Here is a 55,722-nt window from a genome sequence, read left to right as displayed (position 1 = left end):
CCTCGCTCGGGCTGTGCGGGTGCGCATCGTGCGCAGTTGATAGGTGCATGTGTGCGCTCATGCGCACATAATGGGGGCCGGGCCCGCCCTGTGTCCAACGGCGGCGGTCCCGTCCGGTCCGCATGCCCGCATGTTCGTATGTTCGCCCGCACGAGGAGGAAACCGTGAGCCACGATCACGGCCACCACCCCCACCCCCACGACGAGCCCGGGCACCACCACCCCCACCGTCATACGGGCGGCAGGCTCGCCCGGCTGCGGCACCGGCTCGGGCACCTGCTCACCCCGCACTCCCACGAGTCGTCCGACAAGCTGGACGCGGCACTGGAGTCCTCGGCGCAGGGAATGCGCGCGCTCTGGGTCTCTCTGGCGGTTCTCGGCGTCACCGCTGTCGCGCAGGCGGTGATCGTCGTGGTCTCCGGCTCCGTCGCGCTGCTGGGCGACACCGTGCACAACGCCGCCGACGCACTGACGGCCGTCCCGCTGGGTATCGCCTTCGTTCTCGGCCGCCGCGCCGCGACCCGCCGCTTCACCTACGGGTACGGGCGGGCGGAGGACCTGGCGGGCATCGTCATCGTGGTCACCATCGCCGCCTCCGCGCTCTTCGCCGCCTGGTCGGCCGTGGACCGGCTGCTCGATCCGCGTGCGATGGACCACCTGTGGGCGGTCGCGGCCGCGGCCGTGGCCGGATTCCTCGGGAACGAGTGGGTGGCCCGCTACCGCATCAGGGTCGGCCGCCGGATCGGCTCGGCGGCGTTGGTCGCCGACGGCCTCCACGCCCGTACCGACGGCTTCACCTCCCTGGCCGTCCTCCTGGGCGCCGGCGGCACCGCTCTGGGCTGGGAACTCGCGGACCCCGTGGTGGGGTTGCTGATCACGGCCGCCATCGCGCTGGTCCTGCGGGACGCCGCCCGGGAGGTCTTCCACCGCGTGATGGACGCCGTCGATCCCGCCCTGGTCGACGCGGCCGAGACCGCGCTGCGTGCGGTGCCCGGAGTGCGGGAGGTCGGACAGCTTCGGCTGCGGTGGATCGGACACCGGCTCCGCGCCGAGGTGGCCGTCGTCGTCGACGGCCACCTCAGCGTGCGCGCCGGACACGCCATCGCCGTGGAAGCCGAACACGCCCTCCTCCACGCCGTACCGAAGCTGACCGCCGCCGTGATCCACACCGACATCCAGCCGGACCCCGGGGAGCGCGACCCCCACCACGCCCTGACCCACCACGCCACCGCCTGACCCGTCTGCTCCCCGCCCGCCTGCTTTCGGCTCGTCCGCTTCCCGTTCGGCTGCTTCCCGTTCGGCTGCTTCCCGTTCGGTTGTTTCCTGCTCGAACTGACGGGGCCCGACCGGACCCGGTGACGTGGACCGGACCTGGCCGGACCTGAAGAGGCGCCCCCGGGCCTCGTCAGGCCCGGCGGGTCATGCGAGGGCCTCGGCAAGCGGTGAAGGGGGCTCAGTCGTCGCCGGCTGACACCGCGGCTGCTCCGGCGCCGGTGAGGGTGGCGAGCATGGCGCGCACGTTCGTCATCTGGGCGTTGATGGCGTCGCGGCGGTTGGCCAGCGCGGCCAGTTCCCGTTCCGATTCGCTGCGGATGCGGTCGGCCTTGTTGTTGGCCTCCGTGATGAGATCCTCCGCCTGGTGACGTGCCGTCTGCACCGTCTTGTGGGCGCGGCGCTCCGCCTCTTTCCGCTGCTTCTCGGCCTCCGAGCGCAGATCCTCGGCCCGGCGCTCGATCTGTGCGAGCTGTGCCTCGGCCTTGGTCTGCTGCGCGGTCAGGTCGCGTTCGGCCTGGTCGCGACGCTTGGCAAGGCTCGCCTCGAAGTCGGCGGCGGCCTGCGAGGCGCGTTTGCGGGTGTCCTCGAAGAAGGCGTCGGCCTCCTGGCGGGTGGCCGCCGCCTGCGTGCGTGCCCGCGTGCGCAGCTCCTCGGCCTCCGCACGGGCGTTGTCCATGATGCGCGCGCACGTCCGGTCGCTGTCGGCCCGCACGTCCGCGGAGAACGCGGCGGCCTCCGTCTGCAACTGGTCGGCCACCGCGACAGCGGCTGCGCGCTCCTCCTCGGCGGCCCGCCTCGCGACCGTCTCCAGCTCGTCGGCCTCCTCCTCGGCCAGTCGCAGCATCTCCTCGACACGAGGACTCAGGTCGGCGTAGTCGGGTTCGGCCTCCGCGCCCTGGGCCTGTTCGGAGTTCACCTGCGTCAGCAGTTCATCGATGCGCCGTTCCAGCGTCGCGATGCGGGACAAGGCGTTGTCGCGGTCGCTGACGAGCCGCGCCACGTGGGAGTCCACCTGGCCGGGGTCGTAACCACGCCGGGCGAGGTCGAAGCCGAAGGAGGAAGCGGGGTCGCTCATGGAGTTCCTGTATGCAGATGCGAGGGGGCAAGGAGTGTCGCTCGATCAACCGACGCCGAGCAGGGGGAGGAGGGGGCGCGGACGGCCACCCTCCCGGCCTGAAGATCATAATCAAAATCCTGCTGTGCCGGAGGGCTGACGAACCACCGAGGGGGAATCGGCCGGAGCGGTACCACCACCTGCGCGCCCACGACTTGCGGCCACGCGCGCAGCGCGCGCCCCCACCCACCGTACGGGCGGTGCACAACGCGCCACAGGCCCCTCTCCGCCGCGGGCCGAGAACGGAACCCTGTGGAGTGCGAACGGAACTTTGCGGAGTTCGGGGCCCGGAACCGCCGGCCGCGGACGACGAGACGCTCGTGCGGCAGCCGCCTCGCGGACAGCTGCCGCACGTGGGACGGCCCGCGCGACGGGCCGGTGCGCGCCGCTCAGAGCGGAACTGCGGCGATGACACAGATCCCGCGCACGGGAGACAGTGCGCTTCTCCCGTACGACGGGGGATTTTCCGCACGCCTCAAGGCGTCGTCACGCCGTGGCCACGGTCGCCTCGCCGTCGGCGTGTTCCGCTCCGCCACCGGGCTGCGTCTTCGCGCGGTGGTTGTCCGGCGAGGCGCCGTCCGCGGACGAGGAGTCGGCCGACGAGGGCTCGGCCGACGCGGACTGGGACCGGCTGACGTACAGCACCGAGTTCTTCTGCTTCATCCTTTCAGCTCGTCCCTTGGCGACGAGGCTCTCAAGGTAGTTGCGCACCCCAGGGGCGGAGAACGTGTGTTCAGCGTGGTTCTTCTGCAGCACTTGCAGGACTTCCTTGACCGTGGCCGGCTGGCCGTCACGACCGCGCAGCACCTCCTCGGCGAGGTCGGGCATTGTCGCCCGCCCCTTGCGCGGGGAGGACGTGCCGGCGGAGGACTTGGGCGCGGTCTTCTTCCCCGCCGCGGCCTTCGGCTTCGCACCCGGCTTCGGCTTCGACCTCGGATTCGGCTTCGGACTCGACTTCTTCGCCGCGCGCGCGGCGACGGTCTTCTTCGGCTTCCTCTTCCCGCTTCCCGCGGACTCGTTCTTCCCCGCCGGAGCTTTCCGCTCCCGAGGCCGCGGGACGACCGGCTCGTCCGCGCTCTTGGCCGCGTCGGCACCGGAGGCGGACGGCGCGGGGGAGCGGTCCGTCTTCACGGAGGAAGCGGCAGCGCCGTCAGATGTCTCCGCGCCTGCCGGGGCGGTTCCCAGCCTGCTGTCATAGAGCTGCGACAGCCATTCCGCGTCCTGCTGCAACTGCGTCAGTTGCTCCTGGAGCCTCGCGATCTCCTCCTTCACGCGTTGCTGCGCCTCGTGGTTCTTCTTGAGATCTTCGGCGAACTGTTTCGCGTACCGTTCCTGAATAGGGGTGAGGGGCTCGCTGGTCACAGCAGATCACGCTCCTGTTTTCCGGTTGTGCTGTCGGATGCTACTCGCACAACGCTTCCCGGCTCTGTGCCCGGGAAGCGGTATCTCCACGCTGATGCGGCGCACCGAGGATGATGCGTCCGCGGCCGGACACGCACATTGGCAGTGGTGGACAGCACCTGTACGACGGGCTTCTCGCTTCCGTCAAGCCGGACCTTCCGTCGCGTACGCATGTCACGACGGCGGTCGACGGCGCACATTGCTGCCGCGATCGCAGCAGGTGCGAGGATGTATCGTCCCCCGCTGCCCGATGGACGAGGGCGACACCGTATCTGCTCGGTGCCCGTCGCGGTGCACCGGGAAAGAGCCGCAAGTGCTGTTTTCCCCGGCGGACTTGAGCCCAGCTCACGTGAGAGAGGCTGGTCCTGGCCCGGCACGCCACCGAAAGCCGCACCCACCGAAATCCTCGGTTTCCGGCCCGCTGCCCGCGGACTGACGGAGTGCCTCAACTCCGCCCCCGCAGAACCCCATACCCACATGAATGCCCGGACCGCCGGTGTGCCGGCTCGTTGGAAAAGCACCCGGAGGAGCGCTGCCGTACGAGGCGGCACCTTGACGGTGGGGCCGACAGCGCCGCAGTACAGCACCCGCCCCAACCGCCCTCACCTCCTCCCGGGCCAGGTATTTCTCACGGGTGCTCACCCTGTTGTGCGGAGCGTCCAACGAGCGGGGCAGGTGACTGCGCGGCAGTGCGGTCCGTGGCTCGGCCGCGAGTTGGTGCAGGGAGCCGCTCTTGTCGCCGAGGACCCGACCGCCCTGTGTGAAGAGGCAGCACACAGTGGTCGGCGCTTGTCGGGGCGACTCCGTGTCCGACGGCCCACGATGTGGGTGCGGCGGTACGAGTAGTACGTGGTCAGCGTCCATGTCAGAGCGGAAAACGTCATGCCGGTGTCTGGCGCAGGCGATCCAGCTCTTCCCCGATCGCCTCGCGCAGCGGATCGTGCCGCGGGCCGAGCGCGAACCGCTCGTCGGTCCAGCTGCCACGGGGGTACAGTCACACCGGCCCCCCACCGGGCCGGCCGGCTCCCAGTCGAACCGTGCCATATGTGTGCGCCCGGCCCGGCAGCTCCGGTGCGTGGTGCTGGACGGTTTGTCCGCCATCGACGACGAGTGCGGTTCCGGTGGTGAAGGCGGCGCCTTCGGAACAGAGCCACAGGACGGTGGAGGCGGTCTCATCCGGCTTGTTCAGCCGGCCTACGGGCTCGTCGGCGATGAGCCTTCGCGCCCTCCGGGCCGGCTGTCGCCGAAGCGGCGGATCATCTCGGTGTCGATGATGCCGGGGCAGATGGCGATGGCGTTGACGCGGATGTTGGCGGCGGTGTAGTCCAGCGCGGTGGAGCGGGTCAGTCCGATGACACCGTGCTTGGCGGCGGCGCAGGCCGCCTGCCCGTCGGCGGCGGGCTTGACGGGCTGCTCGACCCCCGCGTTGTTGAAGGCGGCGTCGAGGCGCCCGAAGGTGGCGACCGTGTCGTCCACGGTGCCGCGTACGTCATCGTCGTCGGTGACGTCGCAGTGCGCGAGAGCGTCCGGCCCCCGCTCTCGTGGATGAGGCGGGCGGTCTTCTCCAGGCCGCCGGCGGAGCGGTCGACCAGCGCCACATGGGCGCCCGCGCGGGCGAAGGCGAGGGCGGTGGTGCGGCCGACGCCGGAGGCGGCACCGGTCACGAAGGCCGCCTTGCCGGTGAAGTCGCCGTTGACGCTGGGCATGAGGGGGCCTTCCGAGACAGGCGACGGGGAGGAGACGAGGACGAGGTGTACGGGAGCCGGCGCGGGCCCGGCGGGCTCGTCAGTTGTCGACGGCGAGGAGGGCGGTGGCGTACTGCTCGTCCGTGACCGGCTCCAGCCAGGTGGTGCCGTCGCCGTTCCCGTCGCCCACCACGAGGGCGAGGTGGGCCATGGGGCCGGTGTCGATGGCACCGTGCCAATGCTCTTCCCCGGCCGGGCACTTGACGGTCTCACCGGCGCGGACGCGGACGATGTCGCCGTCGCGGGTGCCGACCAGGCCGACTCCGTCGGTGATGTGCAGGACCTGGCCCAGGGCGTGGCGGTGCCAGTTGGTGCGGGCGCCGGGGGTGAAGCGCACCAGGGCGGCCGCGAGGCGGGCCGGCTCGGCCGGGGTCTCGATCACGTCGAGGTGGACATCCCCGGTGAAGCGTGCGGCCGGGGCCTTGAAGGTGGGGGTTTCGGTGAGGTGTTCCACGGCTGCTTTCCTCGATCGAGTGGTAGGGGGCGGCGAGCGGACGGCCACCAGGTGTGCGTTCGCCGGGAGCCGTCACGGACCGGATCTTCGCGGTCCGTGCACAGGCCGGCGCGCGGAGCAGGTCCGGCGCCGGTGTGTCTCTGGCCGGTTCCCCGGCGCCGGCCTGTCGCCCGGGAGCACGCCCTGTGGTGGCCGAGCCGCCCGCCGCCCCGGGCTCCAGGCTCCTCCGGGACGAATTGGAGCGACGCGCTCACGAAACCACCGACGGAGCGGGGCTCCACCCGCGCCGCACGGGGCCTCGTCCGCGCGTCACACGCGCAGCAGAGCCTTGATGGCGCGGCGTTCGTCCATCGCCCGGTACGCCTCGGCGGCCTGGTCGAGCGGCAGGGTGAGGTCGAAGACCTTGCCGGGGTCGATCTTCCGCTGCCAGATCAGGTCGATCAGCTCGGGCAGGTACTGGCGGACCGGGGCGGGGCCGCCGTGCAGATGGACGTGGGAGAAGAACAGTTCCTGGCCCTCCAGCGCGACGTCGTGCGAGACGCCGACGAAGCCGACGTGACCGCCGGGGCGGGTGGAGCGTATGGCCTGCATCATCGACTCCTGGGTGCCGACGGCCTCGATGACCGAGTGCGCGCCCAGCCCGTCGGTCAGCTCCTTGATCCTGGCCACGCCCTCGTCGCCGCGCTCGGTGACGATGTCGGTGGCGCCGAACTCGGCGGCGAGCTTCTGCCGGGGCTCGTGGCGGCTCATCGCGATGATCCGCTCCGCGCCGAGCTGCCGGGCGGCCAGCACAGCGAGCAGACCGACCGCGCCGTCGCCGACGACCGCGACCGTCCTGCCGGGGCCGGCCTGGGCGGCCACCGCGCCGAACCAGCCGGTGCCCAGCACGTCGGAGGCGGCCAGGAGGCTCGGGATCAGATCGTCGTCGGGCGTGCCGGGCGTGGCGACCAGGGTGCCGTCGGCCAGCGGGACGCGCAGCCGCTCGGCCTGGCAGCCGAGCGCGCCCATCCCGACGCGGTGGACGCAGGAGGGCTGGTAGCCGGCCCGGCATATCTCGCAGGTGTTGTCCGAGGCGAAGAACGAGCCGACCACGAACTGGCCCGGCTGGATGGAGGTCACCTCGCTGCCGACCTCTTCCACGACGCCGACGTACTCGTGTCCCATCGGCGTCGGCCCTCCGACCGTCTCGACACCGCGGTAGGGCCACAGGTCCGAGCCGCACACACAGGTCGCCGAGAGCCGGATGACCGCGTCGGTCGGGTGGATGATCCTCGGGTCCTCGCGCTGTTCCACCCGGACGTCGCCGGGCGCGTGCATCACGACACCACGCATGGGGGTTACTCCTTCACGTTCTGCGACCGGCCTTCGCCGTTGCCGGGGCCGGCGGTCCCTTGACCGTCCAGGACGGTAGCGGGACCGGGCACCCGCCGACAGGACGGGGGACCGGTGGACGGGGGCACGGGGTGGTCGCACCGCTGCCGCCCCCGATTCGGGGCTCGGGCATCTCCGCGGTGACGCTGTGGCGTCCGGCCGGGGAAGTGCCACGTCGACAAGGAAACCCGGTCCGGCCTCGTACAGCGAGGCCCCGAGGAGGGGTGTACCCGCGGTACACCCCTCACGGGACGCGGTGGACGTACGGTCGAAGGGTGGACAACCGTCAAGAGGTCCGCGAGTTCCTCACCTCGCGGCGAGCCAAGATCGGTCCGGAGCAGGCCGGGCTGCCCGCCGGGCCCAGGCGCCGCGTCCCCGGCCTGCGCAGGAGCGAGGTCGCGGCCCTGGCCGACGTCAGCGTCGAGTACTACGCCAAGCTGGAGCGCGGCAATCTCGCCGGCGTCTCACCGGGTGTGCTCGAAGCCGTCGCCCGCGCCCTGCAGCTCGACGACGCCGAGCGGGCTCACCTGCTCAACCTGGCCCAGGCGGCCGACGGCTCCGACACCCTCACCCGCCCGCGTCGCCGTCCCACCGCCCCGCAGTGGACGCCGCACCGCAGCCTGCGGTGGACGCTGGACGCGATCACGGCAGGGGCCGCCTTCGTCCGCAACGGCCGTATGGACATCCTGGCCGCCAACGCGCTCGGCCGCGCCTTCTACAGCGATGTCTACGACAGCTGCCCCAAGCAGCCCAACCTCGCCCGCTTCAACTTCCTCGACCCGGCATCCCGGCGCTTCTACCCCGACTGGGAGCTGTTCGCCGACACCTGTGTCGCCATCCTGCGCACCGAGGCCGGCCGCGATCCGCACGACAAGGCCCTGCACGACCTGGTCGGCGAGCTGTCCACGCGCAGTGAGGAGTTCCGCACCCGCTGGGGCGCCCACGACGTCCGCCGGCACGGCACCGGCACCAAGCGCTTCCACCACGCGGCCGTGGGCGATCTCACCCTCGCCTACGAGGGCCTGGAGATGGCTGCCGAACCCGGTCTCACCCTCACCGTCTACACGGCTGAGCCCGGCTCGCCCTCCGAGGAGCGCCTGCGCCTGCTCGCCTCCTGGGCCGCCACCCGTGAGGCCGAGTCGCCGGGGCAGCCCCTCACCTCCGACTGAGTGCCGGCGTCGCCCGTGGGACCTGGCATGATCGGGGGATGCCAGAACGTATGGTTGCGGCCTGTGACGGTGCCGCCAAGATCAATCCGGGGCCCGCGGGCTGGGCCTGGGTGCTCGCCGACCCCGCGGGCACCCCACTGCGCTGGGAGGCGGGTCCGCTCGGCCGCACGACGAACAACGTGGCCGAACTGACCGCCCTCGCCGAACTGCTGGAGGCCACCGATCCGGCCGTGCCGCTGGAGGTCCGGATGGACTCCCAGTACGCGATGAACGCGGTCACCAAATGGATCGCGGGATGGAAGCGCAACAGCTGGCAGACCGCGTCGAAGAAGCCGGTGGCCAACAGGGACCTGGTCGTCCGCATCGACGCCCTGCTCGAAGGCCGGGACGTGGTCTTCCAGCACGTACTCGCCCACCAGGTGAACGGCGACCCGCTCAACGCCATCGCCGACGCGGCGGCCAGCACCGCGGCGACCGAGCAGGCTCCCGCCGGCACGGCACACGGCGCCACCGGTGTTCCCCGGCCGAGCCCCGCGACCGAGGACAAGCCCCGCGCGGCCCGCTCCGGCAAGACCCGCACGCGCCGTTCGACGGGGCGCGGAGCCGGCCCGGTGATCAAAGCGAAGTTCCCCGGCCGCTGCGGTCACTGCAAGTCCCCTTACGAGGCGGGCGAGCAGATCACCAAGGTCGCGTCCGGCTGGGGGCACCGGGCCTGCCGCGAGGGTGCCACCCCGTAACGGGAGGCTTTCGACCGGGGGCGCGGCCGTCGTCGTCGGCGTACGGAGGGAGGCCCACAGCACCCGGGCGACGGACTCGCACTCCGCCTCGGCCGCAGGGGACCGAGCCGGCCGGGAACGCCCTGCGCCCGAGCGTGGGGCAGGGGCACGCAGGCAGGACCAGCCCGGGCACGGACGGGGTTGCGGTCGTTGTCACTGCGCAACGATCACGGCCGCCACGTGCCGGACTCCTCGGTGGTGGTCACCGGATGTCCCCCGCCAGACAGCTCAGTGCCCGCATGGCCTCGCGTTCCACGCGGGAAAGGTCACCGAGGAGGTCACCCGCCGCCACGAGACGCTGTTCCTCGCCTGTTTCACCGGCTCGGGCGATCAGAGCTGCCACTTCGGTCCACAAGGTGGCCGCCTCGGAGTACAGCCTGTGGCCCGTCCGCAGGTGGCCGCTGTCGAGCAGCTCGGCGCATTCGGCGAGGAAGTCGCGGTAGAGGTTGCGGAACAGGGCGCCGCCGGTGCCGGCCCTCTCCATGAGGAGCGCGGCCTGCGGCAGGTCCCGCTCCGGGGCGTCGGTGCGCCGGAGCCATGTGCGTACCAGCTTGCCGGCCTTCTCGATGCCCCGGTGGCCGAGGTTGGCGATGGGCGGGTTGAGGAAGGCGTGCGCGCAGAGCGTGATGGCGGCGACGAGCCGGCGGTCCTGCGGGGCGCACAGGTCTCCTGGGGCCGTGAGCGTGAAGGACCGGTTCCTGGCGGTCATCGGACCGCGCGCGGCCCGGGCGCGGGCCAGGCCGGCCAGGCCGGTGGAGACGGCTCCGCCCTGCTGGTCCGTGTCCACCAGGTAGGCGTCGTGGTCGTCGTAGCCGTACATGGCCACCACATGACCGCCGAAGTGCACCTTCGAGGTGAAGTAGTCCAGGTGGTAGCAGTCGAGCCGCAGTCCGACGGGGCGTCCCGCGGTGAGGGGCGCCACCACGTTGTCCCACGCCTTGCGGGGTGAGGTGGTCTCCTCGACGAGGAGTTCCAGCCCGAGCAACGAGGCGAGGTTCCTGGTGAGAGCGAAAGGTCTCACCCGTCCCCCGAGGAACGGGAAGCCCATGCGCTTGCTGTCCAGTAGACGAAGGACAGGCCGGAGCCGAGGCCGAAGAGCATGGGTTCGGACAGATCGATGCCTTGGTGCCGCAGCAGCACGCCCAAAGCTGTCGTCTCGCAGTGCCGCATACCGCGGGCATCGACGTCCACCACTGCGCTCACGCCGCGCCCTCCTCGTCGCTCTCCTGGACGGGAACGACCAGCCGGGTCGTCAGTTCCTCTTGCGGTGCTTCTGCCGGTCCCACGAGATACGCCTCATGCACAGGCGCGCGCGGGCGCAGCCCGCGCTCATGGATGGCGGCGAAGAGCGCGTTGCAGGCCAAGGGCAGCTCCTCATAGGACCCGGTGTGCACGGTTTCCGCGACGAGGCCGCCCGGCAGCACCTGGGACTCCAGGCCGAGGGGCTCCTCCCGGTGCGGGCCGTGCGTCTCTTCCGTGTCCGGTATCCGCGCTTCTTCCGTGTCCGGTGTCCGCGCTCCGACGCGGATGTCCATCCGCTCTTCCGGATCCAGCGGGTACAGCCCCCACAGCGGCGGCTCCCAGGCGAGGCCCGCTTTGGCGAGTGCCGGCAGCAGCCGGCCCACGCACGCCCCGACCGTCTGCCCGGTGTCCGCGCGGAAGCATACCGCTCGTACCGTCGCCAGCCGCCGCTCCGGCTCCCTGCCAGTCGTCACCTCGTAACCGGGCAGGCCGTCCTCCGCCAGCCGCTCCAGCATCCGGATCCGTGTCCGGTCCCGGCCGATCCGCTCGGCCGGCCGGTCCCGCTCGGCGCGCAGGATCCGTGCCCTGTGCCCGGAGTCGGCGGCCAGCGTCCGGGCGATGACCGGCAGGGGGAGATCCATGTCGCGGAGCAGGGCGATGGTCAGGGCATCGCGTGCCTGTTCCGGGGCGTAGTAGCGGTAACCGGAGCCGGAATCCACACGGGCCGGGGACAGCAGCCCCAACTCGTCGTAGTGGCGCAGCTGTTTGACGCTGAGCCGGCAGAGGCGCGCGAAGCGCCCGATGGTGAGAAGTTCGATCCGCACCCCGCCATGGTGGGCCCTCCCGCAGAGGGAGAGTCCACTGCCGGGGCCCACGGAACCCGTATGTCCCGGAGCGGCACCAGACCGGTGCGGACATGGACGCACCGGCCTGGTGCCGCTGTCACCCGCGGGGGGCATCCGTCAGCGGTGGGGCGGGTACCACCGCTTCGCTGTCACTCGGCCGGCCTGGCCCCTTCCCGGGCCGATGCCGAACCGGCGTAGGCGGCCAGGCCGTCGACCATCCGCTGCATGAAGCGGGTCAGGTACCACCGCCAGAACGGCCCCGAGAAACGCAGTTTCGGCTCGAAATCCGCCGCCCAGGTGATGTCGGTGCCGCCCCGCGGCCCCTCGGTGAGCAGGACGCTCCCCAGGTAGGACCGGAAGGGGCCGCCCATGTTCTCGTAACCGAACCGCTGGTCGGGGACGAGTTCGACGATGCGTTCCCGGGAGACGGCCCGGCCGGTGCGGAAGACGCGGACGTCGCCGACGTCCTGTCGCTCCCCGGGGTCGCCCCCGCCCTCGATCTCCGCGGCGTCGATCGGTGACCACGACGGCCAGGTCGCCGCGCGGACGAGCGCCGCGTAGACGGCCTCGGGGCCGGCCGGTGAATGGGCGGTGACGGTGTAGCTGTACGGCATTTCTCCAGCCTAGGGCGGCCGGGGCCGCAGGTGGATACGCTCAGTTGCTCACTCGTCGGCGAAATCTTGCGGTGCGTAGAAGGCCGTACGCGGGCGCGATGTGCGTCGCGAGCGCCCGGCGGCGACAGACAGGGGCCGGTTCATCCGTTCTGCGCGGTGGCCAGGGAGCGCTGCATGAGCACGGTGTCGATCGAGCGGCCGTGCTTGTGCCCGACACCGGTCAGCCGGCCGGCGTGGGTGAAGCCGAAGCGCTGGTGCAGTGAGGTGGAGGCATCGCTCCCGGTGTCCGCGATGACGGCGATCATCTGGCGGATGCCCGCTTCGGCGCACCGGGTCAGTGTCGCGTCGAGCAGTGCGCTGCCCAGCCCCTGCCCTGTCAGGTCCGGGGAGAGGTAGATCGTGTCCTCCACCGTGCGGCGATAGGCGGGCTTGGGCCGCCATGGGCCCGCGTAGGCGTACCCGGCCACGTCGCCGTCCACCACGGCGACCAGGAACGGCAGACCCAGGGCGGTGAGTTCGTCGAGCCGTTCCCGCCATGCGGCCGCGGGCGGTGGCGTCTGCTCGAAGGTGATCACGGTGTGGGTGACGTAGTGCGCGAAGATGCCGGCCACCGCCTCCAGATCCGCGGGGGTGGCGGGTCGAATGGTCACCGAGGGCACTGTCACGACAGCTCATTTCTCTATAGCGAAAATCGTGGCTATTATAGAATAATGTTCGACCTCGCGGCACTGGGTGCGCGCGTCCAGGGGTTGCGGCGCGATCGAAGGCTGACCCTCCAGCAACTCGCAGAGGCGGCGGACGTCAGTGTGAGCATGCTGTCCTCCATCGAGCGCGGCCGGAAGGCGCCCACGGTCGTGGTACTCGCCCGCGTCGCGGAGGGTCTCGGCGTGCCCCTGACCGATCTCGTGGCGCAACCCGAGGATGACCGGGTCGTCGTGCGACGCGCCGCCGACCAGGAGAGGATCGACGAACCGGGTGGGTGGCACCGCACGATCCTGACGCCGGTCGTACCCGGAGTGAACTTCGAATGGATCCGCACGACCCTGCCGCCCGGCTGCGACGCGGGCCGCTTCCCGGCCTACGCCGCGGGCTCCCACGAGTACGTCGTCGTCGAATCCGGCACGCTCCGGCTCACCCTCGCCGGCACACCCGTCGTCCTGGCCGAGGGCGACTCGGCCTACTTCGCCGCGGACGTCGTCCACGCCTACGCCAACGAGGGTTCCGAACCGTGCACGTACTACGTCGCCGCGCTCATCATGCGTCCCCGTGCGGGCGGAGCGCGTCCGGGGGAAGGGGGCGCGGCGGCAGCGGTCTGAAGCGAAGTGATCTGAAACAGTCCGAACGGCGGCATGCTGGTGGCGTGGTGGCGTGGTGGTGCCTGGTCAGCACCGTGTTCGCCTGGTTTGGACCTATTGCCGCCGGATACCCCGCAGGTTCTCGGCATCACTTCGGTGCCGCTCCCGCACACGAGAGAAAGGGTGTTTTCCGTGGGCATCATCGCCTGGATCCTGATCGGTCTGCTCGCCGGGGCCATCGCGAAGGCCCTCACGCCGGGGAAGGACCCCGGCGGCTGCCTCGTCACGATGCTGATCGGCATCGTGGGCGGACTGCTCGGAGGCTGGCTGGGCAAGGTGCTCTTCGGAGTCGAGTCGATCAACGGCTTCTTCCACCTGTCGACCTGGGTCGCCGCGATCGTCGGCTCGGTGATCGTGCTGCTGGTCTACCGTCTCCTCACCGGAAACCGGTCGCGTTGAGCGGTGTGCAGCGGCAGGTGGTGGCATGTGCGCGGGCGCGAGGGCGGGGTGCCGAAGGCGCCGATCGCGTGAACCAGCCCTCCATGAGCGTGATCAGCCCTCGATGAAAGATCAACCTCTTGCCACAACCAGCCCGGAATCGTAGGTTCGCTTTCGGAAGACGAACGTGAAAGGCCCGGCAGCGCCGCCGGGGCGCCGGGTGTGCGACAGCGAGTGAACGCCTGACAGGGTGCCGACGCCCGGACCACGCGGGGCCGTGGGAGACCTGGAGCCGCGCCATGCCGGATGTCACCAGAAGGGGCTTCGCCGCGCTGTCGCTCGCACCGGTCGGGGCCGTCGCACTGAGCGCGGTTCCCGCCCAGGCGGCGCAGCGCCCGACGGACGGACGCGAACAGGAACCCGGCACGCGCCCGGAGCAGCCGGGAGGAGCACCGGCGGGCGAGCTGACCGACCTGCTGGACCTGCGCGGCTTTCCCGCGGCGGCCCAGCCGCCGGAGAACAACCCGCTCAACGTGTTCGCGGACCTCGGCGCCTGGCACGCCTACGGCCTGCCGGACGCGGCGGACGAACAACCGCTGGGCGCCGGCCTCGGGTTCAGCGGGCCGCTGTATCTGGCGGAGGAGTACCCGTGGTACCTCAGCCGGGCGTTCACCTGTTTCGGGCTCACCGACATGCGCACCGGCAAGCGGGTGGACCTGCGGCAGGATCCCGTGCCCCGCGCGCACAGCGTTCCCGGGCGGCTCGTCCAGCACCGCACCGTCTCCGGACTGGAGGTCACACTGACCCTGTGCTACGCCAGCAACCGCACCGCACTCGTCACCGCGGAGGTACGCAACAGCGGCAGCGCCCCGCGCACCGTGCGCGCCGACTGGTCCGGGGCCCTGCTGCGGCACACCGAGGAACCCGTCCGCAGCGCACCCCAGTTGGCGGCGACCGGCACCGGAGTGGCGGTGCGCTTCGCGCGGGTGCGGGACCACGAACAGTTCCTGACGACCGGTCAGGCCCGCTTCGAGGTACGGCACGCCGAGCCGGTGCACACCACCGTGCGCGCCGACCACTACCGCAGCACCGCCCGCCACGCCCGCCGGCTCGATCCCGGCGAGCGCACCCTCTTCGCCTGGACGGAGAGCTACACCTTCACCACCGCGGAACGGCACGCCGACGCCTCCACGGCGCGTGCGGCGCTGAGGCATCCCGCACGCGTCCTCGCCCGGACGGAGAGCCGCTGGAGCGGGTACCTCACCCGCGCGCTGGAGCGGGTACCGTCACACCGGCGGCGCGCGGCGGCCAAGGCCGTGCAGACCTTGCTGACCAACTGGCGCAGCCCGGCCGGCCTGCTGAAGAAGGACGTGATCACGCCGTCCCTCACCTACACCTGGTTCGCGGGCGGAGCGTGGGCGTGGGACTCGTGGAAGGAGGCCGTCTCCACGGCCCTGTTCGAGCCCCGTCTCGCCGCGGCGGCGATCGAGGCGATGTTCGACCACCAGATCACCGAGGACTCCGCCCAGCGCCCGCAGGACGCCGGAATGGTCCCGGACGCCGTCTTCTACAACAACGTGCGGCAGGGCGGCATCAACTGGAACGAGCGCAACTCCAAGCCGCCGCTCGCCGCCTGGGCGGTGTGGGAGGTCTACCGGCGCGGTGGCGACACCGGCTTCCTGCACCGCATGTACCCGAAACTCACCGCTTACCACGCGTGGTGGTACCGCAACCGGGACCACGATGGCAACGGCCTGGCCGAGTACGGCGCCACAGTGGACCCGGCGAACGACTCATCCAAGGAACGCCGCTTGGCCGCCGCCTGGGAGAGCGGCATGGACAACGCCCCGCGCTTCGACGAGGTCGCGGTCGCCGCCAACAAGGACGAGGGCGGCAGGACCGTCGGCTACTCCCTGCGCCAGGAGTCCGTCGACCTCAACTGCTATCTGTACGCCGAGAAGCAGTACCTTGCCCGGGCCGCCCGCGTACTGGGCCGCGTCGCCGACGCGGACCGGCTGCTGCGCGAGCGCGCCGCGCTCGGCAAGCGGATCCGCTCCCGCATGTGGGACCCGAAGACCCGGTTCTTCTACGACCGCGCCCTGCACGGTGACCCCCGCACCGGCGCGGGCAAGGGCATCGAGGGGGCGATTCCGCTGTGGGCGCGGGTGGCCACCGCCCGGCAGGCGGCCGGGGTGCGCACGGCACTCACCGACGAGGAGCAGTTCGCGACACCTCTGCCGATGCCGACCGTCGCCCGGAACAACCCGGCCTTCGACCCGACCGGATACTGGCGCGGTCTGGTCTGGCTCGACCAGGCGTACTTCGCCGTCCTCGGTCTGCGGGCCTACGGCTATCACCGGGACGCCCGCCGGATCACCGAGCGGCTGCTGACCCGCGCCGACGGACTGCTGGGGGAGGGCCCCATCCACGAGAACTACCACCCCCTCACCGGAAAGGGCCGCAACTCCAGCAACTTCTCCTGGTCCGCCGCGGCCCTGCTGGAACTGCTGCGGCCGGCCTGAGCACGCTTGCGGCGGCCCGGCCCGGCCCGGCCCGGCCCGGGAACCCCTGGGGCGGGCCGCCGGAAGCGAGGGCAAGGTCTCCTGTGCCGGCCAGGAGGTGCCCCGGCCCTCGTAATCTGACTCCCATGACAACCTCCCGCCTCCGGCACGTCGCCGTCCTCGTGCTGGAGGGCGCCAAACCGCTCGACGTCGGCATCCCCGCGCAGGTGTTCAGCACCCGCGCGAGCATGCCGTACGAGGTACGGGTCTGCGGCGCCGCGCCCGGCCTCGTGACCGGCGGGGACGGCCTGTCGTACCACGTCGCCGACGGCCTGGACGCGCTCGCGTGGGCCGACATCGTCTTCCTCCCCGGCTACCGGTTCCCCGACCGTGAGGACCCACCGCGAGCAGTCGTCGACGCGTTGGTCACCGCCCATGACCGGGGCGCGCGGCTCGCCGCCATCTCCACGGGCGCCTTCGCGCTCGCGGCCACGGGTCTGCTCGACGGCAAGCGCGCCACGACACACTGGCACTACACGCGGGCCCTGGCGGTGAAGCATCCGCGGGTCCACGTGGACGAGAACGTCCTGTTCGTCGACGAGGGCAGTGTGCTGACCTCGGCCGGTGCCGCCTCGGGGCTCGACCTGTGCCTGCACATCCTGCGCGGTGACCTGGGCGTGGCGGCCTCCAACCACGCGGCGCGGCGTCTGGTCGCGGCCCCCTACCGCAGCGGCGGCCAGGCCCAGTACGTACCGCGCAGCGTGCCGGAGCCGCTCGGTGAGCGGTTCGCCGCCACCCGGGAGTGGGCGCTGCACCGGCTCGGTGAGCCGCTCACCCTCAGGGGGCTCGCCCGTCACGCGGGCGTCTCGGAGCGTACGTTCTCGCGGCGGTTCGCCGAGGACACGGGGTACACGCCGATGCAGTGGGTGATGCGTGCCCGCATCGACATGGCCCGGGAACTGCTCGAGCGCTCGGAGCGGAGTGTCGAGCAGATCGCCGCCGACGTCGGTCTGGGCACCGGCGCCAATCTGCGGCTGCACTTCCAGCGCATCCTCGGCGTCACACCGAGCGAGTACCGGCGCACCTTCACCCAGGGCGAGTAGCCGCGGCGCGGTACGTCCAACAGGGCGTTCGGCACCCGGGGCACCCGGGGCACGCTGGCTGGTGGCTGGTGGCTGGTGGCTGGTGGCTGGTGGCTGGTGGCTGGTGGCTGGTGGTGGCGGAATACTTGTGATCTATGGCGATCACGCCACTGTCACCGGCGGACGCGGAGCGCGATCGTGGTGGTGGGCCCGGGGCTCGGGAAACCAAGGAACGAAGGGACACCACCACCCATGACGCGCATCGCCATCAACGGTTTCGGCCGCATCGGGCGCAACGTGCTGCGTGCGCTGCTCGAACGCGACAGCGACCTCGAGGTCGTCGCCGTCAACGACCTTTCCGAGCCCGCCACCCTGGCGAGGCTCCTGGCCTACGACACGACGGCAGGGCGGCTCGGACGCCCGGTGACCGCGGAGGGGGACCACCTCGTCGTCGACGGACGGCGGGTCAAGGTGCTCGCCGAACGGGAACCGGCGCAGCTGCCGTGGACCGAACTCGGTGTGGACGTCGTGCTGGAGGCGACCGGACGCTTCACGTCCGCCAAGGCCGCCCGCGCCCACCTCGACGCCGGGGCGAAAAAGGTGCTCGTCAGCGCACCCTCGGACGGCGCCGACGTCACCCTCGCCTACGGCGTCAACACCGAGGCGTACGACCCGGCCCTGCACACCATCGTCTCGAACGCCTCCTGCACCACCAACGCGCTCGCCCCGCTGGCCGCGGTCCTCCACGAGCTGGCCGGTATCGAGCACGGGTTCATGACCACGGTGCACGCCTACACCCAGGAGCAGAACCTCCAGGACGGCCCGCACCGCGACGCCCGCCGTGCCCGTGCCGCCGCCGTCAACATCGTGCCGACCACGACGGGCGCCGCCAAGGCGATCGGTCTCGTCCTGCCCGCGCTCGACGGCAGACTGTCGGGCGACTCGATCCGGGTGCCGGTGCCGGTGGGGTCCATCGTCGAGCTGAACACCACCGTCTCCCGCGACGTGGGGCGGGACGACGTGCTCGGGGCCTACCGCGCCGCGGCGGCGGGGCCGCTCGCCGGAATCCTCGAGTACTCGGAGGATCCGCTGGTGTCGTCGGACATCACCGGCAACCCGGCCTCCTGCATCTTCGACTCGGCCCTCACCCGCGTCGACGGCCGCCATGTGAAGGTGGTCGCCTGGTACGACAACGAGTGGGGCTTCTCGAACCGGGTGATCGACACGCTCGAACTCATCGCCACCCGCTGACCTGCCCTCAGCCGGGGCCCGCTGTTCCCGGGCCGGACGCGCTCGCTGTGCCGCGGGCGAGCGCGTCCGGCCCGGAGGCGTTGCCGGTCGTGGTCGCCGGGCACAGCCGGCAGTGGGTGAAGAGCCCGAGGAAGAGCCCGTGTTCCTCGCACCGCTGGTAGTCGGCCTCGGTGCGCTCGTACTCCCACACATACAGGGGGTCGGAGAGCGGCGGTTCCGGTACGAAGCCGGCGACCAGTTCGCGGAACCTCTCCAGATGGCCGTGCATTCCGCGCGGCTGGTACGGCAGGACGTCCCACCCGCGATGCGACAAAGCCGCGTCGACCACGCGCAGCAGGAAGTCGTGCTGGGTCCGCCATTCCCGGTCCCACGGCAACTCGTCGAGGTCGAACCCGTCGTTGCCGCCGCCTGTCCTGGAGTCGCAGCACACCAGCGCGAAACGCCGTTCCCACTCGGTCTCGGCCAGTTCGCACGCAGCGAGGGCCAGGACGTCGAGAAGCACGGCCGTGCCGGTGTTGGACAGCTCCAGAGCAGGCTGCCGTTCTCGTACTGATCGCCGAAAGATGTCACTCATTTCCTGGGCTCCCGGGGCGTGGCCGTTTCTGCGGTGCCGTCCGGACCCAGACGGTTCCGGTCATCGGCGGACGGTTCCGGTCATCGGTGGTGCGGCCTGTTTCCCTTGGACGAGGCAGGCTACTCCGCGTAGGGCTGGTCCTCACCCTGGGCGCTGTAACCGAGGCTCCAGATGTAGCCGTCCGGGTCCGCGAAGGAGCCGCCGTAGCCGCCCCACGGAAGGGTCCCGGCGGGCTTGAGGATCGTCGCGCCGGCGTTCTCGGCCTCCGCCATGATCTCCTCGACCCGCGCCTCGCTGCGGACCACGTAGGTGAGGACCAGTCCGCTGAAACCGCTGCCCTCCGGGCTCGTCCCCACCTGTTCGGCCAGGCCTTCGCGGGCGTAGAAGCCGACGGGTGAGCCGCCGTCCGGTTCGAAGAACACCGAGACGCCGTAGTCCCGCTGGATCTTCCAGCCGAGGCCCTCTGTGTAGAACCGCTTGGAGCGTTCCATGTCACGGACGCCGAGGAGGACCGAGCTGATGTGCGCTTTCATGCCGTGCTCCCGTGTGTGCAGGTGGTGGTACGCATGAAAGTCACGCTACGGCGGCTGCGAGCGTGCCGCTTCTTCATTCCTGACCGGTTCGCGCAGTGGTGCCTCCGGGGAAGAGAGATGGTCGCGCGCCCGGCCACTGGCGCCCGTGGGACGACGGGACGGACGCCCGATGAACTTCACCCCGGGCACGCCGGACGCGGATGCCGGGTGCGGGGTGCCGGGCGTGCGGTGCGGCCGTCCGGGTCGGCCGGAGCGGTGCGCGTCATCGCCGTCGCAGCTGTACGGCTGCCAGTGCGGCGGTGCCCGCCAGCACCGCCGCCGCGACAGCGCCGACAGCGGCGAAACCCTGGGTGTAGGCGTGCTGGGCGGCTTCCCTCAACGGTGCTCCGTGCGGGCCCGCGCCCCTGGCCTCCGCCAGCGCGGCGGCCAGGGAATGCCGCGCCCGCGCGTCCGTGGCGGCCGGAAGCTCCCCGGGCGGCTTCAGCTGAGCACGGTAGACCAGCGTCAGCACGGTGCCGAACACGGCGATGCCCAGGCCCGAGCCCAGTTCGAAGGAGGTCTCCTGTATCGCTCCGGCCTCGCCGGCCCGTCCGGCCGGGGCCGCGGAGGTGATGGCGTCGGCGCCGAGCGTCATGACCACCCCGGCACCGAAGCCCGCGAGGACCAGCAGCGCGACAAGGGTCCCTGTCCCGGGGCCGGCGCCGTCGGCATGGGTCAGGGCCAGCCCGCAGAAGGCCGTCCCGAAACATCCGAGGGCGGCGGTGACCACCCAGCGAGGTCCCCAGCGCGCGGCGGGCCACGGCGCGAGGGCGGCACCGAGGGCACCGGCGACGGCGAAGGGCAGCAGCAGCACTCCGGTGCCCAGTGCCGAGCGCCCGTTCACGAGCTGCGACTGCTGGGTGACGAGGAAGAGGAGGGTGGCGTAGCAGCCGAAGCACACCAGCGCTGCCACCGTGGCGACCGAGAACCGGGGGTCCGCGAACAGGGACAGGTCGAGGAGCGGCTCCCGGAGGATGCGCTGGCGGTGGACGAAGAGCGCCAACAGCAGAAGGCCGCAGGCCAGCGCGGAGAGGGAGGCCATGTCGACAGCCATCCGGTCGGCCGCACGCTTCGCCCCGTAGACGAGGGTGGCCAGCCCCGCCGCCGACATCACGGCACTTGGGGCGTCCCAGCGCTTGGGAGCGGGGTCGCGGGACGCGGGGAGCAGCCATGCTCCGGCGGCCAGCGCGGCCAGCACCACGGGCAGGTTGACGAGGAAGACCGCGCCCCACCGTCCGCGGTCCACGAGGAGGCCGCCCAGCACGGGGCCGAGCGCGGCCCCCACGCCGCTCGCGGAGGTCCACAGGCCGAGTGCGACAGCGCGTTCACGGCGGTTTGTGAACACCTCCCTGATGAGGGCGACCGTCGACGCCATGAACATCGCCGCTCCGGCCCCCTGCACCGCCCGGGCGGCGATCAGCTGGGCCGGTGTGCCCGAGAACGCGGCAGCCGCCGAGGCGGCCCCGAAGACAGCGAACCCGCCGAGCACCATGCGCCTGCGCCCGAGCCGGTCGCCGAGCGTGCCGCAGGTGATGAGGAGGGCGGCCACAGCGAGCGGATAGACGTCCGCGATCCACAGCAGGCCGGCACTGGTCGGCAGCAGATCCCGGCTCAGGGCGGGCACGGCGACGTGCAGCACGGTCAGGTCGATGCCCGCCAGGAAGAGGCCCGTGCAGAGCACGGCGAGCACGGCCCATCGGCGTACCGGCGCGGTGGCAGATCCTGGGGGCCGGGCCGTCCCGGCGGTCCCGACGGCCCCGGCGGGGGAGGGGCAGTGGGCCTCGGTGAGGTGGGGCGGGGAGCAGGGGGAGCCGGGTCCCGGCCGGATGTTCATGGAGCCGAAGCTAGTGACTACGGCTCCGCCGGCCCAGTACGGTCTTTTCTGTGCTGTAGTACCACTCTGTATACCCTCGCAGGTGAGAGGCGGGCATGCGGGAAAACATCGAGCAGCTGCCGGAGGACTGCGCCCTCGAAGCGGCAACGAGCGTCTTCGGCGGCAAGTGGAAGCTGTCGGTGGTGAAGTACCTGCTGGACGGCCCGATGCGTTTCGGAGAGCTGCGGCGGGCGCTCCCCGGCGTCACCCAGCGGATGCTGACGCGGCAACTGCGCGAACTGGAAGCGGACGGCATCGTCCTGAGAACCGTGTACGCGCAGGTCCCGCCCAAGGTCGAGTACTCCCTGACGCGGACGGGCCGCACCCTGGAGGACATCGTCTGGCAACTGGACGCGTGGGGGCGCTGGTACCGGGACCTGCGCCGGTCGGCACCGGGGCCGGCATCCACCTCGGAGTCGGCTCCGGCCGCGGCCCCGCTCTCCGACCGTGCCTCGGCCGCGTCCGCGCCCGCTCCCGCGCCCGCGGACGGGGGTACGCGCGAGCGTGGCCGGCCCTCGCGTTGTCGGCGGTCGTGAGGTACGCCGAGGCGTCAGTGGTGGAGACGTTCGGCGCGGGCCGGGCCTTTCCCATGGCTGCTGTCGCCGTTTCGGGAGCGACTCGCCACCTCTGTCGCCGCGTTCGCATGCTCCGGCTCACCCCGTCGGAACTCGGCGTGCCGCCGCGCTTGCGGTGACCCCCGCTCCCGGTGTGCCCGGGGCGGGGCTCAGCCGGGCGTCGGCGCGGCACTGGCCGGGGCCTCGCCCATGCCCTCGGGGCGCTCCGGTTCCGGTGCGGCTGCGGCAGCGGGGAGGTGGCGGGCGAAGCGGCGGACAGCGTCACTGAAGGCGGCTGGATCGTCGAAGTTGGCGAGGTGGCGCGCGCGGGGGATGAGTTCGATCCGCGCCCGGGGGTGGGCGCGTGCGAAGTCCGCCTCGTTCGCGCGGAAGAGCGTGTCCTTCTCACCGTTCAGGATCAGCACCGGTGCCTTGACATGGCGCATCGCCCGCGCGTCGAAGGCGCCCAGTACGTCTTTCCAGGCCGCCGGGAGGGTGTGGAAGGCGTAGCCGGAGCGGATGGTCGCCTCCACCACGTGCGGCGGGTAGAGCCGCCGCAGCAGCCGGTCGTTCCACCGGGCCAGCCGGTCCGCGGGTATGCGGGGCACCTGCCCGGCGATCCACCGGTACGGCGCTGCCCACAGGCCCCGCGTCGAGGCGCTCGCCCCGGCGAGGACCAGCCCGCGCAGGAGTTCCGGACGGCGCCGTGCGAAGTCCAGCGACACGTACCCACCGAGGGAGTGCCCGACGACGAGGGCGGGGCCACGGCCGAGCGAGTCCACCGCTGATGCGATGACGTCCGTCGCGGCGTCGAGGCTCCAGCGTTGCGCCGAGCGCCGCCCGTGACCGGGCAGGTCGATGGCGGTCACCGGGAACTCGTCCCCCAGCGCGGCGAGTTGCGTGCTCCACTGCCCCGCGCTGAAGCGCGTTCCGTGGACGAAGACCAGGGGCACCGCGTCCGCCGTCGTCATGTTCCCTCCCAGCCATCAGTGTTCTCGGGGGAAACTACCAGCGTGGTCGCCGCGACAGCGTCCCGCTACGGCCGTGCCGCCACCGCGTCCACCTCGGGCAGCACCGGGTGGCCGCGGCCGAACGGCGCCGGGCCGTGGAGGGCGGCCGGATGCGTGATCGTGAGCTGGTCGTTCGTCATGCCAGATCTCACCATGTCGCTCGGCCTTGCCCGTTCCGTGCGCGGAAGGCCGCAGCGGTGGAGACGCGGGTTCGGCGGTGGAGACGCACGTCATACTGCTTCATGTCACAACCGGCCGGGGCTGTTCCGTCGTAGGGGTGAAACCACCGGACAACACGAGGGAGCGCCTCATGGAAGCCCGTCTGAACCCCTTCACCAGCCCGGTCCTCGGCAAGGTCTTCAAGCACCTCATCGCCGCGGGCAAGGTGCTCGAGGACTGCGGCCTGCCCGCCTCGACGCAGGAGTTGGTGAAGCTCCGCGCCAGCCAGATCAACGGCTGCGCCTTCTGCGCCGACATGCACTTCAAGGACGCCGTGCACGCTGGTGAGTCGGCGGAGCGCCTCAACCTGGTCGCGACCTGGCGGGAGGCCACGGTGTTCACCGAGGCCGAGCGTGCGGCGCTGGAGCTGGCGGAGGAGGCCACCCGTATCGCCGACGCGGCCGGTGGCGTCCCGGACGAGGTCTGGGCGAACGCCGCCAAGCACTACGACGAGGAGCAGCTCGCCGCTCTGGTCGGCGTCGTCGCGGTCATCAACGCCTTCAACCGCGGGAACGTCATGCTCCAGACGCCCGCGGGCGACTACCAGCCCGGCCAGTTCGGGTGACCTCGCGAGCCACCTGAGGGGAAGCGGACGGACAGAAAGCTCCGGCCTGAGGGGAAGCGGACGGAAGGGACGCTCCGGCGGCCGGCGCGCCGGTCACGGCGTCGTGCCGCCGGAGGCCCCCGGTGATCACGGCACCGCACCCGCCCCGGCGCTCCATGCCGTGAGCGGCCCCTGCGCCCTGTCCGTGCGCGAGGGGCCGTCCCTCACCACGGCACGGACGTCCCGTCCCAGGAGAAGAAGGAGCCGGACGGTCCGTCGTCCGGCAGGAGCGCAAGCCGTACGGCTCCCCGTGCGGCCTCCGCCGGGTCCCCGCCGGCCTCGGCCGCCAAGGAGTTGAGGCCGGTGGCCCGCATGCCGGGAGCGAGTGCGTTGATCTTGAACCCTTCCTCGGCCAGCGTCTGGGCGTACAGAACGGTGAGGGCGTTGAGGGCCGCCTTCGACGACCGGTAGGCGGCCGCGCCCCCGCTGCCGGGGGCGAACTGCGGGTTCGGGCTCGTGCTCCAGGTCAGTGATCCGGTGCCGCTGGACACGTTGACGACGCGGGGACGCGGTGAGCGGCGCAGGGCGGGCAGGAAGGCGTTGGTCACCGCGACGACGCCGAAAACGTTGGTCTCGTAGGTGCGCCGCAGGACATCCGTGCTCGTTTCGGTCGGCGGCGCGAGCGAGGGCGAGACGCCCGCGTTGTTGACCAGCACGTCCAGGCGGTCCACCTGGTCGGCTGCCGCGGCGATGCTGTCCGGGTCGGTCACATCGAGAACCAGCGGACGCGCGGCGTCGCCGATCTCCTCGGCGGCCTGCCGCCCGCGGCCGGCGTCGCGGGAGCCCACGTACACGCGGAAACCCTCGGCGGCGAGCAGGCGGGCGATCTGCTTGCCGATGCCTTTGTTGGCACCGGTCACCAGTGCTGTGCGATCGTTCATGGCAGCCACGATCCCCTGGCGCGGCCCGGCCTGCCAGGGACAACTTGTACCAGGCACCGGGAAAGCAACCCGTACCAGGCGACGGAGGAGGGCAGCCCATGGCGCGGGACGAACTGGCCCGTTTCCTGCGGGACCGCCGCACGGCCCTGCGCCCACGGCAGCTCGGTCTGCCCACCGGGACCCGGCGCCGGACCCCGGGACTGCGCCGCGAGGAGGTGGCGGAGCTGGCCCACATATCCGTCGACTACTACACCCGGCTGGAGCAGGCCCGCGGCCCCCGGCCCTCTCCCCGCGTCCTGGACGCGCTGGCCCAGGCCCTCCGCCTGACGCCGGCCGAGCGCGGCCACCTGTTCGGCCTGGCCGGGACGAGCGTGCCGCCGCCCGCCGCGGGCGCCGTGCGACGTGTGCGCCCGCACGTGGCCCGGATGCTGGAGCGCTTGCCGGAGACCGGCGCGCTCGTCACCGACGCGGCCTACGGCGTCGTCGCCTGGAATCCGCTGGCCCGGGCGCTGCTGGGCGGGGACCTCGGACGGGGGACGGTGAACCTGGCCCGTCGCCGCTTCCTCGGTGCGGGACGGATGCCCGACAGCTCCAGCACCGAGGAGTCCGGGCACATCGTGGTGGCGCGTCTGCGCCGGGCGGCCGCCCGCTACCCGCACGACGCGGCGCTCGCCTCCCTGCTGTCCGAGCTGCACGACGCCAGTGACGAGTTCCGCCGGATCTGGGAGACCGGACCGGTACACGCCCCCGGTCACCGCACCAAGACGCTCGACCACCCGACGGCGGGCAGACTCCGGCTGAACTGCGACGTGCTCCTCGTCCCCGAGGACGACCAGGAAGTCGTCCTGATCACGGCCGATCCCGGATCGCGCTCGGCCCGGGGCCTGCGCGCCCTGGCAGCGGCGGCGGCCTAGCCTCGGCCGCGCGGCCGGACCACTCCTCGCGCGGGGCCCGTTCCGGGACCGGTGCGCGGTTGCCACGGGCGGTCCCCGGCCGGCAGGACGACGCGGTCCAAGGCGGCGGGCGAAGAGCGCGGCGACGGGCTCGGGGCGCCGCCGGCCCGCCAGGGTGCTGGTGCCGGGAGAGTCGTCGTCGCCCACGTGGTGGTCTGGCCGACGGGTTCGTGAGGCCCTCGCCGGGAGGGCCGACCGCAGCCGCCCCTGCCGGGCCGAGGGCTTCGTCGCGGCGATATCCGCAGATGCCCCAGCTTGTCTCTCATCACACTGTTGCGCGCCTAATAGCCTGTGATGTATGCGCTCCGTACACTACTGGCCATGACCCAGGGGGCAGACACCAGCAGCGCGGACGCACAGCGGGACCCGCGCGAGGCCGCGAACGAGGCCATCCGCCGGTTCGTGCACGGCCGCACCGTGTGGACACCGGAGGCTCTGCGGGAGCTGGACCGGCTGCGCAGCCGGTGGCAGGAGACGCACCAGGGCTGACCACCACGGGGCGGGGCCCGGGCTCCCGTGGCGGTCAGCGAGGCGGGACCGTCGAGCAGACGCGGCCCCAGCGTGGTCGCGGCCGGGCGGCCGGTCACCGGCGCAGTTCCCGGCTCCGCACGTACCGCAGCCCTCAGGTGTCCCCGTACGGGTCGCCCTCAGCGCCGACCAGCGAGCGCAGCGGTCGCACCGGCACGAAAGGCGGCTGTCGTGCCGGCTGCGGCTGTGCGTACGGGGAGGGGCGCGGGTGCGCCTGCGGGTACGCGGCCGTCGGTGGATGGGGCGGCTGGTGGGCGGGGTACTGGTTCCCGGGCGGCTGATGGCGATCGATCACGAGGTGGCATCCCGCCGCGGGCGCGGGACACGGGAGAACGCCCCCGGCGAGGACGCGGGGGGCCGCTCGGGCAACGCCGCAGGGGGTGGGGTCGGAACGGGGTCAGAGCCACCGCTGCGCCGCCGCGAAGGTGTCCGTGATGCTGGTGTTGAACGCGATGGCGGCTTGCGGCGCGTGACGGCGCACCAGGTTCACGATCTGCTCGAACAGCGGCAGCAAGCTCTCCTCCTTGCGGATACCGCCGCCGATGACCACCACTCGCCAGGGCCGTTCGGTGAGTGACGGGACGAGGACGGACTCGGCCGACTCGCCGGAGACGACCAGCGCCGAGGCCGCATCGATGCCGTGCTCACCGAATCGGGCCAACTCCGCGTCGAAAGCGGCGGTCAGCGCTCGCGCGTCGACACCGGGTATCGCCTGGGGGTCGTAACCGATGACAAGTACCGAAGACATGACGGCCAATCTACCGCGCTCCGCCCCGTGATCACCGGCTCCGCCGCCCGGATCGCTCGGGCACCCGTACCTCGTCGGGCGGGCCGCTCCCGGCTGGGAACAGCCCGCCCGGCCTCACCCCCTCCGTGATGCCGCGTGATCCCCGTCCACCGCGTGATTCCCCTCCGCCGCGCGTTCGGCCGGGTCCCCGTAGCCCCCGCCTCCGCCGGACTCGCAGCGCAGCACGTCGCCCTTGCGCACCCGCAGGCTGTTGGCCTTGAGCAGGTCGCGGGCGTTCCCGGTGCCGGGGTTGAGCACCACACGGGGTGGTGTGCCCGGCCGGCCGCCGGCGAGCCCCCACGCCGGGGTGACGGAACGCTCCCACCACAGCGAGAGGTCCTGGTCGGCTTCCATGACGTACTCACGCACCACGCCGTCGCCGCCGCGCCACCTCCCCGCGCCGCCGGAGCCCTGCCGGATGCGGTACTCGGTGACCCGCGCGGGATAGAGCGTCTCGAACACCTCGATGGGCAGGTCGCACAGCGAGCCGTTGACGTTGTTGATCAGCGCACTCTCGCCGTCGCCGCCCCGCCACGCGCCCCATCCGCCGACCGTGGCCTCAAGGGTGACGAACGGCTTGCCGGTGCGCGGGTTGTGGCCGGCGAACTGCACGATCATCGAGTCGCCGTAGCTGGCGGCGGCGGCCTTGTCGGGCATCACCGGTGCCAGCGCTTTGACGATGAGGTCGATGAGCATGCCCAGGCTGGAGTAGTAGTACTGGCATGCCGCCGGCTCGCCGGCTCCGAGCATGGACCCGTCCCGCACCAGCACGTCGAGCGGCGCGAAGGAGCCGCCGTTCAGGCTGACCGCGGGGGAGATCAGCAGTTTGTAGCCTACGCGCGCGGCCGAAACGGCCTGGGCGCGACCGCAGTTGACCGGCCCGGTGGTCTGGTCCGCGCAGTCGGTCAGGTCGATCGTCATGCGCTCGCCCGCGATGGTGACCCGCACCGTGACCTCCAGCGGAACCGCCAGGTCGATGCCGTCGTTGTCGAGGTGACCGGTGGCCTCGTAGGTGCCGTCGGGGATCTCGGCGATCCGCTGCCGTTCCAGCCGCTCGGTCTGCGCGAAGATCTCCTGCCTGGCCTCCTCGATGGTGGCCGCGCCGTATCTGGCGAACAGCTCACCCAGGCGCCGCACCCCCATGCGGGCGCAGGCGACCTGGGCGCGCATGTCCCCGAGCGTCACGTCGGGGAAGCGGACGTTGGTCGCGATCAGCCGCACCACGTCGGCGCACTCCTCGCCACCGGCGACGATCCGGGTGGGCCCCATGCGCAGGCCCTCCTGGTAGATGGTGGTCGAGTCCATCGAACCGCCGGGGTCCTTGGAGCCCATGTCGATCCAGTGGGCGCGCGAGGCGGCGAAACCGACGCGTTCCCCGCCGACGAAAATGGGCGCGTAGACGGTGCAGTCGTTCAGGTGGGTGCCGCCGATGTAGGAGTCGTTGAGGACCCACACGTCGCCGGGCTGCCACACCTGCGGACCGAACTCCTCCTCGGTGCGACGGGAGCACTCCTCCAGGTTGCCCAGGAAGATCGGCAGCCCGGACGACTGGCCGAGGACCCGGTGTTGGCGGTCCAGCAGCGCGACGGCGCAGTCCTTGCCCTCGTAGATCGTCGGCGTGTACGCGGACCGGATGAGGGTGGTGTTCATGTCCTCGGCCGCCTGGATCAGTGCCGAGCGGATGATTTCGGTGGTGACGGGGCTGATGGTCATGCCAGGTCCTCCGCTTCCGGCCGCGCGGCGAGGGTGATGATCAGGAACTCGTTGTCGTCGACGCGCAGTTCGGCGTCCGGGGGTACGACCGTCGTGGATGTCTCCTCGTGCACGATGGCCGGGCCGGCGAGCCGCGTGCCCACGGGCAGTGCGGACCGGGCGACGACGGTGGTGGGCCGGGTCGTGCCGTCGAAGACGACATCCCGGGTGACGGGGGACGGGGCCGGGCCGGTGGGGGCCTCGGCCTCGCTGTGCGCGCGCTCCACCCGCCCGTGTCCGGTGGTGCGCAGGGCGACGAACTGCACCGGGGCGCCCGGGGTGGCGTGGCCGTAGCGCTTGTGGTGCGCTTCGGCGAAGCGCTGTTGGAGGATCTCGACGAAGCCGGTGCCGGTCACCTCGTCGGTGTCCAGGATCGGCACGGTCAGTGTGTAGTCCTGACTCTCGTAGCGCATGTCGATGCCGTGGGTGACGGACCGGTCGGCCGGGTCGATGCCCTGCTCGGTCAGGGCCTCGTCCGCCTGGCCGCGCAGCCTCTCCAGTGCCTCGGCCAGAGCGGTGGTGTCGAGAGTGTCGTTCGTGGCCAGGAACTGCGTGCTGAAGTCGCGCCGCACGTCGGACTCCAGCATCCCCCATGCGGAGAAGGCGCCGGGGAACCGGGGGACGACCACCTCGGTGATCCCGATCTCCCGGGCGATGAACGCCGCGTGCATGGGCCCCGCGCCGCCGAAGGCGAGAAGGGCGAACTGCCCCGGCTCCCGGCCGTGTTCCACGGTCAGTGTGCGGATGGCCTGCGCCATCTTGGCGTTGCCGACGTCGCAGATACCGGAGGCCAGCTCGACCGTGTCCATGTCCAGCTCTTCCGCCAGCGCCGCCACGGCCCGGTGCGCGGCGTCCAGGTCGAGTTTCATCCCGCCGCCGGCGAAGGAGCCGGCATCGACCCTGCCGAGCACGCAGTTGGCATCGGTGACGGTCGCCCGGCTGCCGCCGCGCCCGTAGCAGGCGGGCCCGGGCACGGCCCCGGCGGACTCCGGGCCGACCCGCAGCGCCGTGCCCTCCGCGTAGGCCAGGGAACCGCCTCCCGCGCCGATGGTGTGCAGATTGACCATCGGCATCAGCACGGGGAACCCCTCGCAACTGCCGCTCGGGGACACGTCCGCCTCGTGGTCCATGACGAGCGAGACGTCGAAGGAGGTCCCGCCCATGTCGACGCAGATGATGTTCGGACGGTCCAGCAGTTCGCTCACCGCGACCCCGCCCATGGTGCCGCCGACAGGTCCGGACAGCAGCGTCTGGAGCGGGTGCCGCCGGGCGAAGTCCGCGTTGACGAGCCCGCCGGAGGACTGCATCACGTGCACGGGGACGTCGAGGCCCTTGTCGGTGAAGCGTGCCTCGATCCTGTCGAGGTACCGGTGCACCGACGGCCCGGTGTACGCCTCCATGGCGGTCGTCGACGTCCGCTCGTACTCGCGCCATTCGGGGGCGACCTCGTGCGAGAGGACGACCAGCCGGTCCTCGCCGAGTTCCTCCCGCAGGATGCGGCCCGCCCGGCGCTCGTGCTCCGCGTTGCGGAAGGCGAACAGGAAGCACACGGCCACGGCGTCGAAGCCCTCGTCGCGTACCCGCTCGGCCGCCAGGCGGACGGCGTCCTCGTCCAGCGGCTCCAGCTCCTCGCCCGTGGCGTCGAAGCGGCCGCCCACCTCCACGACGGCCTCGCGCGGCACCAGCGGCGTCGGCTTGCGGTAGTGCAGGTCGAAGAGCCGCTCCCGGTTTCCGCGGGCGATCCGGTAGACGTCGCCGATGCCGCGCGAGGTGACGATCAGCACGTTGGCGCCCCGGCGCTCCAGGAGGGCGTTGAGGCCCTGCGTGGTGCCGTGGACGAAGAAGGAGACCTCGTCGAACGGGAGCCGGAACCGCTCCAGCGCGTCGAAGACCCCGCGGGCCAGGTCGTCCGGTGTGGTCAGGACCTTTCCCGCGCGGACCTGGCGTGAGGCCGAGTCGAAGGTGACGACATCGGTGAACGTGCCACCGATGTCCATGGCGACCCGGTATGTCATCGCAACTCCTTACCGCTGAGGGTGGATCGGGTTCGTGTGTGCCACCGCCGCCGGAAGCCGCGGGGCTCGGTGTCAGTCGAGGGCGCGGCCCTCGGTCTCCTGGATCGGGAGGGCGGCGAGCAGTGCGACGACCAGGAAGGCCATGATCGAGCCGACGGTGACCCCGGTGGCCAGGCCGCTGTCCATCAGGGCGCCGATGACGGGCGCCGAGAGGGTGTTGGCCAGCAGGATCGCCGCCGTCACCCAGGAGTAGCCGATCCCGCGCAGCCCGGTCGGGAGGATCTCTCCGGACCAGGTGTTCCAGATGCCCCACGCGCCGAGCGAGACGAAGGACAGCAGGAGGTTGCCGGCGTACGTCTGGGTCTGGCTGGTGGCGAAGCCGAACAGCAGGCCGCCCACGGCCGAGACGAAGGCGAAGGTGAGGAAGACGGGTTTGCGGCCGAACCGGCGGGTGAGCCACGCGGCGAGCACGTACCCCGGCACCGAGACGAGTTGGGTGAGGGCCACGAACCCCACCGCGCCGGACATGCTCAGCCCCTTGCTCTCCAGCAGCACCGGCAGCCAGGTCTGCAGCCCCCAGTAGCCCCAGCTGAACGCGAACGAGACGACGAGCAGCAGCAGGAACCGACGGCGCAGCGGGGGAGTGAACAGGCTGCGCAGGGTGCCGGTGCGTCCGTCGTCGTGGGCGAAGCGCGTACCCTCGGGGACCGGGCTGCCCAGCCGCCGCAGCACCTGGACGGCCTCGGCATGGCGTTCCTGGCGGGCCAGCCAGTACGGCGACTCGGGCACCCACCGCCGGATCGCCAGGGCCCACAGGCCGGCCAGCGCGGCCACCACCGCGACCAGCCGCCAGCTGACCGCGCCGAGGGTCTGGCTCACTCCGATGCACAGCAGCGTGCCGACGGGGAAGCCGATCGACAGCGCGACCGCGCCCTGCCCGCGCCATCTGGTCGGCAGGAGTTCCAGGAAGTAGGGGAACGTCACGGTGTAGACACCGCCGAAGGCCATCCCGGACAGGCACCGCAGCACGAGGAACGGCCAGAAGGCCGGCGACAGCCCGGCGAGCAGCGCGAGCAGGGCGTAGAGCAGCAGGCTGGAGACGGCCACCCGGCGGCGGCCGAGCCTGTCGATGAGCCTGCCCCACAGCAGCGCGCCGGGCACCATCCCGAACGCGACGGCCGACAGGGCCCAGCCCAGCCGGGTGTTGCCGATGCCGAAGTCCGCCGCGATGCCGTCCGACACGTAGACGAGGCCGACCTGCTCCCATGCCTCGACGACGAACGCGAAGAACAGTACGGAACCGGCGACCAGATGTGCCGGGCCGAGTCGCATGCCGTCGCAGACCTCGCCGACGGTCCGTGGTTCGGTGGATCTTCCCGGGTCTTCTCCCAGGAGGGAGCCGCTCGAAGGAGTCATCGCGATCCCATCAAAAGGTTTTGACGCGTGCGGCCACCCTGGGACTCCCCGCCTCGGACTGTCAAGAGTCGTGCGGAAGGGCATCCGGCGACCACCCGCCACGTGTGCGCCGGGCATGGGCGATACTTGGTCCGACCGAGGAGGCCGAAAGGAGTCGACGCCGGTGGGCGGCAGAACCTCCAAACGCAAGGTCACCATCCGGGACGTCGCCGAACGGGCCGAGGTGTCGATCAGCACCGTCTCGCACACCTTCTCCGGGCTCAGGCCGATCTCCCGGGCGACCAGGGACCGCGTCCTCAAGGCGGCGGCCGAGCTGGGGTACGAGGCGAACCCGAGCGCCCGTTCGCTGCGCACCGGCCGCTCCGGCCTCGTCGGGCTCGTCCTGCGCCCGCGCTTCGCCGTCGCGCACACCCGCGACCGCGCCGAGACCTTCAACCGGCTGGTGGGCTCGGTCGCCACCGAGATGCTGCGGCGCAAGGTGGGGCTGATCCACGTTCCCGAACTGGACGACCCGGCCGTGGCCAGCGTGCCGATGGACGGCTGCATCGTCGCCCACCCGTACGGCGGGGACAGCGTGGTGACCGAACTGCTGCGGCGGAACGTCCCGCTCGTCACCATCGAGGAGGACCCGGAGCGGCCGGAGCTGCCCTGGGCCGTCCGGCTCGACTACTCCACCGCGGTCTCCGGCCTGCTGGACCACCTCCGCGAGCAGGGCGCCGACCGGGTCACCCTGTTCACCGGCGGCGAGGACAACGCCTGGAACCGGCGCACCCGCGAGACGTACCACGCCTGGTGCGAACGGCACGGGCACCGGGCACGCACCGAGCTGCTCAGCGAGAGCCTCAGCGCGGACAGTGCGGCGACCCGCATCCGCCGGCTGCTCACCGTCCCGCGCCGTCCGGACGCCGTGGTGGTGGCCACCAGCGACTTCGCCGCCATCGTCGTCCAGATCGCGCGGGAGCTGGACCTCCGTGTCCCCGAGGACCTGATGGTCGCGGCGCTGACCGACTCGGAGCACTCCCGGCTGTCCACCCCCCCGATCACCGCGATGGACCTCAGCCACGAGCAACTCGCCGCGGCCGGTGTGGAGTTGATGCTCGCCAGACTCGCCGGTGCCGCGACACCGGACGGGCCCGTCGTCATCGGCCCCGACCTGCGCTTCCGGGCCTCGACACGGCGCGACGGCGGCGCCCGGTAGCGAGGCCGGCCGGACGCGCACTGCGGCACCCGGCGCCGGGCCGGCGGGCCTTCGGCGAGCCGGGGGGAGCCGTCAGAAAGGTGGGCATGCGCGGACGGCCTCACGGCCGGCGGGGTCGTCGATGTCCACGATGGCAGGGCATCCGCCGATATCGGCGCCTCTCGCGCGTCTCTCGCCGTCTTCCTGCTGTCACGCGGCCCCCGCGCGGTCGTCGCGCGGGGGCCGGGCCACGGCGTCTCGTGGCCGGTTCAGTCGGTCCGCCCGGCTCCCTGTTCGTGCCGGCGTGCGAACCGCCTACCGGCGGCCTCGTGGACGTCGCGCAGAAGCCGCAGAACGGTGCCGGTCGTCCGCTCGCCGGGATTGACGACACAGACCCAGCCGAGCGCGCCGTACACCGGGTGCGGCATCACCGTATCGACGGCCCTGCAGTCGCGGGGGCGGCCGAGGCCGCGTGGCTCTTCCCCGGTGAGCTTCTGGAGCGTCGCGCGGCCGACGTGGATGTTCACGCGCCAGCGATCCGGGGAGTCGAGGTCGCCAGCGGTGTCGTCGGGGTAGTTCTTGGTGACGATCGTCCCGTAGGGCTGGACGTTCGTCGGGACCTTTCCGTCGGGGGCGTAGTAGAAGAACGCGTCACCCCACGCGATCTCGGGGAAGTCGTCTCCGGGCCCCGGAAGAAGCACGAGCGCGCCGTGGAGGCCTCGCACGGCCGCGATGATCTGTTCCATACTCATGGTTCAAGCATCACCTTCAAGTGCTGGTGTGGGGTTTCGCCTGTGGACAGGAGCGCGTGCGAGAGCGACGGTGACGGCGTGTGCGGTTCGCGGCGCGTACGGCTCAGAACGGTCGACGTCGCCAGAGAAGCCGGTTACTCGGTGCAGCAGGTCCGCGACCTGGAGCGGCTGGGAGTCATTCCCCGGGCCGCCCGGTCGGGCAACGGCTACCGTTCCTACACACCTGTCCATGTGCGGGCTCTCCGCGCCTACCGAGGGCTAGCGGGCGCCGCGGGGCCGGTCGCGGCCCGGCAGCTGATGGCTCAGCTGCACACGAAGACGCCCGCCGCGGCAGCCTCGGCGGTCAACGCGGTGCACGTCCGGCTCGCCCGGGACCGGGAGGAGGCCGTGCGCGCTCAACAGGCGCTCCGCGCGATCCAGACCGAAGCCGGCACCGGCGACGGTGAGCAGGACGGCGACGCCATGACGATCACCGAACTCTCCGGAGCGCTCGGCGTACGTCCCTCGGCCCTGCGGTTCTGGGAGCGGGAAGGGTTGATCGCCTCGGAGCGTGTGACGTCACTGCGCGCCCGTCGCTACGGTCTCCCGGCGATCAGAGCGGCCCGCATCGTCGTGGCCCTGCGCGGTGCCGGCTACGGCATCCCCGCAGTGCGCGACATCATGCACTCCCTGCACCGCCTCGGTGGTCTGGAAGAGGCCGAGGACCTTCTGCGACGGCGCCTGGACCAGATCGCCATGAAGACCGTGGCGCTGCTCCGAGCGGGCTCCGACCTGGCAGCCGTCATCGCGGCCGACCAGGACATGACGATGTCCTAGCGGACGCGGCCCAGGGGGTGTGTGCCTTTCCACGCCGGTCGCCCGGCGCAGCGGTTGCCGACCGGGGAGCGGCGCGCGGCGTCATCCGGCGGCGGGTTCCGTGGCGCGGAAAGTGCGCCGGTACGCGGACGGGGCGACTCCCGCCTCCGCGGCCAGGTGCCGCCGCAGCGAGGTGGCGGTGGCGAATCCGACCTCGTGGGCGACCCGTTCCACCGGCAGGTCGCTGGACTCCAGCAGGTGCCGCGCCCGCCGCAGCCGCTGCTGGGTCAGCCAGCGGCCGGGGCTCATACCGGTCTCCTCCCGGAAGCGCCGGGCGAAGGTGCGGGTGCTCATCGCCGCGTGTGCGGCCAACTCGTCCAGTGTGAGCGGCAGTTCCAGCCGCTGGAGTGCCCAGTCGCGGGTCGGCCCGGTGCCGGCCGCGCTCGCCGGCGGCAGCGGCCGTTCGATGTACTGGGCCTGTCCGCCGTCCCGGTACGGCCGCACCACGCAGCAGCGGGCCACGTGGTTGGCCACCTCGCTGCCGTGGTCCTTGCGCACCAGGTGCAGGCAGACGTCGACACCGCTCGCCGCCCCCGCGGAGGTCAGGACATCACCGTGGTCGACGAAGAGCACGCCCGCGTCCAGCTCGACCCGGGGGAACAGCTCCCGGAAGTGGTCGGCGAGCGCCCAGTGGGTGGTGGCCCGGCGCCCGTCCAGGAGACCCGCGGCGGCCAGCAGGAAGGCACCCGTGCAGATGGACACCAGACGGGTGCCGGGCCGGACGCGGGAGAGCGCGGCGAGGGCCCGCGGGTCCGGGTCGGCGGAGGAGGCGCGGGAGAGCGCGTAGGGAGGGATGATCACCGTGTCCGCCTCGGCCAGCACCTCGGGGCCGTGTCCGGGCGTGACGGTCAGGTCCGAGTCGGTGCGTACGGGCGCTCCGTCCGCGCTCGCCGACAGCACCTCGTAACGGCCGCCGGCGGAGCCCAGGACGCGGTGCGGGATGCCGAGTTCGAAGGGGTAGACGCCGTCCAGGGCGAGGACGACGACCTTGTGGGCGCCGGGCCGCGGGTCCGGATGCATCAGGCGGTCCAGTTCCGCCGCGCGGTCGGCGAGGTCACGGGCCAGGGAGGGCGGGGCGGGTGCGGGGCGTGCGGCGCGAGCGCCGGAGGCATCGGGGACGTGGCGGGTGGCGGGCTCGAAGGGCATGGCAAGAATGTATCGGAGCCTGGCCTTCTTGCCATCGTCACGGGCCTGGCCGCACCGCCAGGATCGGGACATGGCTTCGACGCACACTCCTGAGAACCTCCACGCCCCGGACCCGGCGGCCACCGCGGACTCCGCGGAACCGGCCGCCCCGGACGGCGCCCCCGTGATGCTCGCCCTGCACCAGACGGAGCTGGGCGGCCCCGAGGTCCTGCGGCTGACCGAGCTTCCGCGTCCCGCACCCGGCCCCGGCGAGATCCTCGTCGCCGTGCACGCCGCCGGGCTCAACCCCACGGACTTCAAACACCGCGCCATGCGCGTCTTCCTGCCGCCGCCACCGATGACCCTCGGCTGGGATGTCTCGGGCACCGTGGTGGAGACGGGCTTCGGCGTCACCCTCTTCCAGCCCGGTGACGAGGTGTTCGGCATGCTGCCCTACCCGTACGGGGCGGGCTCCCACGCCGAGTACGTGACCGGCCCCGCCCGCGCCTTCGTCCCCAAACCGGCCGGGATCGACCACGTCCAGGCGGCCGCTCTGCCGCTGGCCGGACTCACCGCCTGGCAGGCTCTCGTGGAGACCGCGGGCCTTGGGGCCGGACAGCGGGTGCTGATCCACGCCGCGGCCGGCGGCGTGGGACACCTCGCCGTACAGATCGCCAAGGAGCGCGGCGCACACGTCACCGGGACGGCCAGCGCCCCCAAGCACGACTTCCTGCGCGGGCTCGGCGCGGACGCCTGTATCGACCACCGCTTCGAGGACTTCACCGACGCCGAGGAGCCCTATGACGTCGTCCTCGACACGCTCGGCTGGGAGACCGCCACGCGTTCCGTGGGCGTGCTCCGCCCCGGTGGCGTCCTCGTCTCCCTGCTGCCGGGCGCCCAGGACACCCCGGCCGCGGCGGAGAAGGCGCGGGTCCGCGCCGTCGGTCTGCTCGTCGAGCACGACCAGGCCGGGATGCGCGCCCTCGCCCAACTGGTGGAGCGGGGCAGACTGCGCGCGCACGTCTCCGGCACCTTCCCCCTCGCCGAGGGCGCCCGTGCCCACGCCCTGGGGGAGACGGGCCGCACCACGGGCAAGCTGGTCATCACCGTGCGGTGAGACGGGCCGCCGCAGGGAGCGAGGGCGGGGCCCGGCCGCCCGGCTGCGTACTCGCCGACCGCTTCGGCGTGAGAGGGGTCCCGGACGCGGCGGCCCCCGCGCGACGGCTGATCCGCACCCGCCGGGAACACCGTCCCGCCGGGGCGCCGTGTGCCGCACGGCGGCCCGGCGGCCATGGTCCGGGGCGCGCTGGCCGATACGCCGCTCCCGACGGGCGCTCCGCGCGTCAGGTCCGACGCCAGTAGCGCTTCAGGACCTCCAGTTGCAATGTGCATTCGACGGCCGTGACGTCCTCGCAGGCGGCGCTCCCGCCGCTGATGAAATCGGCGAGGTCCTGTTCGTCGCGGAACACACCGTCGCACACGAAGGTGCTGGAAGCGCCGATGAGCGCGAGGAACCGCGTGGCCGGATGGGCGGCGATCGCCGTGCTCAGCCGCGTGGTCGCACTCGGCGGGCAGGAGATCTCGAGTACGGCCTCGACCTGGTAGCCCAGGTGTCGCGGTTCGATCTCGACGCGGGGGCGCAGCAGCCCCGAGTCGAACATGGCCGTCGCTGTGCGCCGGGCGCGGGACTCGGATACGTCCAGGGCGCGGGCGAGGTCGGAGTAGGGCGCCCGCGCGTTGTCACGCAGCACGGCCGCGACCTCGCGTTCCAACGGGCCGAGGTGCGGGCCGTTGCTTTCCTCGGGGACGGTGTGCGCGGTGAGCGCCGCCTTCTGGTCCGCGGTCAGCCGGGGCAGTCGCCACGCCGCCGAGCTGGCGAGCCTCCGCAGGCTCCAATGCGTCCGTGTCCCGCGGACGCCCGGGATGCCCGGGATTTCGTCGACCAGTGCGCGGCTGGTCGACGCCCGGGTCATCCCGTGCAGGACGGCATAGACGTCCGCACGGCCTGAAGTGATGCCGACGTGTGTGGTGTCCGCCCGGTCGGCGAGCCTGGCAGCGACATCCCGGGTCCGCCCTGGCTTCGTGCCGATCCACATGTGCACGGGGGGTCCCTCGGCCAGCAGAGACCAGTCGACCTCGCAGATGACACGAAGCAAGCCGTCGTTCAGCAGACGGCTGTACCGGCGCCCGACCGTGCGAGCGGAGCTGCCGAGTACCCGCGCGAGCAGGTCGAAGGGTGCGCGGGGCGCGTGCTGCAGCGCGGCGATCAGGTCGAGGTCGGCGTCGTCCAGCTTGCCCTCGTCTGCCATCGAGGCCCTTCTCCCTTCCTACGGTGCGCGAAACCGGCATCGGCACCGGTGACAATGCACGGATCAGGCATCCTAGCGGCCCGGCCACGCGCCGGTAGGGCGTCTCGGAGAAGGAGTGACTGGATCAGGCGTCGATTGCCAGATCCTTGCCTGAATGCGGCGACCACGGTAAAACTGCTGCACGACTTCGTCGCCGAGGGGCGCCCAGCGCGTCAAGGAGAGTGGCTGGATGGCCGCACCACCCGGAGCACGCCCCGGCATGCTCAAGATATTTTTCGTGTCCTGCATGGGGACCACGCTCGAGTACTACGACTTCCTCATCTACGGCACCGCAGCATCGCTCGTCTTCAACAAACTGTTCTTTCCCGCCGCCGATCCGCTTGTCGGCACACTCCTGGCCTTCGCCGCGTTCGGTACCGGCTTCCTGGCCCGCCCGCTCGGCGGGATCCTGGCCGGGCACTGGGGCGACAGGGTCGGACGGCGCCGGATGCTGATCCTCACGCTGACCACGATGGGGCTGTCCACGGTGGCCGTCGGGCTGCTGCCCACCTACTCGGTGATCGGTGTGTGGGCCCCCGTCCTGCTCGTGGCGCTGCGCCTGGTGCAGGGCGTCGCCGCGGGTGGTGAGTGGGGCGGCGCGGCACTGTACGGGGTCGAGTCCGCGCCACCGGACAAACGGGCCTTCTACGGCAGCTTCACCGGCGCCGGGATCAGCATCGGCGGACTGCTCGCCATCGTCGTCTTCGCGCTGATGAACGCGCTGTTCCCCGACACGATGCTCACCTGGGGCTGGCGGGTCCCGTTCCTCCTGGGCGGTCTGCTGATCGTCGTCGGCCTGGTCGCCCGCCAGGGCGTGGACGACGTGCCGCCGCAGCCGGAGTCCGGCGCGCCACCGTCCATACCCCTGCTCACCGTGCTCCGTCACCACCCCCGCGCCCTGCTGCTGACGTTCGGCCTGAGCCTGGGCTACAACGCCATCGCCTACATCGGTTTCTCCTTCTTCCTCACCTACGCCGTGGCGGTCGGCCATTCCGCCGGACAAAGCCTCGGGGCACAGGCGGTCTTCCTCACCGGGACCACCCTCTTCTCGCTGGTGTCCGGGGCCTTGGCGGACCGCTTCGGCCGACGCCCTGTCGTACTGACCGGCGCGGTGCTGACCGGGTTCTACCTGTTCGCCTTCTTCTGGCTGGTGAAGAACGGCAGCCCGGTGCTGTTCTACCTGGCGTTCGCACTGGCCTCGCCGTTGACGGCGTCGATGAAGGGCGCGACACCCGCGATGATCGCGGAGCAGTTCCCGGCAGCGGTCCGCTACAGCGGCGCGTCGCTGGGCTACCAGCTCGGTGCCGCACTGGGCGGCGGACTCGCCCCGACGGTGGCCACGCTGGTGTTCGTCTCCTCCGGCAGAGCCGCGTGGAGCGTTCCCCTGCTCGGGCTCGCGGTCGCGGCGCTGGTCGCCGCCTGCGCCCTGGGCCTGCCGGAAACCATGCGGCGGCCGGTGGCCGCGAGCACGAGGACCCCACAGGAGGCATGGCGATGAACGCTGTACCCAACGCTTCGGCACTGCGCGGCATCGACGTCGTGGGCCTGCACCGATGGCTCGAAGCGCACCGCGCGCAACTACTGGACGACGTCCTGGACCTCGTCGGCCGCGAAACCCCCAGCGACGACCCGGTACTCCTCGACCGTGGGCTCGCCCGGATCGAGCGGTGGATCACCGACACGCTCGGCGAACCGCAGCGCCGCTCACGCACCGACGGCGGCCCTTACGGGGACGCGCTCACGCTCGAGTTCCCCGGCGTCGGTTCCGCACCGGTCGTCCTGCTCGGGCACTACGACACGGTCTGGCAAGCCGGCACGCTCGCCGAGTGGCCGTGTGCCGTGGACGGGGACCGGGCGAGCGGTCCGGGAATCTTCGACATGAAGGCCGGGCTCGTGCAGGCCGTCTGGGCGCTCCGCGCGCTGGACGCGACCGGCCACCGCCGGCCCCCGGTCCGGCTCGTGCTCAACGGTGACGAGGAGATCGGCAGTCCCGCCTCCCGTCCGGTGATCGAGCGGGCCTGCGCCGGGGCAGCGGCCGTTCTCGTCTTCGAAGGCAGCGCCGACGGCGCGCTGAAGACCAGCCGCAAGGGCGTCGGCATCTTCGACGTGACGGTGACCGGGCGCGAGGCGCACGCCGGGCTGGATCCGGAGAAGGGGGTGAGCGCCATCGACGAAATGGCCCGAGCCACGCTGAAGCTGCACGCGCTGGCCGATCCGGCGGCCGGAACCACGGTCAACGTCGGCCTCGTACGCGGCGGCAGCGCGATCAACGTGGTGGCGGGGCAGGCGACCGCACGGGTCGATGTGCGGGTCGCGAGCCAGGCCGAGGCGGACCGGGTGGACCGGGCGCTCGCACGCCTGGAGCCCCACGACCCGCGGGCCGCGATCACCGTCACCGGTGAGTGGAACCGGCCCGTGATGGAACGCACCCCCGCGATCATCGCGATGGCCGGCCTCGCGCGCGCGGCGGCCGCGGAACTCGGGGCAGACCTCGCGGAGGTCGCTGTGGGGGGCGCCAGCGACGGCAACTTCGCCGCCGCCACCGGAGTTCCCGTGCTCGACGGTATCGGCGCCGTCGGCGACGGCGCCCACGCCCGTGACGAACATGTGTCGGTCGCGGCCCTGACCGAACGATCCGCGATCGCCGCCGCCGTGCTCGCGGCATTTCCGAAAGGACCAACCGCATGAAACTCGAGGGAATCGAGCTGCTCCAGGTGACGATGCCCCTGCGGCACCCGTTCCGCACCTCGTTCGGCACCGTACACGAACGGGACCTGCTGCTCGTCCGCGTGGTCACCCCGGCCGCGGAGGGCTGGGGCGAATGCGTGGCGTTCGGCACACCGATGTACTCCTCCGAATACGTGGCGGGAGCGGCGAACGTGCTGGAGCACTTCCTCGTCCCACGGCTGCTCGAACGCGGCGACGTGCGGGCGGAGGAGGTCGCGGAGCTGCTCGACCCGGTGCGCGGGCACCGCATGGCGAAGGCCGCCGTGGAAGCCGCCGTGCTCGACGCGCAGTTGCGGGCCCGCGACGAGTCGCTGGGCGACTACCTGGGCGCGACCCGGAACAGGGTGCCCGCCGGTGTCTCGGTCGGCATCCTCGACTCGGTGCCGGAACTGCTCGACGCCGTCGCCGGATATCTCGACGAGGGCTACCTGCGGATCAAACTGAAGATCGCGCCCGGCTGGGATGTCGAGCCCGTACGCGCGGTGCGGGAGCGGTTCGGCGACGACGTCCTGCTGCAGGTCGACGCCAACGCCGCGTACACCCTCGGCGACGCCCGCCACCTGGCACGGCTCGACGACTTCGGGCTGCTGCTCGTGGAGCAGCCTCTGGGCGAGGAGCATCTGCGCCAGCACGCGGAACTGGCGCACCTCATGCGGACACCGATCTGCCTGGACGAGTCGGTCGTTTCGGCGCGGGCGGCCGCGGACGCGCTGGCGCTCGGGGCGTGCCGGATCGTCAACATCAAACCGGGACGTGTGGGCGGCTACCTCGAAGCCCGGCGCATTCATGACGTCTGCCGCGCCCATGGCGTGGCTGTCTGGTGCGGCGGCATGCTGGAGACCGGCATCGGACGCGCGGCGAACGTCGCGCTGGCCGGACTGCCGGGTTTCACGGTGCCGGGCGACACCTCCGCCTCCTCCCGCTACTACGAGCACGATCTGACGGAACCGTTCGTGCTCCGGGACGGGCATCTGGACGTGCCCACCGGTCCGGGCATCGGGGTCACTCCCGACGCCGCCGCCCTGGCCGCGCGAACCCGCGCCAAGACCTGGCTGGCCGCATGAAGAGCGGCAACCGGCCGTAGGGACCGGTCCGGTCCCGTTCCCCGTGGACCCGTCGCGGGGAACGGGCCGGCCCTCCACGGCGTCAGCAGCGGGGAGCGGGGCGCCGGCGGGTGAGCCGACGGACGCTCCAGCGAGGTGACACACTTCCGCCGCCATGCGCCCGGACTCCACTTTTCCCCCGAAGGAGTGCCTGCCCGGGTACGCCCGACCGCGCCCGGGCAGGCACTCCCTGGCACGAAGTTACCGCTGCGCGCGGTCGGTTGAGGGTGGATGGCATGGGTTCCAGGACTCCTCCCAGGCATGTCGCCTGCATCATGGACGGCAACGGCCGCTGGGCCCGGCACCGCGGGCTGGAGCGCAGCCACGGCCACATGGCCGCCTGGGCCGCCCTCGAAGCGGTTCTGGACGGCGCGTTGGAGGAGGACGTCGAGTGGCTGACGTTGTTCGCCTTCTCCACGGAGAACTGGTCGCGCCCGGAGGAAGAGGTCAGCTTCCTGGTGCGCTTCCTCGCCCAGCACGTCATCGACCGGGGAGTGCGGCGCATGCACGAGCGTGGCGTCCGGTTGCGTCTGCTGGGCCGTGAGGACCCCCGCATCCCCGCGGACGTGATGGCGAAGCTGCGCGAGGCCGAGGACCTCACCCGCGGCAACAGCACCCTGCACCTGAGCCTGGCGTTCAACTACGGAGGCCGCCAGGACGTGTGCGATGCCGCGCGTTCCCTGGCCGCCGAGGGCGTTGCGGCCGAAGAGATCACGGCGGAGAGTTTCGCCCAGCACATGCAGCTGCCCGAACTCCCCGACGTGGACATGCTCCTGCGCACCGGGGGCGAGCACCGGCTGTCGAACTTCCTGCTGTGGCACTGCGCCTACGCCGAGCTTGTCTTCCTCGACGTGCTCTGGCCCGACTTCCGCGCCCCTCACTTCCGTCACGCCCTGGAGCTGTACCAGCAGCGCCGGCGCCGTTTCGGCACCCTGGGACCGGAGGACACGGCGGGCGCGGGGGAACCCGGTGGCACTGCCCCCTCCGCGACGCTCAGCGGCCACGCCCTCCTGCCGGACCCGCAGGACGCGTCGGGCCGCTCCGGTCCGCCCGCGTTGCTCGGCCTGTCCACGGCGATCGCCTCCCACCTGGGCACCACCTTGTGGGACGGGCTGAGGGACACCGCCCGCTTCGCCCTGCACCAGCTCACCGGGGAACCGCCGCAACCGGGGCAGGCGAACCAGCCCTCATGACGGCGTCCGTCCTGCCGCTGCTGCGCCGGCTCGGGACCGAGGCCGCGCCCTGGCAGCGCACACTGCACCTGGCGGGGATCCCCCGGGGCCGGCTGCGCGACGACTACACCGCCGCGGCGCACCTGGCGGCCCGCAGATACCCGGGCCTCTACGTTCCAGGGCGCCTCCTGAGCCCCCCTGCGTGGCAGCCCCACTTGCTCGCTGTGGGCGCCCTGTCCATCCACGCCGACTGCCTGGCGGATGTGCCGGTGCGCCAGTGCGACCCGGCGGCCTTCCACGCCTGGGCCGACCAGGTCAGGCAGGGGCTGGCCACCGGCCGCGCCGAACAACCTCTGCTGCGGGCGTTTCTGCACACCATGCGGGTGCGGCCCATCGACCCCGGCGACGTCCACGCCTACCTCGCGGCACAGGCCGGTCGCCTGGGACTGACCGGATACGCCACCGAACAGGACCACCACGACAACGTCGAGCGCGGCAACCTGCCGGCCGCCCGCATCCTGCTCGCCGCATGCCGCGTCCCGCCCCACGCGCGCAACGTGACCGCGTCGAGGCTGGCCATCGACGCCGCGCAGCGCTGGGACGATCTCGCCGACCTGGCGGACGACCTGCGGCGCGGCCTGCTCACCATCCCCGAGACCGACCTGCTGCACTTCCGCGTCACCCGCGCCGACCTGGAAGCCGGCCGGGAGACCCCCGCCGTCCGTGCTCTCCTCGCCCATGCGTGCGGCAAGGCCCGCGCCGCCTTCCGGACCGCCCACGCCGCGCTGGACGAGGCCGACCCGGCAGCCCAGTTCCTCTACCGTCCCCTCCTGATGCTCCTCTTCCAAGCCGTGCTGGGCCTCGAGCGACAGGGTGCCGCACTGCTCCGTCCCAGCCCCTGCTGGCACTTCCGCCTCTCACCCACCCACCTGGTCGGTGACACGCTCCGGATCCTCCACCACCGTCTTCGCCTCACCTGACCTGGTCCACGTCCCGCACTCTGACCGACGGCCGGGCGGTCGCGCCCGGGAATCGCTTCCGGGGCGAGGCGCCCGGAGGCGCGCCGGGCCGCCGTGTCACGGGGTGCGCGGTGACACCAGGCCGGATTCGTAGGCGCGGACGACCAGTTGGGCGCGGTCGCGGACATGGAGCTTGGCCATGGCCCGGTTGATGTGGGTCTTCGCGGTGAGCGGGCTGATGACGAGGCGCTCGGCGATCTGGTCGTTGGACAGGCCCTGCGCGACCAGGACGACGGTCTCGCGTTCGCGGCCGGTCAGCTCCTCCAGCCCCGTGCCGGTGTCCGTGCGGAGAGGCTGGGTGACATACCGGTGGATCAGCTTCCGGGTGATCGCGGGGGCGAGCAGGGCGTCGCCTCGCGCGGCGACACGTACGGAGTGCGGGAAGTCCTCGGGCACGATGTCCTTGACGAGAAAGCCGGCGGCACCGGCGCGCAGCGCGTCGAAGACGTGTTCGTCGAAGCCGTAGTTGGTCAGGATCACCACGTGGACCCCCGCCAGTGCGGGGTCGGCGGTGATGCGGCGGGTCGCCTCGATCCCGTCGGTGCCCGGCATCTGGATGTCGATGAGCGCGACGTCGGGCAGATGGCAGGCGGCGAGCCGCAGGGCCTCGTCACCGTCCGCCGCCTCGGCCACCACCTCGATGTCTTCCTCCAGGTCGAGGAGCGCGCGGAAACCGCTGCGGATGAGCGACTGGTCGTCGGCCAGCAGGACACGGATCACGAGGGCTGCTCCAGGGGGAGTTCGGCGTGGACGGTGAAGCCGCCCTCGCTGCGGGGGCCGCCCGCAGCCGGCCGCCGAGGGCGGTGACCCGTTCGCGCATACCGAGCAGGCCGACGCCGGACGCCGGTGGGGCGACCGGCGTCGCCGTCCCGTCGTCGTCGACGCGTATCGCGAGGGTGTCCGGGCAGCGGTCGATGCGGACCGATGCCGTGGCGGCGTTCGCGTGGCGGGCGATGTTGGTGAGCGACTCCTGGACGATGCGGTAGGCGGTCCGGCCCACCGCGGACGGTACGTCGTGGAGCTGTCCCCGCATCGTCAGTGTCGCCTCCAGGCCCGTCCTGCCCGCTCGTTCCACGAGGCCCGGGATGTCGTCGAGTCCCCGCGGCGGAGCCGTGTCGTCGTCGCGCAGCGCCTCCAGGGTGGCGCGCAGTTCCCGGCTCGCCTCACGGCCGGCCTCCTGGATCGCCAGCAGGGCCTCCGGCACCTGTTCCCCACGCTTCCGGGCCACGTGGACGGCGACCTCGGCCTGCACCTTGATGACGGAGATCTGGTGGGTGAGCGCATCGTGCAACTCCCGTGCGATGTGCAGCCGCTCCTCGTCCGCGCGGCGCCGAGCGGTCTCCTCCCGGGTGCGCTCCGCCTCGTCCGCCCGCCGCTCGGCCTGCCGCAGCGCCTCGCCGGCGGCGCCGGCCGCGACCAGCCAGGCGATCTCCAGAGCACCTCGGGCCTGTGCCAACGCCTCACCCGCGTCATGCGGACCCGAGACCAGGGCCGCGAGCGGGAGAAGCGCCAGTACGGCCACGCTCACCGCCACCGTGACGGCGCGGTGTCCCGCCCGCACAGCCGCGTACACCGCGAACAGGTAGGCGACGGCGGGCACATCGAAGCCGACCGCCTGGTATCCGGTCGCGCACAGCCCGGTGACGGCCAGGACAGCGACCGGGAACCGGCGGCGCGCCGCCAGCGCCAGCCCGCCGGCTGTCAGCAGCCCGTACCCGGCGAGTATGCCGGGGTGCGTGGCGGAACGCTGCGCGGACAGCCCGGTGGCCAGCAGCGCCGCCGCCACACCCGCCGCGATGGCCCAGTCAGCGATACGTGCCCGGACACCGGACTCACCCGCACTCATGCGCGGCACCCTAGCTCGCTTCCGCCGGAGGGCGGGTCCCCATCGCGGACGAGAGGCCGGCTACCGCGTACGCGGTAGCCGCCGCCCTCCTGCCGCGTCCGTGGCAGCCGGGCGCGGCAGCGGCGGTACCGCGAAGCGTCCGCGTTCGCGGGACGACCGGGCACGTGCCGGGCGGACATTCTCGGGCGGTACGCATTCGCAGGGAGAAACGGAGCACCCCATGTCTGTTCGCCGTTTGCTCGCCACCGTCACGGCCGCGCTGCTCACAGGTGCCGGGCTTGCCGCGCCGGCGGCCGCGCGGGACTCGGCCCAGCCGGTCGCCGCCGGGGTCTTCGAGTTCGGCGCCGGGCGGCTCGGAGCCGTCACGGGCGCCCTGCCGGCGCTCGCCGGAGCGGTCGTCGCCGGGCTGGCGCTGGCCCGTCCGGCCGGTCGTCTCATCACAGCCGGCGGAAGGCTCGCCGCCAAGGTGGCCACGGCGGCAGCTGCGGCCGGCATGGTGCTGGGCGGGCTGGTCGCGGCCACGGCCGACGGCGGCCTCGGTACGGGGAACGGACTGGGCGGGGCCTACGTGGCCATGCTCGTGGGGCTGCTCGGCACAGCCCTCGGCGGACTGGCGCTGGTCCGCTCGCGCCGCGCGGACCGACCGGGCCGGACCGGCACCCGTCCGGGCCTGTGACCATGCGACCGGGGCCGGCGTCGGAACCCGGTCCCCCGTACGTGTGTCAGCGTCTTCGGCGACTTCCCACCGTAGGGTCCAGCCCTCGCCGACCAGCCTCCTCGTGTCCCATGGCACCGGGAAGGTGGGAGTCACACCAGATCCTGGCAAGGGGTGTGACGATGGGTGCTGCCCGCACGCCGGAGCCGGCGGTGAAGCCGTCGATCTGACCAAGACCTGTCCGACCGGCCGGGACAAGCCGCCGGTCCGGCGTTGCGGGGGCTGAGCTTCTCCGCGGCGAGGGGAAGCGTCTTCGGACTGCTCGGCCCGAACGGGGCAGGCAAGTCGACCACGGTGAAGGTCCTCTCGACGCTCTCGGCCGCCGGCTCGGGAGCGGCACGCGTGGCCGGGACCGATGTGGCGGCCGGGCCCGAGCAGGTGCGCCGGGCGATCGGCCTCGTCTCCCGGCGGCCCGGCACGGACCCGATGGGCACCGCGACCGAGGACCTGGTACTCGCCGGGCGCCCGCACGGGATGCCCCGCCACGAGGCCGCCGCATGTGCCCGTGAACTCCTGGACAGGTTCGGTCGGGCCGAAGCCGCGCACCGGACGGTGCGACGGGCTTCGCTCTGCTGGCCGCCGTCACCCGGCGCGGCCGGCTGTTGGGCCCTGACGCCCGTCCTGGCGGTCCTCGGCACCGCAGGCTACGCCATCGCCGGGCCCAGACACTGAGGCGCCCGCTGCGGCATGCTGCCGGCGGACTCAGTGGACCGCCCGCGCCGCCTCGGTGTAGACGACCAGCGTCAGTTCCGGCTGTCCCGCCGGATGGAACGCGGTGTAGGCGAACTCGGTCACCTCCCGCCCCGGGGGCCGCAGCCGCTTCCGGCCGCTGTGCCGGGCCTGCACGTCGTACCGCGGCCACCAGGCACGTACCTGCCCGCTTCCCTCGTGCAGTTCGTCGATCAGCCGCGTGTACCGGGGGTCGCCGGGGTGGCGCCCGGCCAGCGCGCGGAGCCGGGCGAGCAGTCCGCGTGCCTCCGGCTCCCAGTCGACGACGACCTCTCGGGCCGCGGGTTCGAGAAAGGTCCAGCGGACGAGGTTCGCGGGCCGCTCCGCCACTCCGGCGAGGTTCGGGAAGAGCGCGTCGGCCGCCTCGTTGCGGCTGAGCACGTCGTAGTTGCCGGCGATGACATAGGCCGGCTGCGGCTGGAGCAGCTGCGGGACGGCCGCCACCTCGGGGGCGAGCGGCTCGGCCTTCGCGGTGCGGACCGCGGGCGGGTGGCCGGCGAGCTGGAAGAGGTGATCGCGCTCGGGGCGGTCGAGCCGCAGCGCCGACGCGAGGGCTTCGAGCACCTGGTCCGAGGTGCGGATGTCCCGGCCCTGCTCCAGATACGTGTACCAGGTGGCGCTGATCCCGGCGAGCAGCGCGAGTTCCTCCCGGCGCAGTCCCGGTGTCCGGCGCCGGCCGGTGCGGGGCAGCCCCACCTCGTCGGGGGTGATCCGCTCTCTGCGGCTGCGCAGGAAAGCACCCAGCTCCTGGCGCCGGTCCTCATGGCTTCGCACGGTGGGTGGCACCTTCGGTTCCAGAATAAACGGGCTCTGTATACCAGGCCGAACCTACCGCAGACTGAAGCCGGGACCAGGGCCGCGCGGTTTTCTTCACGGCGCCGGGAGCGCCATGGCGGCAAGGTCTGCCGGAGCGGCCCCGCCGACCGCATCGCTGGCCGCCACCCCTCGGCACCGATGTACCCACGTAGCGGCGCACCGGCACCGACCTCGACCGATGCCGCCGCATGCGGTACCGGACCGCGGGTTCCCGCTCACCGGAACCCGACTGCGCGACGGCCGCATGACCGACCGAAGGAGACACCAGAGCAATGCCGGACACGGAGAGAACGACGAATACGGAGAGAGTGACGAACACGGAGAGAACGACGAACACAGTCGGAACGCAAGCGCGCGGCAAGGTCGTCGCCGTCACCGGCGCCAGCAGCGGGATAGGCCGGGCCACCGCGCTCGCCCTGGCGGAGCGCGGGGCGGCGGTCGTCCTCGGCGCCCGGCGCGCCGAACGCGTGGAGCGGCTTGCCGCGCGGATCCGCGCCGACGGTGGCCGCGCCATCGGGGTACCGACCGACGTGCGGCGGCGTGCGGACCTGGTGCGCCTCGTGGAGGCGGCGGTCACCGCGTTCGGCCGGCTCGACGTCCTGGTCAGCAACGCCGGCATCGGACCGGTCTCCGAGCTGGGGGAGTTGCGCGTCGACGAGTGGGACGACCTGATCGACGTCAATCTGCGCGGCGTCCTGTACGGCATCGCCGCCGCACTGCCGGTCTTCCGCGGGCAGGAGAGCGGACACCTCGTGACGGTGGCCTCGACCGCCGCGTACCGCACCGTCCCCGGGCAGGCGGTGTACTCCGCGACGAAGACGGCCGTGCGTACCGTCTGCGAAGGGCTGCGGCAGGAGTCCGGTGATGTGCGCGTCACCGTGGTCTCCCCGGGCTTCGTCCACACCGACTTCGTCCACGCGGTCGCCGATCCCGACGCCCGCGCCGCACTGCTGGCCCGCCGCGACGCCATCGCGCTGGACCCCGCGGCGATCGCGGACGCCATCGCCTACGCGATCGCCCAGCCCGACCGGGTCGACGTGAACGAGATCGTGGTACGCCCCACCGCGCAGCGGTGACGGCCGCGCGTCAGGAGCACGGGACACGGACGCCGGGACGCTCTGCCGTTGGCCCCTCGCGTGTCATGGCGGTCGCCGCCCGGCCCGGCCGGGTCAGGAAGTGCTCGGCCTGGTTCTCACCGCGCCCGCCGTCGGTGCGCATGTCGCCGCGCCGTTGGCCGAGCGCTTCGGGACGCGCGGCCGACTCGGTTGCCCGGGAGGCGCCGGCGACTCGGTGTCGGCGGCGTCGGTGCGGCTCAGCGGCTGTGCGCGTCGTAGAGCCGCTGAAGCAGTTCGTTGAGGTGTCGGCGTTCGTTCTCACCGAGGGGGGCGAGAAAGGTGTCCTGGCCGCCGCGCGTCTCGACCGCGAGCCGGTCGGTGAGCGCGGTGCCGGCCGTGGTGAGGCGCACCCTCCGGCGGCGACGGTCGTGCGGGTCCGCCTCGCGCCGCACCCAGCCCGCGGCGGAGAGGGAGTCCAGTACGGCCACGAGATTGCGGGCGTCGATCGCCACCAGCCGGGCGAGCCGCCGCTGGCCGAGGGGGCCGTGCTCGCGGAGGGCCACGAGCGTCGCGTACTGGCTCTGGGTCAGTCCGTGCTCGGTCAGGAACGCGGACCACGACCGTGTGGCCAGCATGCCCAGGCGGGACAGCAGGAAACCGGTGCCCCGCTCGAAGGCCGGGCGCGACTCGTCATCGTTCACGGTCACACGATAGCCAGTCGGTCGACATGATTCATGTCAGCTGATACACCTGATCCATGTCTATGGAGTTCCGGCACAGTCACATCCCGGTCGGCGACGGTTCGCTGCACATCGCCGAGGCGGGCGACCCGCACGGCCGGCCCTTTCTCTTCCTGCACGGCTGGCCCCAGTCATGGCGGGCGTGGCAGGGCGTCATGCGCCACGCCGCGCCGGAGGCCCGCGCCGTCGCCGTCGACCTCCCCGGGATCGGTGAATCCACCACCACGAGCGACGGCACGAAGAGCCATGTCGCCGACCTCGTGCACGAGTTGGTCACGGCGATGGGGCTGAGGGGGGCCACCCTGGTCGGCCACGACGCCGGCGGCATGGCCGCCTACTCCTACCTGCGCCGCTACCGGGACGTGGCCCGGGTCGCGATCCTGGACGTCGTCGTACCGGGTGTGCCGCCGTGGGAAGCGGTCGTCCGCAACCCCTCCGTGTGGCACTTCGGATTCCATGCGACCCCCGGGCTCCCCGAGACCCTGACACGAGGGCGGCAGGCCGTCTATTTCGACCACTTCTTCGACATCCTGACCGTCGACCACGCCAGGATCACCCCGCAGGCACGCGCCGCGTACGCCGCCGCCTACGGGAGCGACGCGGCGCTGACGGCCGGATTCGACCTCTACCGCGCCTTCCCCGAGGACGCCCGGCACAACGCCGCGTACGGCGCCTCCCAGCCCGTCGCCACCCCGCTGCTCTACGTGCGCGGCGAACACAGCGGCGGTGACATCGGCGCGTACGCCGAAGGCTTCCACGGCGCCGGCATCACCCAGCTCACCACTGCGGTCGTGCCCGGTTCGGGTCACTTCGTTGCGGAAGAGGCCCCGGCGGAGCTCTGGCGGCTCCTGCGGAACTGGGCCGACGGCCGGCACTCCGGGCAGGACCTACCGTGACCCGCGCGCAGGCCCGGCGGCGTACGAGTGCGCGATCACCGCGGAGCGACCGTTTGATAGCGTCCTTGAGCTGCGCGGGGTGTGTAAAAGGGGGAAGCCGTGCGCCGGATACGGCAGCGCTGGGGACCCGGATACGGCAGCGCTGGGGACGACGTGGGGTCGCTCTCGCGGTGGCTCTGGTGGTCGGCGTCGCGGGATGTGCCGTTGCCGCGGCGACGGTTCACCACGGTCGCGAGCGGCAACTGGCCGAAAACCGAAAGCAGTTGGGCCGGGCATGTGCGGGTCTGCTGCCGGAGAGGGAACTGCGGCGGTTCCTTCTCGCGGACTCCCGCATGGAGCGCGGAGCATGCCGGAAGCGTGAGAGGCCAGTACCCTCCGGTGCCGCTGGACCGGGGCTGGAAGGGAGTCTTCAACAGCACGGGTGCCGACTACGAGTTCGGCACCCGCGCCGAGGGCGCCACCACGATTCTGCTCACCTGCGCCAAGGGACGCCCCGACCTGCTGGTGACGGTGGCGACCGAGGAGGACGAGGCCGGCTACGACGATCCCAAGGTCCGGCTCCGGCACGCCCGTATCGCGACCGCCACGGCCGGCAAGGCGTCCCGGAAATGGGGCTGCGGTGCCCACCTGGGAAAACCGCTGCGCACCGTCGGCCTCCCCGTGACCGATGTCGAGAGCACGCCTGTTCACTCCGCCACCGGCACCTGCGCCGGGCTCCCCGGCCGTCGGGGCACTGTCACGCACGCCTGGGAAAGCCGCCGCGACGGCATCGCCCCGCTGGAGAAGTGCGTGCTCGGTGACGGCCGTACCCACCGGAACGAAGAGGGGGACGAGGAACTCGTGCACTCGGCCCACTACGACCTGAACGCGTATTACGGTGCGTACGCGACGGAGCGGCTGGCACACGAACGGGCAACCGGAACCGGAACCGGAACCGGAACCGGGATCGGGACCGGACCGCCTCCGGGGAAGGGGCTGGAAGGCGAACTCCCGCGCGGCGGTTACTGGCGCACCGCCTCCTGCCCCGGGGACAGCACGCCGGCGTTCTTCACCATCGTCCGCCCGGACCTGGCGGACACCTTTGACACCCCCTCCCGTGGCGAGGCCGCCTACCAGCGGTCCGCACTCGGAGCCTTCACGAAACAGTCAGCGGCATCCCACGGTTGCACGCCGAAGACGCCGAAGCACTGACCTCGGCGAAGCGGCATGCCATCGGGCTGTCGTACCGGCTCACCACCGCCCCCCTCGTGTGGGTACGGCGACGGCCGCCGGCTGTCGGTCCCCCCGGATAGGGTTCCGCGCATGGTTCCGAAGAGCTTCTATGACCTGAGGTTCGGTGTGTCTCCTGGCGCGGCCAGGAAGGACGCGCACTACATCTGCGGCAGTCTCGACGAAGCCGTGGCCGCTCTGGACTCCGAACTCGATGAGTCCAGCAACGTGTGGCTGCTGTTCGGCTACAGCAGTGGTGCCGATCTGGCCCTGGACGTGTATCAGCGGGGGGAACGCACAGCCTCGATCGACCTTCACCCCTTCATCACGCTCCGGATCGACGGCTATCCGGACATCACCTTCGACGGGCCGGGCAAGCCGACCGGCCATGCCACCGCTGCCGAGGACCCTCGAAAGGCGAGACAGAAGCTCGCCGAGGGGATATTCGCCGGTGATGTCGCGGACGTGACCGAGGTCGTCGTGGACTGGGACAGCGTGCCCGTTCCGCCCCTGGTGGGCGAGGTCGCGCAGGACGGCGACTACGTGCTGCTGGGCGACGGCCCCCTCGAAGATCTTTCCGGCCTCGACGACCTCGACGAGGACGAGCTGGTGGACGAGCTGATCGACCGTGGTTATGTCGAATACGGTGACCACGATTTCGACGCGTGACCGACGAGGACGCGACGCACCCGGCCGCTGAGCACCCGTCAGCCGCACCGGACGCGGTCGTCAGCCGCTCACCGGACGCGGTCGCCGGAACCGGGGCGAGCGTGCTGGAACGCGGCCCTGATCTCGGAGACCAGGAGTTCCGGTTGTTCCAGCCCGGGGAAGTGCCCGCCCCGGTCCATCTCGTGCCACCACCTCAGGTCCAGGTAGCGGCGCTCGGCCCAGCGTCTGGCTGTCGGCCATGGTTCGGCGGGGAACAGGGAGCAGGCAGTGGGCACCGTCACCGGTCGTGCGTTCTCCTCCTCGGCGCCGCGGGGAACCCACCGGGCGGCCTCCCAGTACCAGCGCGCACTGGAGGCGCCGGTCCGGGTCAGCCAGTACAGGGCGGCGTGGTCCACCTGCTGCGACACATCGACCCCGCCACCGGCCTGCGGCCGGGAGTCGGAGTAGGCGTCGAACTTCTCACCGAGCCACGCCGCCAGGCCGGCGGGCGAGTCGAGCAGGGAGTAGCCGAGCGTTTGGGGCCGGGTGCTCATGATCAGCCCGAAGCCGTAACCGTCCATGAGATGGGTGTCGCGCCGTTCCAGGATGCGCTGCTCCACCGGGTCGGGCGAGGTCCGGTCCTCGGGCAGGGGAGAGGCGAGAGGCATCGTCAGGTGCAGTCCCGCGACCCGTTCGGGCACCTGGAGTGCCAGTTCGGTGCTGATGAACGAGCCCCAGTCCCCGCCGTGTGCGCCGAACCGCTCGTAGCCGAGCGCGGTCATCAGCTCGGCCCACGCACGCGCCGTGCGGCCGGGGTTCCAGCCGCGCTCGCGCGGCGGCTCGCTGAACCCGAACCCCGGCAGCGACGGCACGACGACGTGGAAGGCGTCCTTGGCGGAACCGCCGTGCGCCACCGGGTCGCTGAGCGGCCCGAGGACGTCCGCGAATTCGAGCATGGAACCAGGCCAGCCGTGGGTCAGCAGCAAGGGCAGTGCCGTGGGTTCGGGCGAGCGCACGTGCCAGAAGCCGATACGCAGGCCGTCGACGCGCGCGCGGTAGTGCGGGTACGCGTTCCAGTGCTTCTCGCGGGCCCGCCAGTCGTGCTGCCGCCACGTGTCCAGCAGCTCCGTCAGCCGGGCCAGCCCGATGCCCTGCGTCGCGTCCGGCACCGTCTCGGGTTCGGGAAGCCGGACGTTGCCGAGACGGACACGCAGGTCCGTCAGTTCGCGGTCGGGGACGTGCAGGGGGAAGGGCTCGACCTCGGGAGTCGGCGCCGGGCTCGCGGACATGGACGAAACCCTAGGCACGGCCGTCTGGCGGGCCCAGACCCGTGATTGCCGTGTCGGTGGTCAGGAATTGCGATACGCCGACGGCCGGACTCCGGTGTGGCGCAGAAAGGCGGTCGACAGGGACTGAGGACTGGCGAAACCGCACAGCGGCGCGATCTGGGTGACCGTGAGGTCGGTTTCCCGCAGCAGGCGCTGCGCCTTCTCGATCCGCAACCTGGTCAGGAACCGGTGGGGCGTCTCTCCTGTCGCCTGACTGAACACGCGGACGAGGTGGAAGACGCTGAGATACACCCCGTCCGCGATGTCGGAGAGGGTGAGGGGTTCGGCCAGCCGGTCGTGCATGAGCGCGATCGCGGCGCGGACGCGCGAGTCCTCCCGCACCGGTTCCCGCCTCTCCCGCACCCGGGCGTGCCGGGTGAGCAGATGAGCCGCCAGGAAGGCGGCGGCGGACTCGGCGTACAGGTCGCCGATCTCGTCCGCGGCTCCGATGGAACGGACGGCCTCCTCCAGCAGCGGGTCGCCCGCGGCGACCGATGCCGCCATGCTCTCGTAGTCCACCGGAGCCCCGCCCATCCGTTCCGCCGTCCGCTCTACGAGGCCGCGCGGGATGTGGATCTGGACGCTGCCCAGCGGTCCGTCCGCCTGGTAGCGGCGGAGGGCCGGCCGGTCCGGCACACCCAGCTCCAGCTTCCCCGGCGTCCAGATGTGGCGCCTCCACCGGCCGCCGGTCCGGGTCTCCATCACGGCCCGGCCCGCCACCGGCAGCACGAGGTGCAGGTCCGCGGCAGCCGGCAGCTCCATGTACTCGACCAGCGGCACGTGCTCGAACCGCTGCACGAGCAGCGACTGCCATCCGGCGTCCTCCCAACTGCAGTGGGTGCGTCGGACGTAACGGCTCATGTCGAAGCCGGTGTAGGGCTGAAGATCGAAATGGGCGGAGTCGAACACCATGGGATCGAGACTAAGAGTTCGTACGGGAACGCTGCCCCCCAGCGGGTGACGCAGTGAGCCCCGTCACAGAGGCCGCCGCCCCGGTGACGCTGCCGAGGTTTCGGAGTGCGCCGACCGGCTACAGCGGGAACCGACAGGTGAGGGGCCGCACCGGGCGGCCGGGGCCGCGGGGAGCCGCTGATCCCGTGCGGAGGAAAACCCGCGCGCCGACGGCGGGGCGGCTTCCGGCTCCGCTCGGGG

Annotated in this window: 51 protein-coding genes and 3 pseudogenes (1 of these 54 cut by a window edge); 26 read left to right on the top strand and 28 right to left on the bottom strand. The window is 72.1% G+C overall.

Going from position 1 to position 55,722, the window contains the following annotated elements; genetic code table 11:
• On the bottom strand, positions 1 to 61 hold the 5' portion of the coding sequence (locus FM076_RS01505) for an ArsR/SmtB family transcription factor (RefSeq protein ID WP_173868144.1). It extends 299 nt beyond the left edge of the window; only the first 61 of its 360 coding nucleotides appear in the window; its start codon is at positions 59 to 61; its stop codon lies off the left edge, out of view.
• 61 nt (positions 62 to 122) lie between these two features.
• Here FM076_RS01505 and FM076_RS01500 point away from each other — a divergent pair, with 61 nt between their 5' ends.
• Positions 123 to 1,235: a cation diffusion facilitator family transporter gene (locus tag FM076_RS01500; protein ID WP_173868143.1), complete on the top strand. Its 1,113-nt coding sequence runs from the start codon at positions 123 to 125 to the stop codon at positions 1,233 to 1,235.
• Between the two features lie 217 nt (positions 1,236 to 1,452).
• On the opposite strand, the gene FM076_RS01495 is transcribed toward FM076_RS01500, so the two are convergent.
• From FM076_RS01495 to FM076_RS01475, 5 genes and pseudogenes are all read right to left on the bottom strand, one after another.
• Positions 1,453 to 2,349, bottom strand: coding sequence for a cellulose-binding protein (locus tag FM076_RS01495; RefSeq protein ID WP_173868142.1), 897 nt, complete (start codon positions 2,347 to 2,349; stop codon positions 1,453 to 1,455).
• 525 nt (positions 2,350 to 2,874) lie between these two features.
• Entirely contained in the window at positions 2,875 to 3,750 is an 876-nt protein-coding gene (locus FM076_RS01490) for a hypothetical protein (protein WP_173868141.1), read from the bottom strand.
• Positions 3,751 to 4,873: 1,123 nt separating this feature from the next.
• Positions 4,874 to 5,495, bottom strand: a pseudogene (locus FM076_RS35225) (SDR family oxidoreductase); the annotation flags it as partial.
• 79 nt (positions 5,496 to 5,574) lie between these two features.
• The gene (locus tag FM076_RS01480) at positions 5,575 to 5,988 is read right to left on the bottom strand and encodes a (R)-mandelonitrile lyase (protein WP_173868140.1); all 414 of its coding nucleotides are present in this window, start codon (positions 5,986 to 5,988) and stop codon (positions 5,575 to 5,577) included.
• A gap of 309 nt (positions 5,989 to 6,297) precedes the next feature.
• Positions 6,298 to 7,320: a zinc-dependent alcohol dehydrogenase family protein gene (locus tag FM076_RS01475; RefSeq protein WP_173868139.1), complete on the bottom strand. Its 1,023-nt coding sequence runs from the start codon at positions 7,318 to 7,320 to the stop codon at positions 6,298 to 6,300.
• 314 nt (positions 7,321 to 7,634) lie between these two features.
• On the opposite strand from FM076_RS01475, the gene FM076_RS01470 reads away from it, so the two are divergent.
• Positions 7,635 to 8,528 (top strand): helix-turn-helix domain-containing protein, encoded by an 894-nt coding sequence (locus tag FM076_RS01470; RefSeq protein WP_173868138.1) that lies wholly within the window; start codon positions 7,635 to 7,637, stop codon positions 8,526 to 8,528.
• 50 nt (positions 8,529 to 8,578) lie between these two features.
• On the top strand, positions 8,579 to 9,265 hold the full coding sequence (locus FM076_RS01465; protein WP_173874439.1) for a ribonuclease H family protein: 687 nt from the start codon (positions 8,579 to 8,581) through the stop codon (positions 9,263 to 9,265).
• A 241-nt stretch (positions 9,266 to 9,506) separates the two neighbouring features.
• On the opposite strand, the pseudogene FM076_RS01460 reads toward FM076_RS01465, so the two are convergent.
• From FM076_RS01460 to FM076_RS01445, 4 genes and pseudogenes are all read right to left on the bottom strand, one after another.
• Positions 9,507 to 10,474 (bottom strand): annotated as a pseudogene (locus tag FM076_RS01460) (BtrH N-terminal domain-containing protein).
• Between the two features lie 29 nt (positions 10,475 to 10,503).
• Positions 10,504 to 11,370, bottom strand: coding sequence for a GyrI-like domain-containing protein (locus FM076_RS01455; RefSeq protein ID WP_173868137.1), 867 nt, complete (start codon positions 11,368 to 11,370; stop codon positions 10,504 to 10,506).
• Positions 11,371 to 11,540: 170 nt separating this feature from the next.
• Positions 11,541 to 12,005 (bottom strand): SRPBCC family protein, encoded by a 465-nt coding sequence (locus FM076_RS01450; RefSeq protein ID WP_173868136.1) that lies wholly within the window; start codon positions 12,003 to 12,005, stop codon positions 11,541 to 11,543.
• A 140-nt stretch (positions 12,006 to 12,145) separates the two neighbouring features.
• A complete protein-coding gene (locus tag FM076_RS01445) occupies positions 12,146 to 12,670 on the bottom strand; it encodes a GNAT family N-acetyltransferase (protein WP_173868135.1) in 525 nt (174 codons plus the stop codon).
• Positions 12,671 to 12,715: 45 nt separating this feature from the next.
• Here FM076_RS01445 and FM076_RS01440 point away from each other — a divergent pair, with 45 nt between their 5' ends.
• From FM076_RS01440 to gap, 5 genes are all read left to right on the top strand, one after another.
• Positions 12,716 to 13,321, top strand: coding sequence for a helix-turn-helix domain-containing protein (locus FM076_RS01440; RefSeq protein ID WP_173868134.1), 606 nt, complete (start codon positions 12,716 to 12,718; stop codon positions 13,319 to 13,321).
• Positions 13,322 to 13,492: 171 nt separating this feature from the next.
• Complete coding sequence (locus FM076_RS01435) at positions 13,493 to 13,759, top strand: GlsB/YeaQ/YmgE family stress response membrane protein (protein WP_173868133.1); 267 nt, start codon at positions 13,493 to 13,495, stop codon at positions 13,757 to 13,759.
• 278 nt (positions 13,760 to 14,037) lie between these two features.
• Complete coding sequence (locus FM076_RS01430) at positions 14,038 to 16,260, top strand: MGH1-like glycoside hydrolase domain-containing protein (protein ID WP_173868132.1); 2,223 nt, start codon at positions 14,038 to 14,040, stop codon at positions 16,258 to 16,260.
• A 125-nt stretch (positions 16,261 to 16,385) separates the two neighbouring features.
• Positions 16,386 to 17,342: a GlxA family transcriptional regulator gene (locus FM076_RS01425; protein ID WP_173868131.1), complete on the top strand. Its 957-nt coding sequence runs from the start codon at positions 16,386 to 16,388 to the stop codon at positions 17,340 to 17,342.
• A 231-nt stretch (positions 17,343 to 17,573) separates the two neighbouring features.
• Positions 17,574 to 18,572, top strand: a complete 999-nt coding sequence (gap, locus tag FM076_RS01420; protein WP_173868130.1) for a type I glyceraldehyde-3-phosphate dehydrogenase — start codon at positions 17,574 to 17,576, stop codon at positions 18,570 to 18,572.
• Positions 18,573 to 18,579: 7 nt separating this feature from the next.
• Here the strand turns inward: gap and FM076_RS01415 are convergent, their stop codons facing one another.
• The 3 genes from FM076_RS01415 to FM076_RS01405 form a co-directional block, all read right to left on the bottom strand.
• The gene (locus FM076_RS01415; RefSeq protein WP_173868129.1) at positions 18,580 to 19,146 is read right to left on the bottom strand and encodes a hypothetical protein; all 567 of its coding nucleotides are present in this window, start codon (positions 19,144 to 19,146) and stop codon (positions 18,580 to 18,582) included.
• Positions 19,147 to 19,265: 119 nt separating this feature from the next.
• Positions 19,266 to 19,679 carry a VOC family protein gene (locus tag FM076_RS01410; RefSeq protein ID WP_173868128.1) on the bottom strand — a complete coding sequence of 138 codons (414 nt, stop codon included), beginning with the start codon at positions 19,677 to 19,679 and terminating at the stop codon, positions 19,266 to 19,268.
• 262 nt (positions 19,680 to 19,941) lie between these two features.
• The gene (locus FM076_RS01405; RefSeq protein WP_173868127.1) at positions 19,942 to 21,552 is read right to left on the bottom strand and encodes an MFS transporter; all 1,611 of its coding nucleotides are present in this window, start codon (positions 21,550 to 21,552) and stop codon (positions 19,942 to 19,944) included.
• A 95-nt stretch (positions 21,553 to 21,647) separates the two neighbouring features.
• On the opposite strand from FM076_RS01405, the gene FM076_RS34570 reads away from it, so the two are divergent.
• Positions 21,648 to 22,127, top strand: a complete 480-nt coding sequence (locus tag FM076_RS34570; protein ID WP_173868126.1) for a winged helix-turn-helix transcriptional regulator — start codon at positions 21,648 to 21,650, stop codon at positions 22,125 to 22,127.
• Positions 22,128 to 22,315: 188 nt separating this feature from the next.
• Here the strand turns inward: FM076_RS34570 and FM076_RS01395 are convergent, their stop codons facing one another.
• Positions 22,316 to 23,116 (bottom strand): alpha/beta fold hydrolase, encoded by an 801-nt coding sequence (locus FM076_RS01395; RefSeq protein WP_173868125.1) that lies wholly within the window; start codon positions 23,114 to 23,116, stop codon positions 22,316 to 22,318.
• Between the two features lie 349 nt (positions 23,117 to 23,465).
• Here FM076_RS01395 and FM076_RS01390 point away from each other — a divergent pair, with 349 nt between their 5' ends.
• Complete coding sequence (locus tag FM076_RS01390) at positions 23,466 to 23,939, top strand: carboxymuconolactone decarboxylase family protein (RefSeq protein ID WP_173868124.1); 474 nt, start codon at positions 23,466 to 23,468, stop codon at positions 23,937 to 23,939.
• Between the two features lie 203 nt (positions 23,940 to 24,142).
• Here the strand turns inward: FM076_RS01390 and FM076_RS01385 are convergent, their stop codons facing one another.
• Entirely contained in the window at positions 24,143 to 24,859 is a 717-nt protein-coding gene (locus FM076_RS01385; RefSeq protein WP_173868123.1) for an SDR family oxidoreductase, read from the bottom strand.
• 98 nt (positions 24,860 to 24,957) lie between these two features.
• Here FM076_RS01385 and FM076_RS01380 point away from each other — a divergent pair, with 98 nt between their 5' ends.
• On the top strand, positions 24,958 to 25,773 hold the full coding sequence (locus FM076_RS01380; protein WP_173868122.1) for a helix-turn-helix transcriptional regulator: 816 nt from the start codon (positions 24,958 to 24,960) through the stop codon (positions 25,771 to 25,773).
• A gap of 360 nt (positions 25,774 to 26,133) precedes the next feature.
• Positions 26,134 to 26,301 carry a hypothetical protein gene (locus FM076_RS01375; protein WP_173868121.1) on the top strand — a complete coding sequence of 56 codons (168 nt, stop codon included), beginning with the start codon at positions 26,134 to 26,136 and terminating at the stop codon, positions 26,299 to 26,301.
• A gap of 436 nt (positions 26,302 to 26,737) precedes the next feature.
• Here FM076_RS01375 and FM076_RS01370 read toward each other — a convergent pair whose 3' ends face one another.
• From FM076_RS01370 to FM076_RS01355, 4 genes are all read right to left on the bottom strand, one after another.
• Positions 26,738 to 27,088 carry a hypothetical protein gene (locus FM076_RS01370; RefSeq protein ID WP_173868120.1) on the bottom strand — a complete coding sequence of 117 codons (351 nt, stop codon included), beginning with the start codon at positions 27,086 to 27,088 and terminating at the stop codon, positions 26,738 to 26,740.
• Positions 27,089 to 27,202: 114 nt separating this feature from the next.
• A complete protein-coding gene (locus FM076_RS01365) occupies positions 27,203 to 28,840 on the bottom strand; it encodes a hydantoinase B/oxoprolinase family protein (protein WP_173868119.1) in 1,638 nt (545 codons plus the stop codon).
• A complete protein-coding gene (locus FM076_RS01360) occupies positions 28,837 to 30,894 on the bottom strand; it encodes a hydantoinase/oxoprolinase family protein (RefSeq protein WP_173868118.1) in 2,058 nt (685 codons plus the stop codon). The genes FM076_RS01365 and FM076_RS01360 overlap by 4 nt, the downstream gene beginning before the upstream one ends.
• 72 nt (positions 30,895 to 30,966) lie before the next feature.
• The gene (locus FM076_RS01355; RefSeq protein WP_243274257.1) at positions 30,967 to 32,310 is read right to left on the bottom strand and encodes an MFS transporter; all 1,344 of its coding nucleotides are present in this window, start codon (positions 32,308 to 32,310) and stop codon (positions 30,967 to 30,969) included.
• Between the two features lie 163 nt (positions 32,311 to 32,473).
• On the opposite strand from FM076_RS01355, the gene FM076_RS01350 reads away from it, so the two are divergent.
• On the top strand, positions 32,474 to 33,508 hold the full coding sequence (locus tag FM076_RS01350; protein ID WP_345944842.1) for a LacI family DNA-binding transcriptional regulator: 1,035 nt from the start codon (positions 32,474 to 32,476) through the stop codon (positions 33,506 to 33,508).
• A 248-nt stretch (positions 33,509 to 33,756) separates the two neighbouring features.
• Here the strand turns inward: FM076_RS01350 and FM076_RS01345 are convergent, their stop codons facing one another.
• Positions 33,757 to 34,233, bottom strand: coding sequence for a DUF6194 family protein (locus FM076_RS01345; RefSeq protein WP_173868116.1), 477 nt, complete (start codon positions 34,231 to 34,233; stop codon positions 33,757 to 33,759).
• A gap of 48 nt (positions 34,234 to 34,281) precedes the next feature.
• On the opposite strand from FM076_RS01345, the gene FM076_RS01340 reads away from it, so the two are divergent.
• The gene (locus tag FM076_RS01340; protein ID WP_345944841.1) at positions 34,282 to 35,055 is read left to right on the top strand and encodes a MerR family transcriptional regulator; all 774 of its coding nucleotides are present in this window, start codon (positions 34,282 to 34,284) and stop codon (positions 35,053 to 35,055) included.
• Positions 35,056 to 35,136: 81 nt separating this feature from the next.
• Here the strand turns inward: FM076_RS01340 and FM076_RS01335 are convergent, their stop codons facing one another.
• Entirely contained in the window at positions 35,137 to 36,114 is a 978-nt protein-coding gene (locus tag FM076_RS01335; RefSeq protein WP_173874436.1) for a GlxA family transcriptional regulator, read from the bottom strand.
• Between the two features lie 196 nt (positions 36,115 to 36,310).
• Between FM076_RS01335 and FM076_RS01330 the strand changes: the two genes are divergently transcribed.
• On the top strand, positions 36,311 to 37,336 hold the full coding sequence (locus tag FM076_RS01330; protein ID WP_173868115.1) for an NADP-dependent oxidoreductase: 1,026 nt from the start codon (positions 36,311 to 36,313) through the stop codon (positions 37,334 to 37,336).
• Positions 37,337 to 37,562: 226 nt separating this feature from the next.
• On the opposite strand, the gene FM076_RS01325 is transcribed toward FM076_RS01330, so the two are convergent.
• The gene (locus FM076_RS01325) at positions 37,563 to 38,528 is read right to left on the bottom strand and encodes an Lrp/AsnC family transcriptional regulator (RefSeq protein ID WP_173868114.1); all 966 of its coding nucleotides are present in this window, start codon (positions 38,526 to 38,528) and stop codon (positions 37,563 to 37,565) included.
• Positions 38,529 to 38,814: 286 nt separating this feature from the next.
• On the opposite strand from FM076_RS01325, the gene FM076_RS01320 reads away from it, so the two are divergent.
• From FM076_RS01320 to FM076_RS01300, 5 genes are all read left to right on the top strand, one after another.
• Complete coding sequence (locus FM076_RS01320; RefSeq protein WP_202034905.1) at positions 38,815 to 40,065, top strand: MFS transporter; 1,251 nt, start codon at positions 38,815 to 38,817, stop codon at positions 40,063 to 40,065.
• A complete protein-coding gene (locus FM076_RS01315) occupies positions 40,062 to 41,255 on the top strand; it encodes a M20 family metallopeptidase (protein WP_173868112.1) in 1,194 nt (397 codons plus the stop codon). The genes FM076_RS01320 and FM076_RS01315 overlap by 4 nt, the downstream gene beginning before the upstream one ends.
• Positions 41,252 to 42,358 carry an o-succinylbenzoate synthase gene (gene menC, locus FM076_RS01310; RefSeq protein ID WP_173868111.1) on the top strand — a complete coding sequence of 369 codons (1,107 nt, stop codon included), beginning with the start codon at positions 41,252 to 41,254 and terminating at the stop codon, positions 42,356 to 42,358. Before FM076_RS01315 ends, menC begins: the two co-directional genes overlap by 4 nt.
• Positions 42,359 to 42,633: 275 nt before the next feature.
• Entirely contained in the window at positions 42,634 to 43,590 is a 957-nt protein-coding gene (gene uppS, locus FM076_RS01305; protein WP_173868110.1) for a polyprenyl diphosphate synthase, read from the top strand.
• On the top strand, positions 43,587 to 44,549 hold the full coding sequence (locus FM076_RS01300; protein WP_173868109.1) for a squalene/phytoene synthase family protein: 963 nt from the start codon (positions 43,587 to 43,589) through the stop codon (positions 44,547 to 44,549). Before uppS ends, FM076_RS01300 begins: the two co-directional genes overlap by 4 nt.
• A gap of 96 nt (positions 44,550 to 44,645) precedes the next feature.
• On the opposite strand, the gene FM076_RS01295 is transcribed toward FM076_RS01300, so the two are convergent.
• Both FM076_RS01295 and FM076_RS01290 read right to left on the bottom strand, forming a co-directional pair.
• Complete coding sequence (locus FM076_RS01295; protein WP_173868108.1) at positions 44,646 to 45,308, bottom strand: response regulator; 663 nt, start codon at positions 45,306 to 45,308, stop codon at positions 44,646 to 44,648.
• Positions 45,305 to 46,434: pseudogene (locus FM076_RS01290) on the bottom strand (sensor histidine kinase). The gene FM076_RS01295 and the pseudogene FM076_RS01290 overlap by 4 nt, the downstream one beginning before the upstream one ends.
• Before the next feature lie 220 nt (positions 46,435 to 46,654).
• Here FM076_RS01290 and FM076_RS01285 point away from each other — a divergent pair.
• Positions 46,655 to 47,110, top strand: coding sequence for a DUF6223 family protein (locus FM076_RS01285; RefSeq protein WP_173868107.1), 456 nt, complete (start codon positions 46,655 to 46,657; stop codon positions 47,108 to 47,110).
• Between the two features lie 252 nt (positions 47,111 to 47,362).
• On the top strand, positions 47,363 to 47,821 hold the full coding sequence (locus tag FM076_RS01280; RefSeq protein WP_173868106.1) for an ATP-binding cassette domain-containing protein: 459 nt from the start codon (positions 47,363 to 47,365) through the stop codon (positions 47,819 to 47,821).
• A gap of 30 nt (positions 47,822 to 47,851) precedes the next feature.
• Here the strand turns inward: FM076_RS01280 and FM076_RS01275 are convergent, their stop codons facing one another.
• Entirely contained in the window at positions 47,852 to 48,652 is an 801-nt protein-coding gene (locus FM076_RS01275) for a helix-turn-helix domain-containing protein (RefSeq protein WP_173868105.1), read from the bottom strand.
• Between the two features lie 350 nt (positions 48,653 to 49,002).
• Here FM076_RS01275 and FM076_RS01270 point away from each other — a divergent pair, with 350 nt between their 5' ends.
• On the top strand, positions 49,003 to 49,770 hold the full coding sequence (locus FM076_RS01270; protein WP_345944840.1) for an SDR family oxidoreductase: 768 nt from the start codon (positions 49,003 to 49,005) through the stop codon (positions 49,768 to 49,770).
• Between the two features lie 236 nt (positions 49,771 to 50,006).
• Here the strand turns inward: FM076_RS01270 and FM076_RS01265 are convergent, their stop codons facing one another.
• Entirely contained in the window at positions 50,007 to 50,450 is a 444-nt protein-coding gene (locus tag FM076_RS01265; RefSeq protein WP_173868103.1) for a MarR family transcriptional regulator, read from the bottom strand.
• Between the two features lie 56 nt (positions 50,451 to 50,506).
• On the opposite strand from FM076_RS01265, the gene FM076_RS01260 reads away from it, so the two are divergent.
• The 3 genes from FM076_RS01260 (at position 50,507) to FM076_RS01250 (ending at position 53,263) form a co-directional block, all read left to right on the top strand.
• The gene (locus FM076_RS01260; protein ID WP_173868102.1) at positions 50,507 to 51,385 is read left to right on the top strand and encodes an alpha/beta fold hydrolase; all 879 of its coding nucleotides are present in this window, start codon (positions 50,507 to 50,509) and stop codon (positions 51,383 to 51,385) included.
• A gap of 357 nt (positions 51,386 to 51,742) precedes the next feature.
• On the top strand, positions 51,743 to 52,576 hold the full coding sequence (locus tag FM076_RS01255) for a hypothetical protein (protein WP_173868101.1): 834 nt from the start codon (positions 51,743 to 51,745) through the stop codon (positions 52,574 to 52,576).
• A gap of 111 nt (positions 52,577 to 52,687) precedes the next feature.
• Complete coding sequence (locus tag FM076_RS01250) at positions 52,688 to 53,263, top strand: hypothetical protein (protein WP_173868100.1); 576 nt, start codon at positions 52,688 to 52,690, stop codon at positions 53,261 to 53,263.
• Positions 53,264 to 53,331: 68 nt separating this feature from the next.
• Here the strand turns inward: FM076_RS01250 and FM076_RS01245 are convergent, their stop codons facing one another.
• Positions 53,332 to 54,531, bottom strand: a complete 1,200-nt coding sequence (locus FM076_RS01245; protein ID WP_173868099.1) for an epoxide hydrolase family protein — start codon at positions 54,529 to 54,531, stop codon at positions 53,332 to 53,334.
• Between the two features lie 60 nt (positions 54,532 to 54,591).
• Positions 54,592 to 55,482, bottom strand: a complete 891-nt coding sequence (locus tag FM076_RS01240) for an AraC family transcriptional regulator (protein ID WP_173868098.1) — start codon at positions 55,480 to 55,482, stop codon at positions 54,592 to 54,594.
• Between the last annotated feature and the right edge of the window lie 240 nt (positions 55,483 to 55,722).

Source organism: Streptomyces albus subsp. chlorinus (assembly GCF_013302895.1).
In the GTDB taxonomy this organism is placed as follows: Bacteria; Actinomycetota; Actinomycetes; order Streptomycetales; family Streptomycetaceae; genus Streptomyces; species Streptomyces chlorinus.
This window is presented reverse-complemented; position numbering and strand designations above follow the sequence as displayed.

What these genes read in the sequence shown, in the direction of transcription:
- FM076_RS01300 (WP_173868109.1), top strand. Translation starts at nt 43,587, where the DNA reads ATGACGGCGTCCGTCCTGCCGCTGCTGCGCCGGCTCGGGACCGAGGCC.
- FM076_RS01395 (WP_173868125.1), bottom strand. Translation starts at nt 23,116, where the DNA reads ATGACGACGGCGGACGCGGTGCCCCTGGTCTTCGTCCACGGAACGCGC.
- FM076_RS01425 (WP_173868131.1), top strand. Translation starts at nt 16,386, where the DNA reads ATGACAACCTCCCGCCTCCGGCACGTCGCCGTCCTCGTGCTGGAGGGC.
- FM076_RS01415 (WP_173868129.1), bottom strand. Translation starts at nt 19,146, where the DNA reads ATGAGTGACATCTTTCGGCGATCAGTACGAGAACGGCAGCCTGCTCTG.
- FM076_RS01320 (WP_202034905.1), top strand. Translation starts at nt 38,815, where the DNA reads ATGGGGACCACGCTCGAGTACTACGACTTCCTCATCTACGGCACCGCA.
- FM076_RS01370 (WP_173868120.1), bottom strand. Translation starts at nt 27,088, where the DNA reads ATGTCTTCGGTACTTGTCATCGGTTACGACCCCCAGGCGATACCCGGT.
- FM076_RS01355 (WP_243274257.1), bottom strand. Translation starts at nt 32,310, where the DNA reads ATGACTCCTTCGAGCGGCTCCCTCCTGGGAGAAGACCCGGGAAGATCC.
- FM076_RS01430 (WP_173868132.1), top strand. Translation starts at nt 14,038, where the DNA reads ATGCCGGATGTCACCAGAAGGGGCTTCGCCGCGCTGTCGCTCGCACCG.
- FM076_RS01360 (WP_173868118.1), bottom strand. Translation starts at nt 30,894, where the DNA reads ATGACATACCGGGTCGCCATGGACATCGGTGGCACGTTCACCGATGTC.
- FM076_RS01390 (WP_173868124.1), top strand. Translation starts at nt 23,466, where the DNA reads ATGGAAGCCCGTCTGAACCCCTTCACCAGCCCGGTCCTCGGCAAGGTC.
- FM076_RS01260 (WP_173868102.1), top strand. Translation starts at nt 50,507, where the DNA reads ATGTCTATGGAGTTCCGGCACAGTCACATCCCGGTCGGCGACGGTTCG.
- FM076_RS01380 (WP_173868122.1), top strand. Translation starts at nt 24,958, where the DNA reads ATGGCGCGGGACGAACTGGCCCGTTTCCTGCGGGACCGCCGCACGGCC.
- FM076_RS01250 (WP_173868100.1), top strand. Translation starts at nt 52,688, where the DNA reads ATGGTTCCGAAGAGCTTCTATGACCTGAGGTTCGGTGTGTCTCCTGGC.
- FM076_RS01365 (WP_173868119.1), bottom strand. Translation starts at nt 28,840, where the DNA reads ATGACCATCAGCCCCGTCACCACCGAAATCATCCGCTCGGCACTGATC.
- FM076_RS01475 (WP_173868139.1), bottom strand. Translation starts at nt 7,320, where the DNA reads ATGCGTGGTGTCGTGATGCACGCGCCCGGCGACGTCCGGGTGGAACAG.
- FM076_RS01330 (WP_173868115.1), top strand. Translation starts at nt 36,311, where the DNA reads ATGGCTTCGACGCACACTCCTGAGAACCTCCACGCCCCGGACCCGGCG.
- FM076_RS01245 (WP_173868099.1), bottom strand. Translation starts at nt 54,531, where the DNA reads ATGTCCGCGAGCCCGGCGCCGACTCCCGAGGTCGAGCCCTTCCCCCTG.
- FM076_RS01315 (WP_173868112.1), top strand. Translation starts at nt 40,062, where the DNA reads ATGAACGCTGTACCCAACGCTTCGGCACTGCGCGGCATCGACGTCGTG.
- menC (WP_173868111.1), top strand. Translation starts at nt 41,252, where the DNA reads ATGAAACTCGAGGGAATCGAGCTGCTCCAGGTGACGATGCCCCTGCGG.
- FM076_RS01465 (WP_173874439.1), top strand. Translation starts at nt 8,579, where the DNA reads ATGGTTGCGGCCTGTGACGGTGCCGCCAAGATCAATCCGGGGCCCGCG.
- FM076_RS01410 (WP_173868128.1), bottom strand. Translation starts at nt 19,679, where the DNA reads ATGAAAGCGCACATCAGCTCGGTCCTCCTCGGCGTCCGTGACATGGAA.
- FM076_RS01495 (WP_173868142.1), bottom strand. Translation starts at nt 2,349, where the DNA reads ATGAGCGACCCCGCTTCCTCCTTCGGCTTCGACCTCGCCCGGCGTGGT.
- FM076_RS01385 (WP_173868123.1), bottom strand. Translation starts at nt 24,859, where the DNA reads ATGAACGATCGCACAGCACTGGTGACCGGTGCCAACAAAGGCATCGGC.
- FM076_RS01240 (WP_173868098.1), bottom strand. Translation starts at nt 55,482, where the DNA reads ATGGTGTTCGACTCCGCCCATTTCGATCTTCAGCCCTACACCGGCTTC.
- gap (WP_173868130.1), top strand. Translation starts at nt 17,574, where the DNA reads ATGACGCGCATCGCCATCAACGGTTTCGGCCGCATCGGGCGCAACGTG.
- FM076_RS01405 (WP_173868127.1), bottom strand. Translation starts at nt 21,552, where the DNA reads ATGAACATCCGGCCGGGACCCGGCTCCCCCTGCTCCCCGCCCCACCTC.
- FM076_RS01335 (WP_173874436.1), bottom strand. Translation starts at nt 36,114, where the DNA reads ATGCATCCGGACCCGCGGCCCGGCGCCCACAAGGTCGTCGTCCTCGCC.
- FM076_RS01450 (WP_173868136.1), bottom strand. Translation starts at nt 12,005, where the DNA reads ATGCCGTACAGCTACACCGTCACCGCCCATTCACCGGCCGGCCCCGAG.
- FM076_RS01325 (WP_173868114.1), bottom strand. Translation starts at nt 38,528, where the DNA reads ATGGCAGACGAGGGCAAGCTGGACGACGCCGACCTCGACCTGATCGCC.
- FM076_RS01500 (WP_173868143.1), top strand. Translation starts at nt 123, where the DNA reads ATGCCCGCATGTTCGTATGTTCGCCCGCACGAGGAGGAAACCGTGAGC.
- FM076_RS34570 (WP_173868126.1), top strand. Translation starts at nt 21,648, where the DNA reads ATGCGGGAAAACATCGAGCAGCTGCCGGAGGACTGCGCCCTCGAAGCG.
- FM076_RS01375 (WP_173868121.1), top strand. Translation starts at nt 26,134, where the DNA reads ATGACCCAGGGGGCAGACACCAGCAGCGCGGACGCACAGCGGGACCCG.
- FM076_RS01345 (WP_173868116.1), bottom strand. Translation starts at nt 34,233, where the DNA reads ATGGAACAGATCATCGCGGCCGTGCGAGGCCTCCACGGCGCGCTCGTG.
- uppS (WP_173868110.1), top strand. Translation starts at nt 42,634, where the DNA reads ATGGGTTCCAGGACTCCTCCCAGGCATGTCGCCTGCATCATGGACGGC.
- FM076_RS01440 (WP_173868134.1), top strand. Translation starts at nt 12,716, where the DNA reads ATGTTCGACCTCGCGGCACTGGGTGCGCGCGTCCAGGGGTTGCGGCGC.
- FM076_RS01285 (WP_173868107.1), top strand. Translation starts at nt 46,655, where the DNA reads ATGTCTGTTCGCCGTTTGCTCGCCACCGTCACGGCCGCGCTGCTCACA.